Genomic DNA, 57,671 nt, shown 5'->3' on the forward strand with positions numbered 1-57,671 from the left:
GCGCCCCCATCAAGGTCTGAAGGGCCAAACCCCCGCGCAAATCTTCGCCCAAAACCCTACCTTCAACACCTCGTCCATTTGCTTAACAAACCCCGCCTAAACTGTCCAGTTTTTGGGGAGTAGTACAATGTGACCGACTGCAAGCGGCTGGGTGCTAATGCTACGCAACAAATTGACAATTGAAGCTTGTTCTTAGAAGCTGTTTGAGGTAGCAAAAAAATATTCTAAAACGGTCATACTGAGCTTGTCGAAGCATCTCTACCGCTTCCTTGCACTGCTCAAACGAAGCGGTAGAGATGCTTCGACAAGCTCAGCATGACCGTTTCTAATTACCCAAATAGCTTCTTAGCCTGTAGCAATGAGAATGTGCGTGACCAGGTATTAGCGAATCTGATTGCTTTGCCACCTGCGGTTTTTCTACTTGACGCAGAAAGCCCCGACGCAAACTAACGTCGGGGCCTTCTGCTGGTACAAAGTTTGGCACATTATACAGAACGGATTGCTACGCTCTGCTCGCAATGACAGACGATTAAGTCGCCTCTGGCCGCTGCTTAGAAACTCTGTACGATGCTGTTGTGCAGCGTCCGGGGTGTCCAGTAGCCGCTGGCGATGATGCGGCGGATGGTGAACAACGGGTCAATCGGGTCGCGCTTCTCAGCCAGAATGTAGGCCCCTACGAAACCGCGCTTCTTCAGCTCCGGAATGGCCTGCTGATTCCAGAGGCCGAAGGGGAAGGCGAAGTAGTTGATTTTCTTGCCCGTGATTTCCTCCAGGGTTTTGGTGGGCTTCTCGATCTGCGTCACCCAATCCTGGCCCTGGTACTTCTTCACGTTGTGGTGGTCCCAGGTGTGGGAGCCGATAACGTTGCCCTCATCCGAGAGCTGCTTCACCTGCGCCTTGCTCATGTAGTTGGGCCGGCCCAGGCTCACGGTCATGATGAAGTACACGGCCTTGAAGCCGTACTTCTCGAGCGTGGGGCGAGCCACGGTGAACTGGTCGAGGTCGGTGTCGTCGAAGGTGAGCATGATGGGCTTGCTCGGCAGCTTGGCCCCCGTGGTCAGGTAGGCATGGAGCTGGTCGGGCAGCACGGTGTGGTAGCCGCTGTCGGCCAGCATCTTGATCTGGTCCCGAAACTTCTGCACCGGCACGATGTAGTCTTTAGCCCCTTTCGAGTCCTTGGCACGCCAGTCCCGAATCTGGTGGTAGCAGAGAATGGGCACCTGGGGGCGGGCCGTGATGGTGGCCGCGTCGGCAATGCTGCCGGCCGGGATGCTGTTTGGATCGGGCGCGGGCGTAGTGCTGGCTTCGGTGGCAGCGCTGGGGGCTACGGGCGCGGCGGCCGAGTCGGCGGCGGGTTCAGCGGTGGGGCTGCCGACTTCGGTAGCCGTGGCGGGCTTGGTTTCGCAGGCAGTGAGAAAGGTGCTGGCGGCCAGAGCGGCGGCGAAAAGTGGGGTACGGAACAAAATCATGAGGAGAATAGCGGCGGCAACGAGCCAGACCAGGTACTTTTGGGAAGAAAAAAAGCCGGAAGACGACCGGGACCAAGAGCATCGTATCTTCGCCCCGGACCTTCCAAGTCACAAAACAACAGCTATTTCCCCGCATGGACAAACTTCGCGGCACGGGCGTTGCGCTCATCACGCCCTTCACCCCCGCCCCCGACCACGCCGTAGACTACCCCGCCCTGCGCCGTCTACTGGATTTTAACATCGAAGGCGGCGTCGAATACCTCGTCATCAACGGCACCACGGGCGAGTCGCCGACGGTAACGGCCGAGGAGAAAACCGAGATTCTGCGCGTCGTGAAAGAGCACGTAGCCGGCCGTGTGCCGCTCGTGTACGGCATCGGCGGCAACGATACGGCCAGCCTCGAAACCTTACTGCGCACGACCGACCTCGACGGCATCGACGCCATTCTGTCGGCCAGCCCGGCCTATAATAAACCCAGCCAGCAGGGCATCATCCAGCACTACCTGCGCCTGGCCGACCTGAGCCCGCTGCCCATCATTCTGTACAACGTGCCCGGCCGCACCAGCTCCAACCTAACGGCCGACACGACGCTGCGTCTGGCTCAGCACCCCAACATCATCGGCATCAAGGAAGCCAGCGGCAACCTGGAGCAGTGCATGGCCATAGCGGCCCGCCGCCCCGCCGGCTTTCTGCTGCTCAGCGGCGACGATATGTTGACCACGCCCATGATTTCGTTCGGGGCCGAAGGCGTCATCAGCGTGCTGGGCAACGCCTTCCCGCAGCGCATGAGCGACATGACCCGCCTGGCCCTGGCCGGCAACTACGTCGAGGCCACCAAGCTGCTATTCGAGTTTCTGCCCCTGAATCCCTTGATGTATGAGGAAGGCAACCCCGTTGGGGTGAAAGCCGTGCTCGAAGCGCAGGGCATCTGCTCGGGTGCCGTACGCCTGCCCCTGCTCGACGCCACAGAAGGCCTGAAGCAACGGATTCAGCGGCTGCTGTAGTGCTCCTGCCCTTGCCAGGGCAAGTGTTTTGCTGGCAAGCGAAGCACGACCATCCGTCCGCCAGCAGCTCGCCTCGCTCTGGTACCAGAAAGCCCTTTTCCGTTCGTATGGAAAGGGGCTTTTCGCTTCAGGCAGCGCAGTACATTTCAACGGACGGGTGGCCGCGCTTTGCTTGCCAAGACACGCCTCAACTTACCACCCGCTGGCCAGCACATCGGCGACATGCATAGTTTTGATGGGCTTTTTCTCGCGGCGGATATAGGCGTCCAGGTGCATCAGGCAGCTCGTGTCGGTGCTGATGAGGTAGTCGGCGCCGGTGGCCAGGGCGTGCTCCACTTTCTGCTCGGCCATGGCGACCGATATGGCTTCGAATTTCACGGCGAAGGTGCCGCCAAAGCCGCAGCAGGTTTCGGTTTCGGCCATTTCCAGGCGCTCCAGGCCCTGCACGGCGTCGAGGAGCTGGCGCGGGGCCTCCCGAATGCCGCATTCGCGCAGCGCCGAGCACGAATCGTGGTAGGTGTATTTGCCGGGCAGTTGCGCTCCCTGAATGGCTGACACGCCCAGCACATCCACAATGAATTCGGTCATTTCGAAGATGCGCCGCTGCACGCCATGGTACTGCTTCTGCTCGGGCCCGCTTTCAAACAGCCCGGCGTAGGTGTTGCGCACCATGCCCACGCACGAGGCCGATGGGCTCACGATGTAGTGGCCGGGCTCGGAGGGAAAATCGCGCAGAAACTTGGTAGCCACCTGGCAGCTTTCATTTTTGTAGCCGGCGTTGTAGGCCGGCTGCCCGCAGCAGGTCTGGTTACCGTTGTAATGCACCTCGCAGCCCAGCTTCTCCAGCACTTTCACCATGTTCATGGCGGTGTCGGGAAAGAGTTGATCCACGAAGCAGGGTATGAAAAGGTCGACGGCAGTAGGCATGGCGTGTGGGTATATTGTCCGGAGTGAAAACAACTGGCGAGGTTAGAAATAGTCTTCGACCAATTCCCAGGCGGGCAAATTTTGAAAATCCTCGGGGTGAGGCCGCTTGCAGACTTTCGGCCCAAAGCGGTACGGTAAGTAAAGAACTATGAAGTTCTCCTTCCTGAATTCTATTCAATATTCAGTTTCGTCTGATTCTATTCGCTACTCTGTCTCAGGTTCCAAGATGACCGCAATGCAAGCCAATTTCTATCCACAAGGTCAGCTTTGTGGCCTGCTGGTCATACATAGATCTCAACAGCAATGTAGACTCCATAGAACAATTTTAAAGTTGGCCTGACGCAGCAATGACCCGTTAAAAATGAAACACGGAGCCCGCCGCCTGCCAGGCCTGGGTAAAAGCCTTCGGATCAAGCCCGGTTTCCTGCCCCACTTCGGCGAAGTAGGCCACCAGATTCTCCGTGGGCATGTTGCCCGTCAGCTCGTCGGCCGCCATGGGGCAGCCCCCGATGCCGCCCAGGGCGCCGTCGAAGCGGCGGCAGCCGGCGGCGTAGGCGGCGGCTACCTTCTCGCGCCAGGTGCTGGGCGTGGTGTGTAGGTGGGCTCCAAACTCAATAGCCGGAAACGCCGGAATCAGCTGGCTGAACAGCAGCTCGATGGTAGCCGCCGAGGAGGCCCCGATGGTATCGGACAAGGCTACGATGCGCACGTCCATATCGGCCAGCCGCTGGGTGAACTCGGCCACGGTTTCGGGGCTCCACGGGTCGCCGTAGGGGTTGCCAAAGCCCATCGACAGATACGTAACCAGTGTTTTGCCCGACTGCACGCACAGCTCCTGAATGGCGCTCAGCTCCGTCAGGGCCTCCGGAATAGTCTTGTTGGTGTTGCGCAGCTGAAAGGTTTCGGACACCGACAGCGGGAAGCCGATGCACTGAATTTCGGGGTAGGTGGCGGCCGTTTCGGCCCCGCGCAGGTTGGCCACGATGGCCAGCAGCTTGGTGCGCGTCAGCCCCAGGTCGAGGCCGGCCAGCACTTCGGCCGTGTCGCGCAGCTGCGGAATAGCTTTCGGCGACACGAAGGAGCCGAAATCCAGCGTGTCGAAACCCACGCGCAGCAGGGCTTGGAGATAGGCCGTTTTGGTAGCAGTCGGGATAAACTCGGTCAGGCCCTGCATGGCGTCGCGGGGGCATTCGATGAGCTTCATAGGCGGTGGGAAGTAGGTGAAGAGGTAAAAGTAGGCAAGTAGAACCTTCTGCCCGGAAAATGGGGTTTATTCCTTACCTATCTAGCCTGCTATTTCACCCCCGTTAATGCCCCCAATTTCCCTCCGCTCGTCGTTCCGCCTGTTTCTTCTCCTGTTACTCACCGCCTGCGGCAAACAGCAAACCCTGCAAGGCATCTTTCAGAAAAGCACTCCCCACGAAGCCTACGCCCGGCAGCTACGTCAGGCTCACCTCGACGAAACCGCACTCGGCCGCGACTGGTTGGCCGCCGCTGACCGCGCCCTGCGCGATTCGCTGGTCGTGATGCTGCCCTTTCAGGAAACCGGGCTGTTTCGGGCCGAGCGGGCTTCGGCGGCCTCTTACCGGTATGCCGTGCGGGCCGGCGAGCAAATCAACATTAGCCTCACGCTGGCCCCCGGCTCCGACGCGCACGTTTTCCTGGATGCCTATGAGCTGAGCCCCAACCAGCTGCCCAGCCCCATAGCCTCGGCCGACACCACGGCGCTGTCGTTCAGCTACGCCGCCACCGACGACCAGCAGCACTTGCTGCGCGTGCAGCCCGAGCTGCTGCGCGCCGGCCGCTATACGCTGCGCATCCAACGAAGCCCGTCGCTGGGCTTCCCGGTAAAAGGCAAGAACGATGTGGCCGTGGGCAGCTTCTGGGGGGCCGACCGTGACCAGGGAGCCCGGCGGCACGAAGGCATCGACATCTTTGCCAAGCGCGGCACGCCGGCCGTAGCCGTGGTTTCGGGGTTGATAACGCGCACCGGCGAAACGCCCCTCGGCGGCAAAGTTGTGTGGCTGGCCGATACCGAGCACGGCCAGCATATCTATTACGCTCACCTCGACAAGCAGCTCGTGCAGACCGGCCAAGTGGTGCGGGCCGGCGACACGCTGGGCCTGGTCGGCAACACCGGCAACGCCCGCACTACTGCGCCACACCTGCACTTCGGTGTGTACCGCAGCGGCCGAGGAGCCGTCGACCCTTTCCCCTTTGTGCGGCGGGCCGATGCGCTGCCGCCCGCGCCGCGCACCAGTCCGGAACGGCTGGGCCAGTGGGTGCGGGTGCGGGAGAAAACTGCCACTCTGCGCCACAGTCCGGTTGCTAGAGGGGCTACCGTGGGTGCCATGAGCCGCAATACGCCCTTACTCGTGCTGGGCAGCCAGGCGAATTGGTACCGGGTAGAGCAGCCCGACGGCCGTATTGGCTACGTGGCCGCTGAAGCCGTGGTACCCGCCGCCGCACCCGTGCTGCGCCGCGAGGCGCTAGCTGCCGCCACCGACCTATATGCCCGGCCCGCCACCAGCGCCACGTCACTCGATACGCTGCCGGCCCGCAGCCAGGTGGCCGTTTTGGGAGAGTTTCGGGGCTTCCGGCTTGTGCGCAGCACGGCCGGCACCATCGGATGGCTCCCGGCTGCTGCCATGCCTAAAGGGTAGTTGTTGCTTTTTTCTGAAAGTGACTCTTCGCTGATTGCCAGGAGCGCATTATCAGATTGCCTGAACAAAAAAGTCCCGCTACGAGTGTAGCGAGACTTTCTTTAGGGGGGTAGCGGTGAGAGCTTACTCAGCAATAATAACGGCTTTCTGCAGCTTTTTAGCGTATGCAATGCGGCGTTCCTTGCCCCCCACCGTGGTGTAGTCGAAACCCACGGCCTTGGTGTCTTCCTTCACAGCCGCCCACGACTGGGCGTCGATTTCGGCGGGCTGGGTAGCTGCTTTCGGCACAGCTGGCTGCGTGAAGCGGTCTTCGGCAAAGAAGCTGTTCATGCCTTTCAGAATCGCAATTTCCTTGTCGCGCACCGTAGCTGCCTGTGGGTCCTCCAGCTCCCGCTCATCGAGCAGGGCGCTGGCGGGCATTACTTCCTTCCGCAGCGTATCACCAGCACTGTTCACGATAATGAACCGGGCTTGCGCGTTCAGGATTTTGGCCCCTTGCAGCTGCAAAATGAAATTATCCTTGGTTTTGGTATTGGAGAAATAGTGCGAGGCCCGCACCGTGTTGAGCACTGTCCGGCTGCCGACGCGGGTAGTAGCCGTGGGTGGGGTATACACTTTATCAGCGTTCTGCGACGTGCCGACTTCCCGCTCCGTATTGAGACACGAGGTCAGGTGGAGCGACAAAGCCGCGAAAACAGCGGAGAGAACAAGTTTTTTCATTGTGGGGTAATCAACCATCATCTAATCGGTTCGGCAAAATACAAAACGCCCCGAACAGCCTTGCTACCTGGGCGAAGATGCAGTGCTAATTTTGTACCAACTGCAAACTTATTGGGTGCATGTACCCCAAAAACCCGCCGAAGGTTGTCTTTTTACAGTAACCCAGTCACCGCCTCAAAGCCAGCCTACCTCCACCCCGAGTACCCAGCGCGGCAGCTCGGGATACTGCGGGTCAACGCCGCCCCGGAAAACGTCGGAAAGCCGGTAGCGGGCGGTGAGGGCATAGCGGCCGGATCCGATGCGCCCGCCCACGCCGTAGGCCCAGCGGCGGGGGTAGTCGAGGCCGTGCTCGGTCACGGTTACGCGCTTGGCTCCGTGGCTTGGCTTGTCTTCGTAGTGGTGCGCCGTGCCGAGGACCCAGCCGCCCCAGCCGCCCACGTCGAGGTAGCGGCCAATTACGTTGCCGCGCCGACCGTAGTTTAGTCGCCCAAAGGCTTCCAGCTGGGCCTGAGGCAGCGCCAGGTATTCGCGGTGATGCTGGGCAGAGGTGGGAACTGTTTTTTGGGGCGTCTGGGCCAGGTAATAGGCTATTCGGGCGTAGCGCACATCGAAGCCCAGGGCCAGGGCCTGCGAAACCCGGAACTTGTTGCGCAGCCCCACCACCAGCTCGGCCGAGCTGCCGTAGCGCACCTCCGCGCCAGTGCCGGCCGCTGGGCCGGCCACCATCCCGAAGCCCAGATAAAAATGATTGTAGTAAGCACGGTTCGGGCCGAAAACACTGCGTGCAGTGTCGGCCGCCAGGTTTTCGCGCAGCAGAACACGCTGGGCCGCGCCCGGCAAAGTGGCCAGAAACAACAGGGTGCCCATCAGCAGGAAATGCAGGCTCCTCATTGCACGGAGTAGCTTTGGGTGATGCCCCGGTAGCAGACGCGCACCGTGTCGCCGGGTCGGAGCGCGCGCACCGGGATTCGGAGCACGGCGCGCTGGGTTACTTCGCGCACCTCGTAGGAGCGCAATACTCCGTGCCGATCGGCAATGTGCCAGTACAAATAGCCGGGGCGCAGCAGCGCCGCCAGCGCCGGCTCGGGCTCGGGTTGGCTTTGGGCTGGCTGTTTGGCCACAGGTGGCACTATATCCTCGCGGCCCACAGCCGACACCTTCGGCGCTGAGCCTACTACCGCTGCCGAGTCGGAATAGAGTGGCAGCACCTGAGCCGGAATAACTGCCGCCTCGGGCCGAATCAGGACGGTCACCACGGTATCCTGTGGCACGAAATCGACGGTAGGCTGGCCACTGGTGCCTGGGCCAACGGGTCGCAGAAAAGCGGCGGCCCGGGGCAGGCCATAGCCATGGGCGTAGTCGAAATAAGGGTACAGATCGGCGCAGGTCTGGAGCTGACTAAAGAGCTGCATCACGGGAAGGTCGCGCTGCTGCTGCCAGGCGCAGGCAGCAAAGCCGGCCATGAGCGGGCTGGCGAAGGAAGTGCCCTGGATGCGGGCATAGCCGCCCGGCACGGCGGCCAGCACCGTGCCGAAGGCAATGACGTTGGGCTTCAGCCGTCGGTCGGCGCTGGGGCCGTAGCTGCTGAAACCGATGTGCAGGTAGGTATCCGGGTCGAGGCCTCCCACGGTCAGCACCGAGTCGGCGTCGGCGGGCGTGCCGATAGTGCGCCACTCGGTGTCCTCCCCATCGTTGCCGGCCGCATTTACGACCAGAATTCCCTTGCGCACGGCCATTTCGGCGGCCCGGGCCACCAGACTGGTTCGGCCATTCATCTGCTCGGGGAAGTAGCGACGGTCGGTGTAGCCCAGCGACGAGTTGATGATATCGGCTCCGTTGCGGTCGGCCCACTCGGCGGCAGCCAGCCAGGCTTCTTCCTCGGCATAAATTTCCCGATTGAGCCGCTCGGTGCGGGCCAGCAGAAACTCGGCCCCGGGGGCCAGGCCGAGCAGCGTACCATCGGGCAGCCGACCAGCCAGGCAGGAAAGCACTTCCGTACCGTGCGTGCCGCCCACAAACACGTCCGGACCGTTTCGCACAAAGTCGTAGGTGGCCACGATACGCTTCTCAGCTACCAGCTGCGCAAAGGCCGGGTGACGGACGGTGCCCACGAAACCGACGTCGAAAATGGCGATGCGCAGGCCCTGCCCCACGAGGCCCGCCTGCCGGAAATCGGTGCTGCCCAGGCTGGTCGTTTGGCGGCGCGCCAACTGCCGGTCGTCGGCCGAAAGGGACATGGAGCCCCGCTCGGCGGGGCCGGGCCGGGCGGCGGGCAGCAGCGGCCTTCCCTCCCACTCTTCGACGCTAAGCACGCCCGGCAGGCGGCGCAGCCGGGCCGCCTGAGCCAGCGTGGCCCGGCACGCCACGGCATTGAACCAACGACTGACCAGCGTTACGGAATCAGTAAAGGCCCGAATCTGGCGGACGAAATCGGGCCGAACGGGAAAGTCGGTGCTGTCGGCGGCGGGCAGGTGCTGGCGCTGGCGGCGGGCCTGGGCCGGCGGGGTGAAATAGGTGGCTGGCTCGAAGCACATCCCGGCTTTGTGGCGCAGCCGCACCCAGTAGCGCGTCGTGGGCGGGAGCAACCGCAGCGGAGCGGCCAGCAGCGGAGCGCTGGTCAGCACGAGCCAGCAAACGGCTATCAGGCGTGTGTTCCAATCAAAACAAGACCAACGACGAGGCACAGACAAGGTGGCGCGGAATAAAATGCGGGCGGGAATGTAGCAGGGAAGGTACGAGGAGCGCGGGAAAACGCGGCTCTGCGGGGAAGAAAATCGGCGGCCTGCAAACCGGGGCTTACACCAGAATTCGGGTATCGGCTGCGCGGGCCGTACTGGCAAAGTGCGGCGGCGGCGGTAGTGGGCGGCAAACGCGCGGCCCGACAACTCCGCCTGGTACGGCACCGTTTGAAGAAGCAAGTATTTTTACTTCTCCCTCTCTTATGAACCACTCCTTTCTTCGTCCAGCCGTTGTTGTTGCTCTCAGTGCCAGTATACTGGGGCTCGGCAGCAGCTGCGTTTCTCAGAAACAATATACCGCCCTGCAAACCCAATACGAGGACCTGACCAAATCCCGGGAACAGCTGCAGGCCCAGAAAACGGCGCTGGAGCAGGAGAAGGCAAGCAACGAAAATGCGCTTCGCTCCAACCTGCTCAATAAGAACCAGCAGGTCAATCAGCTCAACGACAACCTCAGCGGCGCCCAGCAGACCAATACCCAGCTCTCGGCCGATTTGCGCTCCAAGGAACAGCGCATTGCCGAAATGCAGCGCATTCTGGACCAGAAAGATGCCGCCGTGAAGTCGTTGCGCCAGAAAGTAGGCGACGCGCTCCTCGGCTTTAATGCCAACGACCTGACGGTGAACGTGAAGAACGGCAAGGTGTACGTGTCGTTGTCGGAGCAGCTATTGTTCAAGTCGGGCTCTACGAAAGTGGACCCCAAGGGCCAGGAAGCCCTGAAAAAGCTGGCTACGGCGCTGCAGGGCAACCAGGATGTGAATGTGCTGGTGGAAGGCCACACCGACAATGTGCCCATCTCGAAAGGGACGCTCGGCATGAAGGACAACTGGGACCTGAGCGTGCTGCGCGCCACCGAAATCACCCGAATTCTGGCCGACTCGGGGCTAAACCCTGCGCAGGTAACGCCTTCAGGCCGCTCGCAGTTTGTACCGGTAGCAGCCAACACCACACCCGCCGAAAAAGCCATGAACCGCCGCACCGAAATCATCCTGACGCCTAAGCTCGACGAGCTGTTCCAGATTTTGGAGGCCAACTAAGCGTGTGTTTAGAGTTGTCCTGCGGCAGCTCTTTCAGTTTGGCGGATATGCTGTTAATGTCACTTCTCAACGACTTTTAACACGCACCAGCCCCCAGCCATTGTTTCGACCGAGACAATGAAGCTGTTTGGAAAGTCAAAAGCACGTCATGCTTGATCTGGCGTCCGCGAAGTCGAAGCGGTAGAGATGCTTCGACTTCGCGGACGCCAGATCAAGCATGACGTGCTAATTGCGGTTGGCGACTTTTTAAACAGCTTCAATAGCTGGGGGCTGTGTAGCGACTGCTAGGTGCGAGCTGCTCCTTCGAGCTGTTGAAAGAGAGCTGCGGTGGGTCTTGCTCCTCACTCTCACTCTCCGGTCAACAAAAACTCCTGCACCTGGCGCCATTGCTGACCATCATGGCGAAACAGGACGAGGCTGGTCACGGGAAACGTGGCTTCGTAGTGGCGGGCGGCAAAATCCTGGCGCAGTTCTGGCACATCGGCAGCCGGCAAATCCCGCGTGGCCAGCGTCATGTGAGGCGTGAAGGGCCGGGTTTCGTGCGGCACCTGCGGTACATATTCGGCGCACCACTTGAGCAGCGCCGCGTGAAAAGCTTGTATAGCTTCGGGCTGGGCAACCTGCACAAACAGCGTACGGCTGCCAAACCAGCGAAAACTCCGCAGTCCAACATCGAAACTGGGCTGGGTTTGGGCAAAGTCGGCCAATGCGCTACGCAGCGCGGCCTCAAACGTGGCGGATTGGCGCAGCGGCGGAATTAGGGTGATGTGCGGAGGCAGGCGCACGGCGTTGCGGCTACCGGTGCGCTGGTGCACTTCCTGCTTCAGCGCCCATACCGCCGAAAATACCGGCTCCGGCGGCAACACCGCCACCAGGAATAAGGGTGATTGTGCCGTAGGCCGTCGTACTGTGGTGAGTTCCTCGCTCATCTGTTGTGTGGGAGGTTGGACAGGAAGCAGAGGAATCGTCATGCTGAGCTTGCCGAAGCATCTCGCGTGCTGACGTAGAAGTAGTACTTCAACGACTGCCCGCGAGGTGCTTCGACAAGTTCAGCATGACACAATAATCAAAAATCCAAACACGCTCTTACCTACTACACTCCTCGCCTACAGGCCGTATTTACTCAGCAGATAAATCAGGCCGGCCATGCTGGCGCCGCCCAGCTCCAGCTCGCGGCGGTTTACCTTGTCGAACGTATCGGCTCCGGTGTGGTGAATGTCGAAGTAGCGCTGGGAGTCGCAGTCGTAGCCAATAAGGGCTTTGGTTTGCTCTTTCAACGGCTCAATATCGGTGCCGGCGTGACCGGCCGTAAACTCGCCACTGCCGTAGGGCCGAAACAGGGGCTGCCACTGCTGAATCTTTTTGACAGTAGCGGCCGGCGCTTCAATGTTGAACCCGCGCGGCGTAAACCCGCCGCCGTCTGACTCCATAGCCGCCAGATGCTTTTCGTTGGCCGCTTTGGCCAGTTCGGCGTATTTGTTGCCGCCGCGCACGCCGTTTTCCTCGTTCATGAACAGCACCGCCCGCACCGTACGCTCGGGCTTCAGTCCGGCTGCCTTCAGCAAACGTAGCGCCTCCATGCTCTGCACGCACCCCGTGCCATCGTCGTGGGCACCCTCGGCCAAGTCCCAGGAATCGAGGTGGCCACCTACCACGATAATTTCGTCGGGGTATTTAGTGCCTTTAATTTCGCCCACTACATTATAGCTTTTCACGTCGGGCAGCGTCTGGCAGGCCATTTCCAGCTCAAAGGTGAGGCCGGGGTCCGCTTTGAGCAGCTGGCTGAGTCGGTCGGCCCCATTAGTGCTCAGGGCAGCCGCCGGAATCTTGGTCACCTTGTCGTCGTAGCGCATCGCGCCGGTATGCGGAAACTCGTCGTGCGCCAGCGACAATGACCGCACCAGGGCCCCCACGGCCCCGCGCTTAGCGGCTTCCACGGCGCCGTTGCGGCGTTGGTCGCCGGCCTCGCCGTACGCCTGCCCGCTCTCAATGTAAGCCGGGTTCATAGGACGGTTGAACAGCACGAACCGGCCCCGAATCTTCTCGTCGGGCAAGGCGGCCAGCTCGGCCCAGGTTTTCACCTCCACTACCTGCGCCCGCAGCTTGCCGTTGGTGCCCACCGAACCACCCAAGGCACAGACGTTCATATCGACGCCCTTACCCTTGTCGGCCCGTATTTCCCCTTTTTCCTTCGCGCCCCGCACCCAGTGCGGCACCATCACCTCCTGCAGGTACACGCGGTCCAGCCCCAGCTTTTCCATGGTGGTTTTGCCCCACTGCACGGCCTGCTCGGCCTGGGGCGAGCCACTGAGCCGCCCCCCGATTTTGCCGGTCAGGTAGCGCAGGTTTTCGTAGCTCTGCCCGCGCAGCAAGGCCTCGTCGTAGATTTTGCGCAGGTTGAGCGAGTCGGTTTTAGCCGTAGTCTGGGCCGTAGCGTCTGTCAGCAACAGCACGAAGCCCGCCGCCAGAGTATGGCGCAGGAAGGAAGGAAAGCGTAGCATGAACGAGGAAGTTGGGAGTAAAACCGGCGAGTAAGGTGGCTCATCGGCGCAAGGTCTAAAGTCAGATACTGGAAAGGAAGCCGGCAGCAACAAGGGCGCAAGTGCTAGCCGCAAGGTTGCGTCGAGCAGGGCATGGCGGGCCTCAACGGCTGCTGGAGGCCCGTTATTGGGCTCCGTAGCGGCTGGCGTCCACCGTAGGCGCACCGCTGGACGGCAGCTTCACCTCTAGCAGGTAGCTGAACTCGTTGTCGTTGACGATGGCCACCGGGCGGGTGACGCCCAGCGCCTCCGCCGTTTCCAGAATGGTATTGGAATGGCCCACTACCACCACCGTTTTGCCCGCGAATTCCCCGCGAATCCGGTCGGCCAGCGCGCCTAGCTGCCGGGCATCATACACCTGAGGCGTGAGCTGGCGGGCGGCGGCCAGCGGCGCTACGGTAGTGCGGGTACGGGTGGTGTTGGTGGTAAAAATAGCCACAACAGGCTGCTGGCCGATTTTGTCCCGCAGGGCCGTGGCCCGCTGCTCGCCGGCGGGCGTCAGGGCTGGGTCGGCGAGGCCAGGCGTGGGGTCTTTTTCGGCGTGCCGCACGATGTACACTGTAGTTACGACGGCAGCCGTGGGCGGGGTAGTCGCGCAGCCAAATGCGGTCAGCAACAGGGCCAGCAGACAGCTATTGAAGGCGAAAGCGCGCTTACCGGCAAGAAAAAGGAGGAAGTAGTGCATGAAGGGAGTAGGCTATTTTAACGCTAGAATCTGTTGCAGCTCGGCCGCCGAAACCGTCAACAGGCCGACTTTGGGCAGCCGCTCGGTGAGCGTACGCCAGTTAGGCTCCTGCCGGAAAATCGGCTTCAGCAGCGCCAGAGCGGCGGGCAACTGCTGCTTGTTGGCCAGAGAAATGGCGTGCCAATACTGCATTTCCAGGTTCTGGGGAAACATCTTTTCGGCGGCCTGGTATTCCTCAATGGCGCGGGTCATGTCGTTTTTTTCCACGGCCAGGTCGCCGGCATTCATGTGGTCGTAGGCGCGGGTGAGGCGCAGCAGGCGGGCCAGCTCGGGCAGCGGCGCGGCGCTGTCATCTACCCGCAGGTCGATGAGGCGGTCGTCCCAGGGGGCGGCAGTGGCCTGGCCCCGCACCACCAGCAAGGCTGCCGACTGCTTGCCCCGAATGTCGCCCCCGGCCGCCTGGGCCGCTTCCAGAGCCGACAGCACCCGCTCGGCGAAGGGCAGCCGGGCATTTTGCTCGTAGGCTTTGGCCATGGCGGGCCATACCTTATCGGTCAGCATCATATTGGCCTGCACCGAAAACTGACTGCCTTTCTGGTGGCCAGCCATATCGACGCACTTGTTGCCGGTGTGCGTGGCCACGTTGCCGCGGGCATCCACAATGGCTACCTGGCGCACGTCGCGGCCCTCATCGGTAGCCAGTAGCTCGTCGAGGGCCTGCTGGGCAGTTTTGCCGCTTTTCAGCAAGGCTAACCCACGCGTCCCGAACGACTTATTGACAAACGACTGCGTGGCCACCACCCCCACGCCCGCTTCGCCCCACGAGACGGCCGTGCCCACCGAAAACCAGTGGCTTTGCACCGCCACGGCCATGTCGCCGGTGGCCGGGTCGCGGGCCACGATGGAAAACGTGTGCGCCAGCGGATCGGAGGCGGTATAGACCTGCGCGGCGGCGGGCCGGGCCAGGCCCAGCACCAGTAGCGCAGCCAGGTAAAGGCGGGTTTTGAGCAGCATGAACGAGGAAGGAAGCGTGAACGGGCCGGAAGATAAAGCAGAAATCCTACCGGAGTAAACCCACAGCTACTGCTGAGAAGAATTCGAAGCACGCCGGGCAATAACGAAACGAGAAGACGCTGGTATCGGCCAGCTGCGCCGGCGGGCTGATACGGAGCGGATGACTACCATTTGCAACGCCTGACCCCGAAACGCCACGAGCCCCGAAAAGGACTTTCGGGGCTCGTGGGTACGCAGCGCGCCGCCTACTTCTTGGCCGCTTTTTTGGCCCCCGGGGCCGCTTTGGCGGTGGCCGCCGGTTGGGGAGAAGTCGTTTTTTTAGCCGCTGCCGGCGCTTTGGCGGGCGTGCCCAGCGTCAATTGCCAGCTGCTGCTCATTTGGGTCAGCCCGTGCAGGGCCGTCAGGTCGTACTGGCAGGGCACGATGGAAATGTAGTTGTTGGCCAGCGCCACCTCGTCGGTGTCCTCGCCCTGGTCCTCGTTCACGAAGTTGCCGATCAGCCAGTAATACGGGCGGTTGTGCGGGTCGTGGCGCAGGTCAAATTCCTCCTGCCACTTCGCCCGGGCCTGCCGGCAGAGCTTGGCCCCCACGATGGGCCGGGCCGACTTCTTCGGAATATTGACGTTCAGGGCCGTGCCGGCCGGAATGCCATTGGCCAGGGCCTGCCGGGTAATATGCTCCACCCATTCCTCGGTGTGCGAAAAATCGGCCTGGTGGCCGTAGTCGCACAGCGAGAAGCCAATGGCGGGCAGCCCTTCGATAGCCGCCTCAATGGCCGCCGACATCGTGCCCGAGTACAGCACATTTACGCTGGAGTTGGAGCCGTGGTTAATACCGGATACGACGATGTCGGGCCGCCGGTCTTTGAGCACAAAATGCTTGGCCAGCTTCACGCAGTCGGCGGGCGTACCGCTGCACTCGTAGGCTTCGATGCCCTCGAAAATAGTGCTGGGGTCGAGGCGCAGGGAAGTGCCGATGGTGATGGCGTGGCCCATGCCCGACTGCGGCGAGTTGGGCGCTACCACCACTACCTCCCCGATGCGCCGCATCACGCGCACCAGCATGGCAATGCCGGGGGCCGTGATGCCATCATCGTTAGAAATCAAAATCAGCGGTTTGCGGGCTTTGGGACTCACGGGCAGCGGGGGTTAAAGTCAGAATATACGTGCAAAGGTACACAAGGCCACGGCTTGCACTGTTACGGCTACGTAAAGCTGATCCGTACTCTAACGCCCGGCCCCCCGACCGCCGTACTTCTTTTCTACCATGATCCACTCTCTTTTCCGTGGTGCCGCCGCAGTGGTGCTCGGGGCTTGCCTAAGCGCCTGCGACTCGTCGTCGTCGTCCCGCACCCCAGCCGCTTCCGCCGGCGCCGAAACGCCCTTCGCGGGTACCAACGGCGCCACCGACCCGGCCGCGCTCAGTACCTCGGCGGCCCGCCTTCCCGACTCGCTGCACCTGATTAGCCCGAGCCGCGTGGGGCGGCTGCGCCTTAACATGAAGGAGCACGAGCTGCTGGCCGTGGTGCCCGCCGCCCAGCTGACCAAAAGCACCCACCAGTTTGAGGGAGCCACCTACCCGGCATACCGCATGCGCGATGCCCAGCAGCCCACGGCCCCCGCGACTATCCTGGAATTCATTGGCTCCGACTCTACCCAGTACACCCTGCGCCGCATCCGGATCTACGACCCGCAGTATCGCACGGCCGAGGGTATTGGGGTGGGCTCCCCGTTCGGCGCGGCCCGGCAAGTATATGGCCTCACGCGGGTGCGGCAGGACGAGGACGATTTTGTGGCCATCTCGGGCGAGATGCGCATTGGCTGGATTCTGGACGAAAACTCGTTGCCCGCCAGGCACGGCAACGACATCAGCACGTCGGAAATCCCCCCGGCAACGCGCATCATGGGGGTTCGAGTGCGGTAGCTCCTCCGTACCATTATGGGATTCCGTCATAATTCTTGTACTTTGGCAACGATGGCAGCACGGCTATATTGTCGTTTTTGCTTCCCCCGTCCCCCGTCCCCCGTCCCCCGTCTTAGCCTCTCCTCGCCAGTTTTATGGTCCTGTTTGAAAACCGCTACCACTACCACGATTTGGGCTTGTTGCTGCTCCGCATCGGGATTGGGGTTATGTTCACGATTCATGGCTACCCCAAGCTGATGGGCGGGCAGGAATCGTGGGTTCAACTGGGAGGCGTTATGAAAATGGTCGGTATCAGCTTCGCGCCGGCGGTGTGGGGCTTGCTGGCCGCCCTGGCCGAAGCTGTGGGTGGGCAGTTGTTGGCGCTGGGCCTGTTTTTTCGCCTGGCCTGCGCTTTTCTGCTGGCAACTATGCTGATGGCCGCCCTCATGCACGTGCTCAGCGGCGACGACTTCAATACTTACTCCCACGCGCTGGAATCAGCTATTCTGTTCCTGGGGTTGCTCTTTATCGGCCCCGGCAAGTACAGCCTCGACCAAGCGCTGTTTCCGCACCGCCGCCGCCTCTACTAGGCCGGGTGAACCGTAATCGAAAAAGCAGTCCTGAATGCTTTTTGAACGTCATGTCGAGCATTCTGCGCATCAAGCAGCGAACGAGACATCTCACGTGCGGTCGTCTGAGTAACAATGCAACGACCGACCGCAAGATGGCTCGCCAAGGCTCGGCAGGACGTTCTGGAAAGACGAAAAGCGCTCAACAAACGTTACTATCCCCACGCCCTGAGCTGGGTGAGCAGTACCACCCGAGGCCCCGGCGAAGGAATATTTCGCGAGAGCCACGCGCCGGACGCGCTGGCCCCACAACTGATATTTTAGTCTAGCTTCGCGGCTCCTTGCTACATTCGCCCGCATGCTTGCTTTCCTGCTTTCCACGCTTCTATCGGTAGCCGCTGTGGCTGCCCCGCCCGCCGCCGATTGGCGTACACCCTTTGAAAAAGGCAATGGCAATACCACCACGACCCACGCCGAGTGTATTGCCTACTACCAGCGGCTCGATGATGCCTACCCCGAAATAACCCTGCGGGAAGCTGGCACCACCGATATCGGCCAGCCGCTGCACGAAGTGGTGGTGTCGCTCGACGGCGACGCTGACGCGGCATCGGTGCGGCGCAAAAACCGGCGGATCGTGTTTATTCAGAACGGAATTCATCCCGGCGAGCCCGAGGGCATCGACGCGGCAATGATGCTGGCGCGCGACTACGTGCAGAAAAAGGAGCTGCGGCGGCAGCTGGCCGATGTAACGCTGGTCATCATCCCGATCTATAACGTGGATGGGGCCCTGAACCGCAACGCCACGACCCGCGCCAACCAGAACGGCCCTGAGCAATATGGCTTTCGGGGCAACGCCCGCAACCTCGACCTGAACCGCGACTATATCAAGCAGGATTCGCGCAATGCCCGGGCTTTCGCGCAGCTGTTTCGGCGCTGGCAGCCCGATGTGTACGTGGACACCCACACCTCCGACGGGGCCGACTACCAGTACACCATGACGCTCATTGCCACCCAGAAAGACAAGCTGCATCCGGTGCTCAGCCAGTATATGACCCAGCGCCTGCTGCCGGCACTATATGGCGGCATGGAGAAGCGTAAGTCGCCGATGTCGCCCTACGTAGATTTTGAGGGCCGCACGCCCGACGCCCGGGGGCTGCAGGGTTTTCTGGAAACGCCGCGCTATTCTACCGGCTACGCGGCCTTGTTCAACACCATCGGGTTCGTGACCGAAACCCACATGCTGAAAGCCTACACCCCCCGGGTACGGGCGCAGTACGATTTCCTGGACCTGCTGGTGCGGGCCGTGCACCAAAACGCCGCCCCACTGGCCCAGGCGCGGGCCGAGGCCGACCAGCAGCTTCTAACCCAAGCCCGGTTTCCGCTGGCCTGGGCACTTGACACTACTGCCGTTGAGCAGGTAAATTTTCGGGGCTACGAGGGCAAAACCAAAGCCAGTGAGGTAAGCGGGCAGCCGCGCCTGTGGTACGACCGAAAAGCGCCCTACACCCGCGCCATCAACTATTATAATACCTTTCGGCCTACCGTAAGCGTGGCGCGGCCCGTGGCCTACCTGATTCCGCAGGCCTGGGGCGAAGTAGTGGAGCGGCTGCGCCTGAGCGACGTGCAGCTCCGCCGCCTTACCCGCGACACCGTGCTGAGGAGCGAGGTCTATTACATTGCCGACTACAAAACGGGCCAGCGACCATACGAAGGCCATTATCTGCACACGAAGGTGGAGCTTCGCGCCGAGCAGCAGGCCGTGGCTTTCCACAAAGGCGACTACGTGGCGTACCTCAACCAGCCGGCAGCACGCTACCTCATCGAAACCCTGGAGCCGCAGGCCACCGACTCGTTTTTCGCCTGGGGCTTTTTCGACGGCATTCTGCAGCAAAAAGAGTATTTCTCCGATTATGTATTTGAGGATGTGGCCGCTGAGTTGCTCAAGCGCGACCCCAACCTGCGCCAGCGCCTCGACAAGCTACAGCAGGCCACCCCGGCTTTTGCCGCCAGCGGGGCAGCCCAGCTGGATTTCATGTACCGCCAGTCGCCCAACTACGAAAAGTCGCATCTGCGCTATCCGGTGGTGCGCTGGCAGGGCGGCTCCCTACCAGTGGATTCGCGCTAGCGTAGTTTCGAAGCCACAGCCCGCAGGCGTATTCTATTTTTTTTACTCTGGGTGTAGTTGGGTGGGGTAATTGTCCTGCTGTGGTTGCCGACGCATCTCTAGCGCTTCATTGAGTCGACACGAGTACTGCTGCGGTAGAGATACTTCGGCAAGCTCAGCATGACACACACACGAAAATCAAAATTCCCCCAGTACCCTCTAAACTGTAACAGCGCGCAGGTGTAGCTCGCACCGGTAAGTCACAGGCTCCCGAACCGCCGAAAACAGCATCTTGATACCATATCCCATGATTCTTCAGCTCGATAACCTTTCCAAGCACTACGGCACCACCGCCGCGCTGCGGGGCCTTACTCTGGAGGTAGAGCAAGGCAGCGTATACGGCTTGCTGGGGCCTAACGGCAGCGGCAAAACCACCACCCTGGGCATTGCGCTGGGCGTACTGCGGGCCGACAGCGGCGCGGTGCGCTGGTTTGGGCAGCCACTCTCAACCCAGAGCAAGCAGCGGGTAGGAGCCCTGCTCGAAACGCCCAATTTCTTCCCCTACCTCTCGGCCCGTCAAAACCTGCTGCTGGCCGCCGACGTGAAGCGTGCCGACCCGCGCACCGTAGACGCGGCCCTGGAGCTGGCGGGCCTCACGGCGCGGCAGCACGACGCATTTCGGGGATTTTCGCTGGGTATGAAGCAGCGCCTGGCCCTGGCCTCTACCCTGCTCGGCACCCCCGACGTGCTGGTACTCGATGAGCCCACCAATGGCCTCGACCCCCAAGGTATTGCCGAGGTGCGGGCTCTGATTCAGCGCCTCGCCGCCGAGGGCAAAACCATTATTATCGCCAGCCATTTGCTCGATGAGATTGAGAAGGTGTGCACCCACGTGGCAGTGTTGCAGCGCGGCGAGCTGCGGGCCGCCGGCCCCGTCGGCACCATTCTGGCCGCCACCGACCGGGTGCTGCTACGTCTGGCCGCCGATATAGCCCCGGCCACGCTGCTGCACGCGCTGGGCCAGCTGCCCTGGGTGAGCGACGTACGCCCCGAACCCGGCGGCGGCCACAGCGCCGTGCTGGCTCCCGAGCACTCCCCCGCCGACCTGAACCGGAGCTTATTTGCCCATGGCGTTGTGCTGGCCGGGCTGGAAGTGCGGCACCGCAGCCTGGAAGCGCAGTTTCTGGAGCTTACTAAATAGTGTGATTCGCAGCTTAGGATACGTACCAGGGCAGTGGCGCGACCTGTGTAGTTGCATACCACAACGATTCGACTGGCGCATGACACGCGAACTACACCGGCCGCGCTTTTGGCCCCCAAACGCCAAACTGCTTTAGGCACTCTGGCCCCTGATATGCTCAGGCTACGTTCGACCGGGTTCGCCAGGGTACTTCCCAGGCTTGGCAGCTTCTCCTTTCCCTTACCACTTCATTTTGCCCGCATGCTTCTTCGCGCCGAATTTCGTAAGCTTTTCCCCTACCGCACCGTCTGGGTTATTCTGGCGCTGTATGTACTGCTGCTGGCCGGCTTCGTGTCGGTGGGCGGGGGCGTCACCATCAACGGGAAGCAGCTGGGCAATGCGCTTTACGACTTCCCGACCCTGTGGCCCCGCTTGGCTTACGTAGCGAGCTACTTCAACCTGCTGCTGGGTATTCTGTTCATCATTCTGATTACCGACGAGTTTCAGTTTCGCACCTTTCGCCAGCAGATCATCGACGGCAGCTCGCCGGTGGGCCTCGTGCAGGGCAAGCTGACCGTGTCCGGACTACTGGCGCTGTTCGGGATGGTAGCGGTACTGGGTGTGGGTCTGTTTTTCGGGTTCACCCGAGCACCCAAAACGCTGAGCCACGCCCCCGAAACCATCGGTGCCGTGCTGCTCTACGGCATTCAGGCGCTGGGCTACCTGGCCGTGGCGGGCACGCTGGGCTTTTTGATCCGCAAAAGCGGGCCGGCTATTCTCAGCTTCATGCTCTATGCGTGGGTGGTGGAGCCCTTGATACGCTTTGTCACTCCCGACCAGCTAGACCGTTATTTCCCCGCCAAGGTCTTCGACAGCCTGACGCCCACCCCCGGCCGGGAGATGATAAATACCATCACGGGGTCCTCCAATGCGCTGCTGCCTATCGAGGCCGTGCCCCTGGCCCTGGCCTACATTGCCCTGTTCTGGTTTCTGAGCTACCTGCTGCTGCGCAACCGGGATTTGTAGGAATATGAATGGGTGGGGCGTGCTTGACCTGATGCCCGCGCAGGTCAGGCAAGACAACAAAATTCAGCATTTCGACCATGTTCTAAAGAAAGCCGCCAACAGCTGCCCAAGCGAAGCTGACCCGTTCCCTTTTGGCCAGTGGCACTTTTGTGGTGTTTAGTCTACTTTGAACGTCGTGTCGAGCATTCTACGCATCAAGCAGCGAACGAGACATCTCGCGTGCGGTAGTCCAGGAGTACGCTGGAAGCATCAGCACGCGAGATGTATCACCCTACTCGACAGGACGTTCTCTCTACTTGCTATCCACACAGCTTAGCTCTTTTCCTATTTAGCTTCCTTCTGCAACGAGTTGGCGTAGTTGACGATGAACGCCAGCTCGCGGGCATCGGTGAAGCTGAGCTTATTACCCTTGGCGTACTGTTCTATTTGCTTGGCTTGCTGCCGGTATATGGCCAGCAGGTCCTTTTTTGGATTGCGCAGCGGCAGCACGTTGCCACTAGGCATCCCTAGGTAAAACACATCCTTTATTTCGTTGTAGGAGCCCATTTGCCGGGGCCCGCCGTAGGGGTTACCATAGCCGCCGTAGCCCCCCCGGTACAGCGGGTCGTTGTAAGAAGCAGTGCGCTGCACCAGCGACTCGCGACGCAGCAAAATGTTGGGGCCACCACTGAGCTGCTCAAAAAAGCCCGGCGACTTGAAGTCACTGTAGTCGTTGTCATGGTTCCAGCGGAAGGTGCGAAACACGCGCACCAGGCTGGTATCGACCCGCTCGCGCCGCTCGCGGGGAGGCGCGGAGTAGTAGGGGTTGCCGTAGTAATAGCCCGAGCGGCTGTCGTAAAAATCGTCGTATCCATTGCGCCGGTCGTCTTTCTGGCCTTTCACGGCAAAGCTCTGCACCGCCACCGCCGAGAGCGTGCTGACCGTGTTGTCGGGGAGCGTAATTAGAATAACGTCCTCGGTGCGATGCAGGGCTAGCGGGCCCTGCAACGTGTCGCCGGAGGTGAGCAGAACGGTGCTACCCGCAAACTGTTGGGTGAGGCTCAGGCGCTGGGCCGTGGCCACGGCACTGCCGCCGAGGCCAACAGCGAGGGCCAGCAGGCAGGCCGCGAAAGAAAAACGCAGAGTTTTCATAGCGGAAGAAAGTTAACCCAAAAATCAGGGTATACGGGCACTTACCAGGCTTTTTTGTTGGTATGCTTCCCATGCTTGCATAACCACTGGCGGCAGCACCCGGTTCACCCGTCGGCCGGGCCTGATGGCGGCCTCAAGCCCGGCCGGGCCTGGGGGCATATCCCAGCTTGTGCAGCGTATCGGGTAGCAGCGGCGCGGCTAAGGCGGCGGCGGCTTCCAGGGCTGCGGCCCACATCCGTAGCAGGTGCCACTCGGCCGACCTGACGCACCAGCAGCCAGAGCCGCACGAAGGCCGCAGGCGCGGCTTCGGCCGTGGCGGCGGCTAGAATCTGACACTTGCGGCAACAACAAAATACGGCTCCACGAGGCGGCACAGACGTACCCGCTTTCACCGAGCGGGCCGTGAAGCCAGCGGGGTACGAGAGCAAGAAAACCAGGGAGAATACGGGCAAAACCTCCAGCAACGAGTAAAAAAGGGTCGCCCCGCTGCATGCAGCGGGGCGACCCTTTTTTACTCGTCATACAATAGACTTGTTCCTGAATAAAGCGAAACACAAAAAGGCCGTCATGCTGAGCTTGTCGAAGCATCTCTACCGCAGTGGTACTTAGCATTGCGGTAGAGATGCTTCGACAAGCTCAGCATGACAGCCGAATGTTAGCATCGGTTCCTAATTCAGGAACAAGTCTAATGCTTACTATCCTACCGGCACGGCCGCGTCGGGGTCGGCGTGGGCGGTGCGGTCCTTGGTCAGGATGGTGTGGCCCAGCTTGTCGCGCTTGGTGGTCAGGTAGCGCTCGTTGTGCGCATTGGCTTCGATTTCAATAGCCACTGAGTCGACCACTTCGAGGCCGTAGCCGGCCAAGCCGGTGCGCTTACGGGGGTTGTTGGTGAGCAGGCGCATCTTGCTGATGCCTAGCTGGCGCAAAATCTGAGCGCCCACGCCGTAGTCGCGCTCATCCATACCGAAGCCCAGCTCCAGGTTGGCCTCCACCGTGTCGCGGCCCTGCTCCTGGAGCTTGTAGGCGCGCAGCTTGTTGATCAGGCCAATGCCGCGGCCTTCCTGATTCATATATACAATCACACCGCGGCCTTCGCGCTCAATCTGCTGCATAGCCTGGTGCAGCTGGGGGCCACAGTCGCAGCGGCAGGAGCCGAAAATATCGCCCGTGACGCAGGAGCTGTGCACGCGCACCAGCACCGGCTCGTCGCCGCTGATGTCGCCTTTCACTAGGGCCAAGTGCTGGGCGTTGGTCGAGCGCTGGGTGAAAGCCACCAGCTCGAAGTCGCCGTGCTCGGTGGGTAGCTGCACCGAAATGTCGCGGGTAATGAGGCTTTCCTTCTGCAGACGGTATTTAATGAGGTCCTGCACCGAAATCAGCTTCAGATTCCACCGCTTGGCCACCAGCTCCAAATCGGGCAGGCGGGCCATTTCGCCGTCTTCCTTCAGAATTTCGACTAACACCCCAGCCGGCTCGAAACCAGCTAAGCGGGACAAATCGATGGCGGCCTCCGTGTGGCCAGCGCGGCGCAGCACGCCTTCTTTGCGCGCTTTCAGGGGAAAAATATGGCCGGGCTTACCCAGTTCCTCGGGCTTGGTATCCGGGTCAATTAGGGCCAGAATAGTCTTGGAGCGGTCGGAAGCGGAAATACCGGTCGTGACGCCATTTTTGAGCAGGTCGATGCTGACGGTGAAGGGCGTGGAGTGCAGAGCCGTGTTGCGGCCCACCATCAGCTCCAGGCCTAGCTCCTCGCAGCGGGCCTCAATCAGCGGGGCGCACACCAGGCCCCGGCCGTGGGTGGCCATAAAGTTGATAACCTCAGGCGTGGCGCAGCGGGCGGCACAGATAAAGTCGCCTTCATTTTCGCGGTCCTCATCGTCCACAACAATTACCACTTTGCCGGCGCGGATATCGGCTATGGCGTCTTCAATAGAGTCAAGCATGGGGTTGGGGGGCAGGGAGAGTAAAGTGCCCGGCAGCATAACCACCGGCGGCGGCGCGAAGTTACGAGGGTTAGCGGGGCTTTTCGGTGCCAGGGCTGGAATGGGGCAAATTGCGGCAGCCGCTGGTGGGGAAACGATGGTCGTGGTAAACAAAACCGAGGCGCTATTTTTTCCGTCTGTCATCCTGAGCGAAACGAAGTGGAGCGAAGGACCTGCCTCACCTACCCCACTGCAGCCCTTGCCACTGTGCCAAAGCCCCTTCCCGCGCCGGTGGCAAAGGGCTTTGGCACGTTGAATAGCACTTATCACTGAGGCAAGGAAGGTCCTTCGCTCCGCTCAGGATGACAGACAAAACAGCATAAACAACATCGCCACGCTCGGCATGATGTTCTTTTCCTACTCTGCAAACAGTGCTTCCAGCCTGCCCGTGGCGGCGGCCCAGTTGTAGTGCCGCCGCACGAACTCCAGGCCCCGGCCGGCTAAGGCCTCCGCAGCTTCGGTTTCGGAAAGCAGCCCTGTAATATGCGCAGCCAGCTCGGCCGCCGATTCGCCGACCAGCAAATCCTGGCTGGGCACGCCGCGCAAAGCATTGTTGGCCAGGGGCGTCGTCACGCAGGGCAGGCGCATGGCCATGGCTTCGAGCAGCTTGTTCTGCAGGCCCGTACCCACCCGCATGGGCGCCACAAACACCCGCGCCGAGGCGTAGGCGTCGCGGATATCGGGCAGCCAGCCGCTAACGACGACAAAGGGCGAAGCCAGCGCCAGCACCCGGGCCGCCGGCGTGGTACCGGCAATGAGCAGCCGGGCCTGGGGGTGCGTTTGGTGCACCAGCGGCAACACTTCCGTGGCGAGGAACTCGGCGGCATCCACGTTGGGATGGTAGCTCATGTTGCCGCAAAAAACCAGCTCGTATTCCTGGGGCTGGGTCGTGGGCTGAAAAAAATCGGTGTCGATGCCGTTGAGCACCACCTGAATGCGTTGGCGCTGGGGGTGGCTGATGAGCTGGCGGTCGGGGTCGGAAATGATAGTATGATGCTCAAACCAGTCGAATACGGCAGCCTCGTAGGCCAGCAGGCGGCGAGCTTCGAGGCTGATAACGGGCCGCTGCCAGACGGGAGCCTGCTGGGCCCGGCGTACCATACCGGCCGAAAACACATCCATGTAGTCCAGCGTCATCGGGTAGCGACCGGTGTGGGGCCGCAGGTATTCGGCCATCCGAATGAGCTGGCAGTAGATGTGCCGGGGCTGAAACGCACGCAGCAGCGCATCGAGGCGCTGCTGGGCGGCGGCATCGTAGAAGTAGCCTACCTGCAAGGGCAGACCCGTAGCCAGAGCCCGCGCCATGTTCAGGGCAATGCCGGGCTTGCCGAGCTGATGCACATGCAGCCCGCCCCGGCACAAGGGGCGCACGGCAGCATAGGCGCTGTCGGCCACGGGCTCATCGGTGAGGGCAAACAGGCAGATTTCGTGGTGACGGGCCAGGTAGCGGAGCTGATGAAAGGCCCGCAGCTTATCGCCCTTATCGAGCGGGTACGGAAACCGGGACAACAAAACGAGCAGCTTCATGGAGGGCGGCAAACTTACGCGGTGGCAGCGCGGCTGCGCGCAATGCTGTACAAATCGAGGAAGCTTTCTATCACCCGCCCGTTGTCGTAGAGGCGCGTGATGGTGCGGGCGGCCTCCTGCCCTATTTCCCGGTGGCCCAGCTCGTTGTGGTAATAGGCGCGCAGGCGGGCCAGCCACTCAGTGGGCTCGTCGCAGAGCACGATGTCGTGGCCATTGCGCACGAATATTCCCTCGGAGCCCAGCCCGGTGCTGATGATGCACTTCCCCAAAGCCATACCCTCAATTATCTTGATGCGCATGCCGCCGCCCGAGAGCAGGGGTACGATCATGACGTCGTAGTGCTGCATAAAAGCCGCCGCCGACTCCACGAAGCCATGAACCACCACGTTTTTCAGGCCCAGGTTATGAATGCGGGCGGGCGTGTCTTTGCCGGCAATATGCAGCTCCAGCTCTGGCATCTGCTGATTGACATAGGGCCACACGTTCGTCAGAAACCAGTCCAGGCCTTCGAGGTTGGGCAGCCAGTTCAGGGAGCCAATCATGAACAGGGTTTTGGGCTTGGGTTTGATCTGCGGGTCTATTTGAAAGCGGCTCATATCGACGCCGGCGGGCACGAACACCACCGGCTCGGGGCAGCCCATGGCCCGCAGGCGGCGCTGGTCGGGCTCGGTGATGGCCGCTACCGCGTCGAAGCGGCACAGGTAGCTTTCCTCAAACCGCTTCAGGCTCTTGGCCAGGTGGGTCAGGTAGAGGCGCTTGAGCGGGTTGGTCGTCCGCGCCGCCAGCATCTGCCAGATGGTATACTCCACGTTGTGGGCCCGCAACACCACGGGCAGCCGGGGCGCAACCCGCTTAATAACATCCACATACCAAGCCACAAAGGTACCTTCCACCTGCACCAGGTCGAAGGCAGTGGTGCGCAGCAGCTCGGTGAGGCGCGCCTCCACCGCCGGGCTGATGAAACGCTCCACATTGTAGGGCACCTGGCCCACCAGCAGGTTTTTCAGGGCCTTCACGGGCGACAAACGCGTGTCGACGGGCACCGTAACGAGGCGCACGCCGGGCAGGTGACTGAGCACCGATTCGGGCTGAAAATGCTTGGGTGTATTGAGGGCCAGCACCGTGACCTGGTGACCCTGGGCGGCGAGGCCGGCCGCTACGTCGTGCATAGCAATGGCGCCGCCGTCGTGGGGCGGAAACGGCACGCGCGAACAGAGTTGAAGGATATGCACGTACTAAATAGTCGGTAGAAAGGCCCTGAGTAGCGGGCGGTAAAGCTACACAGAAGCCGCCGGATGCCGGGTATGCGGACCTGGGAGGTTTTTCCGGCCGGTCCAATCGTCTTTCATCCTGAGCGAAGCACGCTAGGCGGGCGACCATTCAGCCCGTTGCCCGTTACACCCGAAACTGCGCAACCAGCGCGTTGATCTGGTCGTCGGTGCCCAGCACGAGCAGCACGTCGCCGGCGGCGGGGCGGGTGTCGGCATTGGGGCTCACCAGAAACTCGCCGGTGCTTTGCTTGAGGCCAATGACGGTGGCGCCCGTGCGGGAGCGGATGTCCAGCTCCCGGATGCTGAGGCCCCGCCATTCGCGCCGGATTTCGCGGTAGCTCAGCTCTTCGAGCCGCAGCTTGTTGGGGCCCAGGCCGTTCATCATTTCCAGAAAGCGGATTACCTCGGGCCGCATCACCAAGTTGGCCATGTGGGAGCCCCCAATCTCGTCGGGCATTACTACTGAGTCGGCTCCGGCGCGCAGGAGCTTGCTTTCGCTGGTTTTGAGGCTGGCGCGGGCAATTATTTTCAGGTCCGGGTTCAGGCCCCGGGCCGTGAGGGCCACGAACACGTTGTCGGCATCCTTGGGCAAGGCCGTAATCAGGGCGCGGGCCCGCACGACGCCGGCTGCCAGCAGGGTTTCGTCGGTGGTGGCGTCGCCGATGACGGTGGGCACGTGGCCTTCGCCGTTTTCGGCCGCGTCGCGCAGCAGCTCCGGGCTTTGCTCCACTACCACTACCCGGGCCCCGTTGGCGCGCAGCTCGTGGTAGGCCTTGCTCCCATTGCGCCCAAAGCCGCAGACGATGACGTGGTCGGAGTAGCCGCGAATTTCCTGGTCGGTCTTGAACATCTTAAAAATGGTGCGTAGCTCGCCGTCAAAGATATAGGTAGTGAGCACCGATACGAGGTAGGCAATGACGAGCAGGTTGAAGAAAATATAGACCGAAACAAACAGCCGCCCCGCCGCCGACATCGGGTGCAGCTCGCCGAAGCCGACCGTGGAAATGGTAATCATGGTCATGTAGAGCGCATCGAGAAAGTTGTAGTTCTCAATGGTCATGAAGCCGATGATGCCCACCCCAAACGCAATGCTGGCCAGCAGCAGGGCAATGACAAAGCGGCTTAGATTAGCGCGTTTCCACATGTATTTGGTTTAAATTCTACTTTTTTGACCGTCATTCCGAGCGAAGCTAGGAACCTCGCGGGCCATAATAATCAATGGTAGTGCAACAGCAGCCCGCGAGATGTCTCCTTTCTGCTTGAAGCGCAGAATGGTCGACATGACGTTCTGTTACCTAAACGCACCTGCTAATCTGGCTACATGGCCCCGCGCGGAATGACCGTGCCAAGCATATTACCCAGCTCATCGTCCATCTTCTTGAGCAGCTTGATGGTATGCAGCGTTTCGAGCAGCGCCAGCTCATCCATGGGGTGGCGCAGGGCTTCGAGCCGAATCGACAGCTCGCGCTGCACGTTCACCTTGTTGAGGCGCAGAATGGCATTGTCGCAGGCTTGCTGCAGCTGGTCGATTTCGCGGGGCACGTAAATCTGGTGGGTGCTCCAGTTGGGGCTCAGCTCATACTTTTCGGTGGCCAGGTCGCTCACCATCGAACGGATATCGGCCCGGCCGTGCTGAATAAACGTGCGCACATCGGGCCAGCGGCCTTCCTCCAGCTCCTGGCGGCACAGGTGCAGCAGGTCGGCGTAAATCGGAGTCTGGATGGTGGTTTCTTCGAGCTGACCAAACAGATACTGCGCCACGGCCATATCCTCGGTGAGCGGCTGGGCGGCGTAGAGCACCAGCAGCCGGAGCACCTCCCGCTCGCAGGCCTGCAGCACATCGGGCACGGGCTCCAGGTCCTCGTCGGCGGCCCCGGCCGTGCCGCCGGCGGCCGCGAAGTCATCGGGCGTGGCGCCGTACATGGCCATTTCAGCCTCTTCTTCCGCGCTGGAGCCGGTTTGGGAAGGCTGGCTGGCGGGTTTGGGCGAAGAATACGAGCGAGGAGCACCACTGCTGCCGCTGCTGCCGGCACCCGGCGCCGCCCGCTGCGAGTCCTTCTTCACCAGCTTGTTGTACTCGGTAATCAGCACCTGCTCGTCGATGCCGAAGGTGGTGCTGGTTTGCTGCAAAAACACCTGCCGCTTGATGGGGTCGGGCACTTTGGCAATGCTCTGGAGTACGTCGCGAATGGCTTCGGCCTTCTTCACCGGGTCGTGGGCCGCTTCCTGCGACACAATGCGGGTTTTGAAGGAAATGAAGTCCTGGCTGTTCTTTTCCAGGTAGTCCTTGAAGCGCTGGTCGCCGACTTTGCGGATGTAGCTGTCGGGGTCGTCGCCATCCGGAAACAGCACCACGCGCACATTCAGGGCTCCTTCCAGCAGCATATCGATGCCGCGCAGCGAGGCCCGGATGCCGGCCGCGTCGCCGTCGTAGAGCACCGTCACGTTGTCGGTGTAGCGCCCGATGAGGCGGATCTGGCTTTCGGTGAGCGACGTGCCCGACGACGCCACCACGTTCTTGATGCCGCCCTGGTGCAGGCTCAGCACGTCGAGGTAGCCTTCCACGAGGTAGCACACGTCCTCGGTCCGGATGGGCTGGCGCGCCTGGTAAAGGCCGTAGAGCACATCGGACTTGTGGTAAATTTCCGACTCGGGCGAGTTCAGGTACTTGGCCGTCTTGTCGTTGGCCTTCAGCGTGCGGGCTCCAAACCCAATGACGCGGCCCGACACGTTGTGAATCGGGAACATCACGCGGCCCCGAAACCGGTCGTAGCGCCGGTTGGGGTCGTCTTCGCGCACAATAGTGAGGCCGGTTTTCTCCAGGTACTTAGCCTCGTAGCCCTGCTTCTGGGCCGCTTTCAGCAGGTCGTCCCACTGGTCGAGGGAGTAGCCCAGCTCGAAGGTTTTGATGGTCGTCTGGTTCAGGCCGCGCTGCATCAGGTAGCTCAGCCCGATGCTCTCGCCTTCCTCCGTTTCGTGCAGCAGCTTCTGGTAATGGTCTTTGGCCCAGTTGGAAACGATAAACTGTGAGTCTTTCTCGTTCTGCACGAGCTGTTCCTCGGGCGTTTTTTCTTCCTCCTGAATATCGATGCCGTACTTTTTGGCCAGGTGCTTCAGGGCCTCCACGTAGCTGGTGCCCTCAATGTCCATGATGAACTGCACCACGCCACCGGCCTTGCCGCAGCCGAAGCATTTGTAGAGCCCTTTGGCCGGCGCCACGGAAAACGAAGGCGACTTTTCGTGGTGAAAGGGGCAGCAGGCCCACATATTCTGACCCTTTCTTTTCAGGGTCACGAAATCACCCACCACCTCCACGATGTCAGCGAGGTGAATGATCTGATCAACGGTTTCTTTCGGGATGCGGGCCAAGGATACTTACAGCAACAGGTACAAGAGCAGAACAGGACTACGAAGGTACGAGTTTCGCCAGCCCGAAGACCACTTTCCTTTGGGGCGGCGGGCGGCGTACCCACAGAAAGGCGGCCCCCGCGCCGTGCAGAGGCCGCCTTTCGACATACGGTCAGCCGTGCGTTGCCCAGCCACGACTGACAATTCTCCCCCATCACCAGCCCCGGCACTCACCTTCCGGGTTGGCAACACGTCCGGCTACCGTTGCAGCGGCCGCCCGGACGTGGGGAGGTGCTGGGTCTGTGTTACATAGCGAAGCCGGCGCGGTAAAGTTTCAGTAAAGCCGTATTTAGCAGCCAAGCCGCTTCCTTGGCCGCACCATCACTTGGCTTTGCGGATATAAATATCATCCTGCAGGGTCTTCATCATGATTTCTGCCCCGCCGCCATTGAGCTTGCCGTAGGTCCAGTTGTCGACGTTGAGCCGGTAGACGCCGCCCTTGCTGGTGCGGTTTACCGTGGGCGGCGTTTTATCAGCCGTCAGATCGAAGTCACTGTAAATCTCGCCGTTATCCGTCTTCAACTTCAGCGCCGCTTTAGTAGTGCTGGGTAAGGTCACGTCGATTTTACCGTTCACGGTAGAGAAGGCCATCGGCGCTCCGGCCGTCACGCTCCGGAAGCTGGCCGTCACGTCACCGTTCACGGTGCTGGCCACCGCCGAGCCCGACACCTGGCTCAGCCGCACGTCGCCGTTCACGTTGCTGACCTCCAGCTCGCCCGCCACATTCTCCACCAGAATGTCGCCATCCTGCACGGTGCTGATTTGCAGCGAGAAGCGCTGGGGTACCTTGATGGTGAGGGCCACCGCCTGCTGCCAGGAATTGGTACTCACGTACACGTGGTTGCTTTTCTCCTCGGCCGTGAGGTCGAAGCCCGAGCTGCTGCTGATGCGTTTCAGGCCTTTTCGGTTTTCCGAACCCGCGGCGTCATCGTCGTCGTCCTTGTCGCGCTGCCGGCCCTGGGTTCCAATGTCCACCACGACGTCTTTCCCGCCGTAGCCGACCACCGTAATCGAGCCGCCCACGAGTTTCACGTGCAGCACGCCCGGTTTGCCGGGGGCACTCAGGGCCACCGTTAGCTGCTCTTTGCCACCGGTTTGGGCGACCAGGGGCAGCGTGGCGGGCAGCACGAGGGCCGCCAGCAGCCCGGCCCGAAGCACGGTGCGGGCACGGATCAGGAAGGAAGGTATAGGGTTCATTTGGGTTGCTGTTTGATGGTCACGTCGCCATTGAGGGTTTCGAAGCGGAAGTCTGGGCCGCCTTTGCCCAGGCGCACGGCCGTGTCCTTGGAGAGTTTATATTTGGTACCGCTCGTGGTGGTTTGCTTGTTCTGGATGGCCTGCACCGGCAGCGCGGCCACCTCCGGAAAGTCGGTCAGCAGCTCGCCGTGCATGCTTTTGAAGTGCACATCCGCCGACACATCGGCCGGATAGGTGACGGTGATATCGCCGTTGATGGTGCTGTAGGACGAAGCGCCGGCCGGGCTGGCCAGGTACGACGCCTCCACGTTGCCATTGATAGTGCGGGCCTCGGTGGTGCCGCGCACGTTTTTCAGCGTCACGGCCCCGTTGATGTTCAGCGCTTTGAGGCTGCCGCTCACATCCTGAATCACGACCGCACCATTGTTGACGGTCGAGATGTGCAGATTCATCTGCGCGGGCACTTTCACCACGTAGTCGAAGGTGTAGTCGTAGTCGGTGTGGCGGTGGTGGCGCTGGTCGCCGCGCCGGTTGCCGGGCCGGGAGTCGAAAGGCCCCTGCATGTAGGCCACGATGCTGTCGTGGCGCTGCGTGAAGCCCAGGAAGGCTTCTTTTTTGCCCAGTTCCAGCTGCTGCGCACTCTGGGCCCGAATGGTTTTGGTTACTTCCAGCACCACCTTGGTGCCCGTGTAGCCCCGCACGCGCACCGTGCCGTTGATGTTATACAGCGCCAGCGTGCTGCGGCTGGGGTCGGCTGTGAGCGTAAACTCCTTGCTGATCTGTTCTTTGAAATGGTTTTGAGCCTGCAGCCGGCAGCTACACAGCAAGGCCAGCACCCCGATCAGGCCGGGAATAGTGAAGCGTTTCATGGGAGGAAGGTGTAGTGGAGGGCGCGGCCGGCCGGCCCGGAGACAAGGATTTAAGGCTTTCTTCAATTTTGCTTTTCACGGCCTGGTTCAGGCCGGGCTGGCGCAGCAGGCGGCGCAGCGGCAGCACCGAGCGGCGCTCCTGGAGCAGCACCATCACATCGGCCAGCGCCGCCTGCACCAGCGGCGACTCCTGTTGCGGCAGGGCTTGCACCAGCCCCATCCGGACGCTGGGCGCATCGGCCAGCTGGGCCAGGGCTTCGAGCGTTGCCAGGCGCACATTCACGTTTTCATCATGGTTGAGCGTGCTCAGCAACGCTTCCACCACCCGTTCGTTGGCTCCTTCGCCCAGCTCTTTGGTGTAGCTCACAGCCCGCAGCCGCTCGGTAGCCGAGGGGTTTTCAATCAGGGCCAGCAGCATCACTTGCCGCATTTGCTCCACCTGCGTAGTGAGGGCCGCCAGCTGCTGCTGCTGGTCGGCCGGAGCCGCTACCTTGGGTCCGTTGAGCCAGTAGCCCGCCGCCAGCCCCACCACCAGCAAGCCCAGCCCATAGGCCAGCCGCAGCGCCTGCGCCGGAGCCAGCAGCGCCCGCAGCTGTTGCCAGAAGCCCGCCAACGAGGAGCCGGAGCCGGGAGCCTCGTGTACTTCCTGCTTGTAGGCAGCCAGCATGGCGTAGAACTCGGGCCGCAGCTTTTCGCTGGGCTCGGGCACCGGCACCGCGCCCAGCGCCTGCCACACCTGCCGGGTGGCGCGCAGCTCTTCCTGGCACACCGGGCACTGCGCCAGGTGTGCCTCCAGCCGGGCGTGGTCGGCCGGGGCAAGATGCTTGTGGATGTATTCGGGCAGCAGCGGCTGCACTTGTTCGCAATTCATAGCCTTCCCTTCAGTTTTCGATGCGCAGATAGATGGTTTTCAGCTCGTGCATGGCGCGGTGCACCCGCACTTTCACGGCTCCCTCGGTGGTGTTCAGCACGCGGGCTATTTCCTCGTATTTCAGCTCCTGAAAGCGGCTCAGAATCAAAACCTCGCGGTTGTCGGCGCTGAGCCGGCCCAGGGCGCGGTGTAGGGCAGCTACTTCCTGTTCGTGCTCCATCCGCTCGTCGGCGCGGGCACCACCGCCTATTTTTTCGGCGAAGTCGGCCACGTCGGCGTGGTGCGTGGCGTGGCGGTTCTTCTTCACGTGGTCGGCCAGCACGTTGCGGGCCAGGTGGTACATCCAGGTCCGGAACTCGCCCTCGCCGGTATAGGTGTGGCGGTACTTGAGCATGCGGTAAAACACGTTCTGTACGAGGTCTTCGCTGGTATCGGCCCGGCCCAGCATGTGGTAGAGAAAGCTGAACAGCTTGCGGTGGTAGCGCTCAAAGAGCAGCCCCATCCGGTCGACGTCCCCGGCCTTGACCCGGAGCATAAGCGCATTATCTGTGAGCGAGTCCAACCGGGCAGAGGTAGGTGGTGAGGGGTTCTGTGGTCGTGGACACCGCGCCACCAAGGTAAGGTTACAGCAAAGCAGAAATTATTTTTTGACTTGACTGTTCTTGCCCCATTCATCTGTCATCCTGAGCCTTCGCGAAGGACCTTCCTCACCTACCCCACTGAAGCGCTTACCAACGCAAAAAATCCCTTAGAAGCTGTTTGCGTTAGCGCAAGAGCCGTCAAAATGATGTAGAGACGCCTACTTACGTCTTGTCGTTGAACGAAAATCGTTGTGCCGGCGCGGCCGACGAGAAGCAAGTAGGCGTCTCTGCACCCTTCCAGCCCTCACGCAAACAGCCTCTTATCCCTACTCATCCCGAAAGGCTTCTTCACATTGAATAAAGTTTATCACTCAGGTGAGGAAGATCCTTCGCAGGCTCAGGATGCCAGACTGTACAGGAATAGCTCTGCTTACAACTTACTCTTACCCGCCCACAACCTCCACCCACATTTCCGGGTTATCTTTGCAGTCCGCACTTCTGCATTTTCGACTTATGGCTATTACCAAAGAAGACGTCCTCAAGGCCCTCAGCTACGTGGAAGAGCCCGATCTGGGCAAAGACCTCGTGACGCTCAACATGATTGAGGACGTGCATATCGACGGCAAAACCGTCTCGTTTTCCGTTATTCTGACCACGCCCGCCTGCCCGCTCAAAGAGCTGATTCATAACGCCTGCGTGCGCGCCATTCATACGATGGTCGACAAGGAGGCCGAGGTGAAGGTGAACCTGACCTCGCGCGTGACGACGGCCCGGGCCGCCAACTCGACCGTGCTCCAGGGCGTGAAGAACATCATTGCCATTGCCTCGGGCAAAGGCGGCGTGGGCAAAAGCACCGTCACGGCCAACCTGGCCATTGCCCTGGCCCGCACCGGGGCCAGAGTCGGCCTCGTCGACGCCGATATTTCCGGCCCCAGCATGCCGCTGATGTTTGGCGTAGAAGATGCCCGCCCCCACGTGTTTCAGGGCCCCGATGGCCGCAACCTGATTCAGCCCATCGAAAAGTTCGGCGTTAAGCTGATGAGCATCGGCTTTCTGGCCCCCTCCGACAATGCCATCGTGTGGCGCGGCCCCATGGCGTCGTCGGCCCTGAAGCAGTTCATCACCGAAGTTTCCTGGGGCGAGCTGGACTACCTGCTGATCGACATGCCGCCCGGAACCTCCGACATTCACCTCACGCTGGTCCAGACCGTGCCCGTCACCGGGGCCCTCATCGTGACCACGCCGCAGAAAGTGGCCCTGGCCGATGCCCAGAAGGGGTTGCAGATGTTCCGCCAGCCCCAGATCAATGTGCCAGTGCTGGGCATCGTGGAGAATATGGCCTGGTTTACGCCCGCCGAGCTGCCCGACAACCGCTACTTCATCTTCGGGGAAGGCGGCGGCAAAGCCTTGGCCGAGAAGCACGAGGTGGCGCTGCTGGGCCAGATTCCGCTGGTGCAGAGCATCCGGGAAAACGGCGACGCCGGTACGCCGGCCATCACCGAGCCCGGCACGCCGGCCGCAGTGCTGTTCGAGCATTTGGCCGAAGAGCTGGCCCGTCAGGTATCGATCCGCAACGCCGTGGCACCCCGCACGCAGGTGGTGGAAATGAAGTCGTAGCCGGTAGAGCAGGCCGGTTTAGGTCGGCTGTAGCCACCACACGCAACTTTGCGTCCCGGCCTGCTGTTTACCGCTGACTAGCCAAAAGCTGTATCTTTACCCTGTATTTTCCCGGTGCTGGCACCAGTCCCAATCCCTTTCGAATGAATTCTTCCGCAGTTCTTGAGCATCCCCTGCTGGCCCGCATCGAGCAGGCGCTGGACTCGATTCGCCCGTACCTGGCGGCCGATGGCGGCAATGTGCGCGTGCTGGGCATTACCGATGAGCTGGTGTTGCAGCTGGAGCTGCTGGGGGCCTGTGGCACCTGTCCCATGTCGCCGATGACGCTGAAAGCCGGCGTGGAAGAATCGGTGAGAAAGGCCGTGCCCGAAATCGTGCGGGTGGAAGCCCTCAACGGCACGTCGATGGCCGATCAGCCCGCCGGCCAGACCGGCCACCCCGTGTCGCCGGCCCCGGTGCCCACGCCCGAGTTTTAGAGTTAGATTTTAAGTGCAAAAGGCCAGCTTTCCGCAAGGGAAGTTGGCCTTTTTTGTTTGGGGCGGAAACATCAGTCTGGTGCGAGTTTAGCGCAGCGTAACTCGTGCCTACCCACGATGTGGAGATTGTATCTCCCCTGCCGCGCAGCGGCAAACCAGTACCGCACCGCCTGCTTCGTTCACTGCCATCGTTCTGATGCGAGGCACAGCCTCGCCCGGATATTCGGCACGAGTTACGCTGCGCTAAACTCGCGCCAGACTGAGGGCAATTTTCATCACAAATGTTGATGCGGAGAACCATACTTTGATTAACCACAAATGTATCTACAGAGCACTGAACCGCCACTTTTGCCAAACCGCTGTTATAGGCCGTTTTTCTTTTTGTCGTCGTTGATTTTTTTGTCATAAGTGCAATTGCTCCACCTGCTGCTCCAATAGTCACATTAATATTTATTCCTGTCCAATATGCAATCAGTCCCGCTGATATTCCGCCAATTAGGCCGCCAAGTGCAGCCCAACCTATATATTTTATATTTTTACTTTTTTGTTGTTTTTAAAGTCTTTGTGTTTTCGGTCAGGAAGTCAAAGTTTGAGTCACGAAGATATTTCTGGTAATTGTCAATAAATGTTTCCCAAAGCATTTCGTCTTTGTTTGTTGGGATTTGTCCTGCTGCATTAATATTGAAGTTCGCTTTAACTTCTTGTCCGTTAATTTCAATATCGATTTCGGATTTCCAATTTAATGAATTAAAAGTCCACATATTTGAAGCAATCGAGCCACGTTCAAATCTTATTTTTCTGTCAGTCGGGTTGCTGTCAATATGTTTAAAATTTGATTTCTTGAAATATTCAATTGTCTTTTCATTCAAGTCAATAGTCTCTGAAACTGTAAATTCTAATTTCTTTCTTATTGCTGTCATTTTGTTTGTGTCGTTGTCTTTTAAAATACCCTACGTTGAGTATTTGCGAAGGCAGGGAATTCATTGTTCGTCCAGCCTGGTACAAATGGCCAATTGAAAATGTAAAGTTGAAGTTAACAACTAAAAGCCAAATTTATAAATGTCAGCCCGAACCACTGCTGATGGTTGTACAAAGCTTATGTTGCATAGCCCTGCCCTGCTTTTGCAAATACTTTTGTTGTGCGTTCGCCTTATATTTTGGTCATAACCTGAGGAAGTTACACGACATATCATATCAATAAAGAGAAGCCTCTGAAATATGAAAGTGTAGGTCTTACTTCGGGCCATACTTTTCCATAAACGCAGGCATTTGCTCATAAAATACTTCATGATTATACCGTGCATCCAAGGCTTTGAAACGGGCTATATTTTCAGGTGCAAATGGATTAACGCCTTCGTTGTGCATATCAAGACCCAGTTGTGATAGCTCCTCCAAATAGTGGGCAAAATCCTGTGAACTCGGATACATATCAATAAATTTGGCAGGGGCATCGTGTCCATTCCAAAAAGTATGCACTATGCCTCTTGGGCGAAAGTGCCAACCGCCTGCGGCAACTTCAATCACTTCATCACCTTGCAAAACCGAAATCGTGCCCTCGAGCACACGCATAATTTCGTCTAATTCGTAATGAACATGTGGCGGTGGTCCCATCTGCCGCGGCGCAAGAGATACTTCAATGCATGAAAATTGTCCATAAGTTTGCTCGTGAGTTAATTTTACAGATGTTGACATACCCAAAACATTGAGCGTTGGTGCGTTGAGAGCATTCGTGTTAGCAGGTGTAAGTGCTGCTTTCATTTGTTCTGTTGACATTGATTTTGATTTTTAGAGTGTGAAAAAGAAGTTCTATATTTTTAATAAATGTAACCTAAGGTGACGCACAACGAACAGGGCTTTGTGCAGGCGTGGGATTTGAAAAACGTCCGCCCGGAACCGCTGCTGATTGAAAAACAAACGTTCAAGATAACAACCAAAATTTCAACGATGTTTGTCAAGCCCAAACTGAAGTTGATAGCGAACAAATGCCGAAGCTAACAACGTCAAGCCATGCTTGCACAAAACCCCATGTTGTATGCAGCTTTTCTTCTCACATTTCAAGTTTTAAAGTTTGTCCTTCAACGAAAATTCCTTGTGATTGTGTGATTTTAATTTTTTGTTCATCAGTATAACCTAATGTCTCCCCATTTTTAAATTTCACATTGCTGTTGATGATATAAGCACAAATGTTACCTAAAAAATTATACATTTCTTGAAGTTCAAGTTTAGAATTAATAAATTCCATTTCAAGTTTGTCGAATGAATTAAGACCGTATGTATAAGCATTGTTTCCACTGTCTGTTTTTCTAAGTCCAATATATATCCAAAGGTCAAAAGGAATTTCATTTTGCTTCAATGCTTCGGCACTGTCAAGATATTGTTCTTTGGAAATTAGTAAAGATTGTGAACCTTGATAAACTCCAATACAATTTGTTGTCGAAAGAATTGATGATAATACTTTTGTAAGTATTCCAAATCTTTCAATTTCACTTTTGTTACTCGACATTACTGTCACAATGATATGAGAATTGTGATTTTCTAAATCCTTTTCTGCTGTCGTCCAATTGTAGGCATATTGTGCTGTTTCTTGTATGTCGCCCCAAGGAATTTGAACATTCATAGTTGCAAAGGCAACCATTTCTCCTTGTATTGTAAATGTTACAGTATTGTTGTCGCCATTAATATCACTAACGATAACATTCCAATTTGATTTTAAATAGCCAACTACTTTGTCAAGGTCAAAGCTTTCTTCATTATTGAACATTGGCATTGCAAGAAGTATTTTACCATTTTTATTTTCTATTACTTGCTCTTTCTTTTTTAAAAAGTCAAAAAGTCCCATAAATATTATTTGAGTTTGATTTTCGTGATGTCGTTTAAAGTTGCATGCAACATCTGTATTGCCGCAACCATCCCTTGCCTGAGTTGCGGGTATCATCCTGCTGTTGGCACGATACCCGCAACTCAGCTCCCCACCACTGTAGCGGCAATCGGCAGCGGGTGGGGTGGCTCAAGGTAGGGGCTTTGGTGGATTTTGCCTAAACGACGCTCCTTTTTAGATGAACTTCCTTTTCATGTGGCGAGCTATTTTACCTTTGCTCCGTATCCACCCAGCTATTCCCGATGCCTAACCCCAACAACTCCGCGCTCCGCTCCTGGATTGATATTGCGCCCACCAGCGACTTTCCGATCCAGAACCTGCCATTCGGCATTTTTGAAACGCCGGAGCGGGGGCCACGAGTAGGCGTCGCCATCGGCGACTACGTGCTGGATCTGTACGCGGTGAGTCAGTTTGGCTTCTTCGAAGACCTCGACATTCCGACCCAGCCCAAAGTGTTCCGGCGGCGGTCGTTGAATACCTTTATTGCCCTGGGCCGGCCGGTGTGGCGGGCCGTGCGCCAGCGCGTGTCGGAGCTGCTGCGCCACGACAATGACACGCTGCGCGGCAACGAAGAAGCCATGCGCAGTTGCCTGCTGCGCCAGAGCGAGGTGCAGCTGCTGCGCCCCGTGAAGCCCCAGAACTACACCGACTTCTACTCCAGCATCGAGCACGCCACCAATGTGGGCATTATGTTTCGTGACCCGGCCAACGCGCTGCTGCCCAACTGGCGCCATATCCCGATTGGCTACCACGGCCGGGCCAGCAGCATCGTGGTGTCGGGCACCGATATCCGGCGGCCCAGCGGGCAGCGCAAGGCCCCGGATGCGGCGGCACCTACCTTCGGCCCGTCGCAGCAGCTTGACTTTGAGCTGGAAGTAGCCTTCATCGGAGGCAAGAATACGGAGCTGGGCCACCCCATTCCGTTGCAGCACGCCGAGGAGCATATTTTCGGCCTGGTGTTGTTCAACGACTGGAGTGCCCGCGACATCCAGAGCTGGGAATACGTGCCGCTGGGGCCGTTTCTGGGCAAGAGCTTCGGCAGCAGCATCTCGCCCTGGGTCGTGACGCTGGATGCGCTGGAACCCTTCCGCATGGCTGGCCCGGTGCAGGAGCCCGAGCCGCTGCTGTACCTGCGCCAGGCCGATCAGCACAACTTCGACATCCGGCTGGAAGTAGGAATTCAGCCCGCCGACGGTCCCGAAACCACCGTTTCGCGCTCCAACTTCCAGTATATGTACTGGAGCATGGCCCAGCAGCTTACCCACCAGACCAGCAACGGCTGCAACCTGCAGGTGGGCGACCTCTACGCCAGCGGCACCATCAGCGGGGCCACGCCCGATTCGCTGGGCTCGATGCTGGAGCTGGCCTGGAAAGGCACCCGCCCCCTGCCGCTGACCGATGGCTCGGAGCGCAAGTTCATCCTGGACGGCGACACGGTAACCATGCGCGGCTTTGCGGAGAAGGATGGCGTGCGTATTGGCTTCGGCGAAGTAACGGGCACCATCTTACCGGCCTTGGGCTAAGAGCGTGGTTGGGATTTTGCTTTTCGTGTCATGCTGAGCGGAGTCGAAGCATCTCTACCGCAATGGCAATCAGAGCACTAGGGCAGCAGAGATGCTTCGACTCCGCGGACACCAGATGAAGCAGGAAAAATCCCCAACACGCGCTAAGTGCGTGTTGGGGATTTGCTTTTCGTTTCCTGCCTGATCTGGCATATAGCGGTTTCGTGCACGGTGCAACCCAGCTGCTGTAGAGACGCGTATTCGCGTCTCGTCGTTCGTGCCGCCTGCCCGGTTTCGTTCAACGACGAGACGCGAATACGCGTCTCTACATTGGGTGGCTACGGTTTGTGAAACCGCTGTAATACGGAAGACTTGTTCCTGAATAAAGCGAAACACAAAAAGGCTGTCATGCTGAGCTTGTCGAAGCATCTCTACCGCAGTGGTACAGCATTGCGGTAGAGATGCTTCGACAAGCTCAGCATGACAGCCGAATGTTAGCATCGGTTCCTAATTCAGGAACAAGTCTGGAAAATAAAATCCCAAACACGTTCTGAACTGGGAACATCCTCTCCGTATTTATTCGCAAAAGCTGCCCGTGTAAACACGTATTTACCGTCGATTAAACCAGCCTTAGCAACCTTAAAAATAGAGGTCAGTACTACTTAGTAGCGCCACTGTGCGCTTCACCCTGTACTGCTGTTCCACCCGAACCTTAAAACCGGAGACCTATGCTAGCTATGGATTACCGGGGCCCAAAAAGGGTCCGTGCCGTTCAAAAACCCATGCCCGAGATAAAGCATCCCCAGGATGCCATCGTGCGGGTGACCCGTACCTGTATCTGCGGCTCCGATCTGCACTTATACAACGGCAATGTGCCCGATACCCGCGTGGGCACCACCTTCGGGCACGAATTTGTGGGCGTAGTGGAAGAAGTTGGCCCGGAAGTGACCAAGGTCAAGGTCGGCGACCATGTCATTGTGCCCTTCAACATTGCCTGTGGCGAATGCCATTTCTGCAAACAGGGCATGTTTGGCAACTGCCAGGAATCCAATACCATGGCCAGCGCCGTGGGCAGTATCTATGGCTACTCGCACACGGCGGGCGGCTTCGACGGCGGCCAGGCCGAATATGCCCGGGTGCCCTACGCCAACGTGGGCCCTACCATCATTCCGCCCGGCATGGACCACGATGATGCCGTATTGCTAACCGACGTGGTGCCGACCGGGTACCAGGCGGCCGAAATGGCGGGCATCCAGACCGGCGACACGGTAGTTGTATTCGGGGCCGGCCCGATTGGCATTATGGCCGCGCGCTGCGCCTGGCTGTTTGGCGCGGGCCGCGTCATCATCATCGACCAGGAAGATTACCGGCTGGAATTTGCCCGCAACTATTCGTATTGCGAGGCTTACAATTTCAACGAAATGAACGACCCGGTGGTCTTTATCAAGAAGATAACGGACTTCATGGGGGCCGATGTGTGCATCGATGCCGTGGGCGCGGAAGCCGCCGGCAACGCCATGCAGACCATCACCGGCCGCAAGCTCTTGCTACAGGCGGGCTCGGCTACGGCCTTGCACTGGGCTATTAACTCCGTAAAAAAAGGCGGCGTGGTTTCCATCGTGGGCGTGTATGGCCCTACCGACAACCTCGTGCCTATCGGTAATGTGCTGAACAAGGGCCTTACCATCCGGGGCAACCAGACCTCAGTGAAGCGGCTGCTGCCCCGGCTGATTGAGCACGTTCAGAATGGGACGCTCAACCCCAAAGGGCTGATTACGCACCGCCTGCCGCTGGAGGAAGTGGCCGACGGCTACCGGATGTTCTCCGCCAAGCTTGATAATTGTATCAAGACCGTTATGATCCCGCCATCCGCTAAAATGTAATTGACCGATCATGGAAAATAAAACGATAGATCCAAAGCAGATCAAAGGCTGGGGAGTAGACGCGGATCCGAAGAACGACCCGACGTATCCTATGCGGCACCGCATGAACGTGACGGAGGACCCCGACAGCAAAGCCAGACCAACGCTGCAGCCCGAGGATACGGAGCTATTGCAGTCCATTGAGCGGCCGAACGTATCGGCGGTTTTTGGGACCACGTCGCCTCCCGTGGGCTTGAGCGGCATGATTCGCCGCTTTGCGTTCAAATACAGCGAAAACCGCTACCGCCACTGGCTGCCGCTCATAGTAGCCGACCGGGTGAATGTAGTAGAAGGCATCGTGGAAGACCTGGCCCATGGCAAGCTGCCCAATATCTGGGCCGAAAAAGGCTACGATATGGAGTGGAAATACAACCGCACGGCTTTCGTGACCAAGATGGCGACCATTGCCGCCGTCACGGCTGGCGTAGTGGTACTGCTGACGCAAAAAGATAAACCGTCCCGCAGAAAGCTGAATTACCGGTTCCCTCCGAACCGCTAGTTGCTGTTGAATGCCACAAAAAAACCGGCCCGCTGTTATGCGGGCCGGTTTTTTTGTGGCATTCAACAAGCAGGGGAACAGGAAAGATGCGCCGTGGGCTTACTTCTTTCCCTTGATGATTTCATCTACCACGCCCGGGTCGAGCAGGGTGGTGATGTCGCCGAGGTTGCTGGTTTCGCCCTCGGCTACCTTGCGCAGGATGCGGCGCATGATTTTGCCGGAGCGCGTCTTGGGTAGCCCGGACACAATCTGAATCTTGTCGGGCTTGGCGATTTTGCCGATTTCGGCCACGATGGTTTCGATAATGCTGGCCTCGACGTGGGGTTTGTCCGACTCGGAGTTGCAGGATCCGTCGCGGCAGATGACGAAGGCGTAGATGCCCTGGCCCTTCACGTCGTGCGGGTAGCCCACCACGGCGCTTTCCACCACGTTGGCATTCTGGTTGATGGCATTCTCGATTTCGGCCGTGCCGAAGCGGTGGCCGCTCACATTTATCACATCATCAACGCGGCCGATGATGCGGTACAGGCCGTTTTCGTCGCGGCGGGCGCCGTCGCCGGTGAAGTAGTAGCCGGGGTACGGGCCGAAGTAAGTCTGGCGGGCACGCTCATGGTCGCCGTAGGTGGTCCGGATCATGCCGGGCCACGGAAACTTAATGGCCAGGTAGCCCTCCTCGTCGTTGCCCTCGATTTCCTTCCCCTCCTGCGTCAGCAGCACGGGCTGCACGCCGGGCAGGGGCTGGCCCGCGTGGGTGGGCTTGAGGGGCGAAATGCCCGCCAGCGCCGAAATCATGATGCCGCCGGTTTCGGTCTGCCACCAGGTGTCCACGATGGGGCAGCGCTCCTTCCCCACGTGCTGGTGATACCAGTACCAGGCTTCCTCGTTGATGGGCTCGCCCACCGTACCCAGCACCCGCAGCGAATCGAGCGAGTAGCTCAGCACGTTGTCGAGCGGGGTGGCCATCAGGCTGCGAATGGCCGTGGGCGCGGTGTAGAACACGTTCACGCCGTGCTTGTCAATGACTTCCCAGAAGCGGCCGGCATCCGGGTAGGTGGGTATGCCCTCGAACATGAGCGTGGTAGCACCGCTGAGCAGCGGACCGTAGAGCAGATACGAATGGCCCGTCACCCAGCCGATGTCGGCAGTGCACCAGTACACGTCGTTTTCCTGCACCTGAAACACGTTGCGGAAGGTGTAGTCGGCCCACACCATGTAGCCGGCGGTGGTGTGCACCACGCCCTTGGGCTTGCCGGTGCTGCCGCTGGTGTAGAGCACGAAGAGCGGGTCCTCGGCGTCCATCTCCTCGGCCGGGCACGACTTGCTGGCGTCCTTCACTTCTTCGTGGTACCACACGTCGCGGCCTTCCTGCATGTGCACGGGCCAGCCGATATGCTCCACCACAATCACGCGGCGCACCGAGGGGCAGTGTTCCAGGGCTTCATCCACCACCCGCTTCACCGGAATCTGCTTGGGGCCGCGGTTGAGGCCATCCGACGTGAGCACCACGGTGGCCTGGGCGTCGTTCACGCGGTCGGCAATGGCGGTGGCGGAGAAGCCGGCGAAGATAACCGAGTGCACCGCCCCGATGCGGGCGCAGGCCAGCACGGCAATGGCCAGCTGCGGAATCATGGGCATGTAGAGACACACCCGGTCGCCCTTCTCCACGCCGTTGTTGAGCAGCACGTTGGCAAACTGGCACACGTGCTGGTGCAGCTCGCGGTAGGTGTAGCGGATCTGGCGGGTTTTGGGGTCGTTGGGCTCCCAGATCAGCGCCAGCTTGTTGCCGCGCTTGGCCAGGTGGCGGTCGAGGCAGTTTTCGGTGATGTTGAGCTTGGCTCCGCTGTACCACTCGTTGTGGCCACCCACCAGGTCGGCTTTCAGCACCGTGTCCCACTTACGGCGCCAGGTGAAAGGCTCGGCCATCTCGGCCCAGAACTGTTCAGGATTCTCGACGCTGCGGCGGTAGGTTTCCTCATACTCAGCGAAGGAATGGATGCGGGGATGTTCTGCGGGCATGGTGGTGGGTTGAGGGTTGAGGGTTGAAAACGTTTATTAAACTGTCATCCTGAGCGGCGCGCAGCAAAGCGAAGGACCTCTACCGCTTCGTTGCTGAACTACTCTTCAGCTGGCTGCCAAAGCTGAGGGTCAATGATTTGCCATTCGGGATTGAACTGCCGGACCAAGGCCTCTTTTTTCAGCCGCGTCCAGCCTTTGATTTCTTTTTCGCGGGCAATGGCTTGCTCCACCTCCCGATAGTGCTCGAAGTAGAGCAGCAGATAGCAGTGGTACCGTCCCGCGAAAGTCGTGGGCAAGTCCCGGTTTTCGCAATGCTGATGCAGACGGGTTTCAAGGTCGTTGGTAATGCCCGTGTAGAGGACGGTTTTCGTGGGATTGGTAACAATGTAGACGAAGTACTTGTGGGCCCTCATAAATAGTGAAGTTAGCTTGGCAACAAAGCAGGAGAGGTCCTTCGCTTTGCTGCGCGCCGCTCAGGATGACAACGTGCAGCTTCTACTCCTGACTGAAGGCCAGCCCCACGCCCCGCTCCTGTAGCCGTTCGCGGATTTCGTCCAGAATCAGCGGGTCGTCAATGGTGGAAGGAACGGTGAACTCCTCCCCGTCGGCGAGGTGGCGCAGGGTTTTGCGCAGAATCTTGCCGGAGCGGGTTTTGGGCAGGCGCTTCACGATGAGGGCGTTGCGGAAGCTGGCCACGGCCCCTATTTGCTCCCGAATCAGGCTGATCAGCTCCTGCTCCAACTGCTCCTCGCCTATCGTCTGCCCATCCTTGAGCACCACCAGCCCCACGGGCCGCTGCCCGCGCAGGTCGCAGGCAATGCCGAGCACGGCGCATTCGGCCACGGCGGGGTGGGCCGCCAGCAGCTCTTCCATCTCGCCGGTGCTCAAGCGGTGGCCGGCCACGTTTATCACGTCATCAACGCGGCCCATGATGAAGAAGTAGCCATCGGCATCCTGGTAGCCGCCGTCGCCGCTGAGGTAGTAGCCGGGAAAGGTGTCGAGGTAGCTGCGCTGGAAGCGGGCGTCGTCCTGCCAGAGCGTGGGCAGGCAGCCCGGCGGCAAGGGCAACTGCACGGCTACCAGGCCGGTGGTGCCGGCGGGTACGGGCTGCCCGGCCTCGTCCAGAATCTGCACGTCGTAGCCGGGCACGGGGTGGCCGGCGCTGCCGGGGCGAGGCGGCCCCATTGCGTCGAGACCAGTCAGCGTGGCCAGCATTGGCCAGCCCGATTCAGTTTGCCACCAATGGTCGATGACCGGCACGCCGAGAATATCGGCCACCCAGTGGTAGGTAGCGGGGTCGCACCGCTCGCCGGCCAAGAACAGATAGCGCAGCCGGCTCAGGTCGTAGCTCCGGGCCAACTGGCCGTCGGGGTCTTCCTTCTTGATGGCCCTAATGGCGGTGGGAGCCGTAAACATAACGCGGGCATCGTGTTCGGCAGCCACGCGCCAGAAGGTGCCGGCATCGGGGGTGCGCACGGGTTTGCCCTCAAACAAAATCGTGGTGCAGCCCGCCAGAAGCGGCCCGTACACGATGTAGCTGTGGCCTACGGCCCACCCGATGTCGGAGGCCGTAAAGATGGTTTCGCCGGGCTCCAGCCCGTAGATGGCCGCCATGCTGTAGCGTAGGGCCACGGCGTGGCCGCCGTTGTCGCGCACCACCCCCTTGGGCTTGCCGGTGGTGCCGCTGGTGTACAGAATATACAGCGGATCGGTGGCGTCGACGGGTACGCACTCGGCCGGCGGAGCTTGCAGCAGCTGCTGGTAGTCAACGTCGCGGCCCAGCTGCATATCGGCCGGCGCAAACGGGCGCTGGAAGATGACGGTGTGGGCCGGCTTGTATTCGGCCTGCTCGATGGCGGCATCCAGTAGCGGCTTGTAGTGAATTACCTTCTCCAGCTCCAACCCACCCGAGGCCGCGATGATAACGCGGGGCTGGGCATCGTCGATGCGCACAGCCAGCTCGTGGGGCGCGAAGCCCCCAAAAACCACCGAATGCACTGCCCCCAGGCGGGCACAGGCCAGCATGGCTACCACGGCCTCGGGCGTGTTGGGCATATAAATAATCACCCGGTCGCCGGCTACCACGCCCAGGTCGTGCAGGCCGCCGGCAAAGCGCGCCGTTCGGTCGAGCAGCTCGGCGTAGGTGTAGCGGGCCTGGGTGCGCGTCACGGGCGAATCGTAGATCAGGGCGGTCTGGTCGGCGCGGCCGTGCGCTACGTGGTAGTCGAGGGCCAGATAGCAGGTGTTGAGCTTGCCGCCCCGGAACCAGCGGTACAAGCCGTTCTCGTCGGTGCTGAGCGTTTCGACCGGTTCCCGGAACCACTGAATCTGCCGGGCCTGCTCCGCCCAAAAGGCGGCCGGATCGGCGAGGCTGGCCGCGTGGTCTTCAGCGTAGGTGTGCGTGGAAATTTTCATGATGGAAACGGGCCATGGGTGAGAGGTGGCAAGCAGGCAAGCGGCGAAGCGGGGTACTGCCAGCCAGGGCCAGCACGGGTAACTCAACTTACGATAAAGAGCGTTGGGCTACCAGCTCCTTCACTTTTACCATGAGCTGGCGGGTGCTGAAGGGTTTCGGAATGTACATATCAGCCCCTACTTCATAGCCGCGCTCAATATCGGCTTCCTTACTCTTGGCACTCAGAAAGATAACTTTGGTATTCTGGCGGTCGGCGCGGCTTTTCACGTGCTGGCATACCTGGTAGCCGTCCACGTCAGGCATCATGATATCGAGCAGAATGACCTCGAAAGCGGTGCGGTCGATGGCCTCCAGCGCCTCGGTGCCGTTGCGGGCAATACTGACCTGATAGCCGCTTTTGCGCATCAGAAACTCCAAGGACAGGACGATGTTGGGCTCATCATCAACGATTAGAATATGGGTAGCAGCCATAGCTTAGAAGTCGGGTGGGGTTGGAGAGAGCGAGAAATCAACGAAAAAGGCAGTAATCAGGGGACGGTGGGAAGCTCCAGGGAAAAGCAGGCTCCCCGCTCAGGTTGGCTTTCGACCCAGATGCGGCCCGCGTGCAGCTCCACGATTTTTTTGGTAATAGCCAGCCCCAACCCCGAGCCTTCGGGCTTGCGCGTGGTCTGATTCTGGGCCTGAAAGAACTTGTCGAAAATGAGCGTGTGATAGGCCGGGTCGATGCCCTTGCCGTTGTCGGTGATGCTGAGGCGCAGCACGGCTCCGCCGGGGGTCTGGGCGGCCACTGCTATGTGCCCGGTGCCATCGGCGCGGCACGACTTGACGGCGTTGGACAGCAGATTCACCAGCACCTGCATCAGCCGGTCCCGGTCGCCGGAGAGCATGGGCAGCCCCGGCGGCACGGCCACGTCGAGCCGGATGCCTTTGGCCCGCACCAGCTGCCCCACCGAGTCGATGGCGTCGGTGATGATTTCGGCCACGTCCACCGGCGTGCAGTCCAGCGTGGCTTTGCCCGACTCATACTTTTCCAGGTCCAATACCAGCGTAATCAAGCGGCTGAGGCGCTCCGACTCTTTAGTGATGGTCTGCAGAAAATGGTTGCGCTCGTCTTCCTCGATGTCGGGGTTGTCGGCCAGGATTTCGGACAGGGCCCGGATGCTGGTCAGCGGCGTGCGCAGCTCGTGGGTCACGGTGTAGAGAAACTCGTCTTTCTGCTGATCCAGGGCCTGGAGCTGGTCGTAGGCCGTGCGCAGGTCGGCGGTGAGGCGCTGGAGCTGCCGCGACTGTTTCTGCAGCTGTCGGTTGGCTTCCAGCAGCTGCTGCGACTCGCGCAAAATCACCACCACGTTGTCGAAGCTGATATCCTCTACTCCTACCGACGACGTGAGCAGCAGCCGCGCCGAGGCGGGCCCGATCGAGCCGGCCAGCAGCTTCTCGGCGTAGGCCAGCAGCCGCGGGTCGGCTTCGGTGGCGAGCGTTTCGGTGGGGTGCGCGTCGGGAAAACGGTCGGCAAAGGCGCGCAGGGCCTGGGCGGTGCGCTTTTTACCCAGAAAGCCCGTGAGCAGCGCCCGCACATCGGGCAGGGCCGCGCTACTCTGCCAGCCCGCCGGTCCCTCAAACACGTTGCGGTAGCGGAATACATCGACGAACACATCAGCCTGCCGCTGCTCCAGGGCCGAGGGCTCCGCCAGCAGCGACACGCCCACGTAGAGGCCGATATTGAAAAACCAGCTCCAGAACAGCCCGTGCGACAGGTAGTCGAGGCCATCGAGGCCAAACAAGGCGAAGGGCCGCAACCCGCTCCAGCCAAAGGCGCCCTCGCTGATAAACGTGGCGGGCAGCATATGCGAGCCTACCATCGTGGGCAGCACCAGGGTGAAAAACCAAATGATAAACCCGGCCAGAATGCCCGCCATAGCGCCGCGCCGCGTGCCGCCCTTCCAGTACAGGCTGCCCAGCACCACGGGCACAAACTGCGCCACCGCCGCAAACGACACCAGCCCGATATTCACCAAGGGCAGCGTGTGCCCAATGAAGCGGTAGTAGCCATAGGCAAGCAGCAGTACCAGCACCACGGCCAGCCGGCGGCTTTGCAGCGCCACCTGCCCCAGGTAGGCAAACCAGCGCGTCTGGGCCGAGGCGTGGGCGGCGGGCATGCGCACGAGCAGCGGCATCAGCAGGCTATTGCTCATCATGACGCTCAGGGCAATGGTTTCGACGATAATCATGCTGCTGGCCGCCGATAAGCCGCCCAGGTACGTCAGCAACGCCAGCCACGGATGCCCCGAATCGAGCGGCAGCGCCAGCACGAAGGTGTCGGCATCAAGGCCCCGTCCGGCGTAGAGCAAGGCACCGCCGAAAGCAATGGGCAGCACAAACAGATTGATAACGATGAGGTAGAGCGGAAACAGCCACATGGCTTTGCGCAGGTGGTCCTCATTCACATTTTCGACCACCGACACCTGAAACTGCCGGGGCAGCACCAGAATGGCGGCCACGCTCAGCACCAGCAGCGTGAACCACTGCGTGCCGCTGGTGCCCGCGCCTTGCAGCGTGAACAGACGGCTCAGGGCGGGCACGGCCGAGGCCTTGGCAAACACGTCGCCGAAGCCATCGAACAGCCCGAACGTGACGAATATGCCCACCGCCAGAAAAGCCACCAGCTTCACCAGCGACTCCAGGGCCACGGCCAGCACCATGCCTTCGTGGCGCTCGGTGGCTTCCACGCTGCGCACCCCGAAGATGATAGTGAAAAAAGCCAGGGCCGCCGTGGTATACAGAGCCGAGCCCGCCGCGCTGCCCGAGTGCAGCGCCAGCCCGCTACCCGGCCCGCCGGTGATGATATCAAACGAAGCCGCAATAGCCTTGATTTGCAGCGAGATGTAGGGCACAATACCCAGCACGCTCACCACGGTTACCAAGGCTCCGAGCGAAGCACTTTTGCCGTAGCGGGCCGAAATGAAGTCGGCAATGGACGTGAGGCGCTGCAGCCGGCAGATACGGATAATCTTGCGCAGCACCAGCCACCAGGCCGGGGCCAGCAGCGTCGGCCCCAGGTAGATGCCCACGAACTCCAGCCCGAAGTGCGCGGCGCGGCCCACACTACCGTAGTAGGTCCAGGCGGTGCAGTACACGGCCATGCTCAGGGCATACACATACGGGTTGCTGACCAGGCTTTTGCGGGCCGCCGAACGCCGCTCGGCCGCGTACGCTACGCCAAACAGCAGCGCCAGATACCCCAGCGAGAAGCCAATGACGAGGAGCTTAGACACGCGAGCCGGCCGAAGAAGCTGCGGGAGGCAAGGCGGGCTCGTCGTGGCCGAAAGTCTCGGGCCGGTGGTGGCGCACCAGCCGCCACGTCAGCAGCACCACCGCAACCCAGGCCAGCAGCACGTACAGATACAGCACCGGCACACCGGCCACCCGCCCCTTCTGGTCGAAGACCGCCAGCAGCGGAAAATTGAGCAGCACCCCAAACAGCAGGCTCACAAAAAGCAGCCGCTGCCCCCGGCGCTGCTCGGCTTGCTCTTGGGCAGACATAGTAGCCATAGGGGTAGTATTTTGACGTAAAAAAGCTTTCTGAAAGGTAAACCGAAACCCACCGGCAAGCAACGCTGCGGGCCAGGCTGAATGTGGCAAAGTCCGCCGAACCAAGGGCGCGACGGACTTTTCACCAAATCAATGCATTGTCTGATTTATTGCTCGTCCATCAGCTTCACGTTGCGCACGTCCTTCATCAGGGCCTGCCCCACAAACCAGCAGATCAGGGCGATGCTTACCGGATAAACCAACCCCGCCAGCGTGCTGTACTCCTTGATAAACGGCGTGTCGGAAGCGGCGGCGCGCAGTGTGAGGGCCGTGGCAATCAGAGGCACGAAACCACCAAACACGCCGTTGCCGATGTGGTAGGGCAACGACAGCGACGTGTAGCGCACCTTGGTTGGGAACAGCTCGACGAGGTAGGCCGCAATCGGACCGTAGGCCATCGTCACGAACAGCACGAGGCAGAACACGAGGGCCGTCATGGCCGGCAGGTTCGGCGCCAACGACTTCATCACGGCCGGAATGGCTTTGCCAGTGGCATCCACGGTAGCCGCCGTTACTTCCGTGATGGGGCCGGCGAACTGCTTCAGGCCATAGAAGATCGGGAAGGTGAACAGCGCCCCGCAGAGCAGGCCCATCATGATGATTTTCTTGCGGCCGATACGATCCGACAGCGAACCGAAATACACGAAGAACGGGCTGGCCAGAATCAGGGCGCTGCACAACACCAGGCTGGCATCAACCAGGTCCAGCTTCAGCGTATTCTGCATAAAAGCGTAGGCGTAAAACTGCCCGGTATACCACACCACGCCCTGGCCCATGGTAGCACCAAACAGCGAAATCAGGACCAAGCGGCGGTTTACGGGGTTCACGAAGGACTCGCGCAGCGGGTTCGTGCTGGTTTTGCCCTCCGATTTGGCCTTGGCAAACAGCGGCGACTCGTGCAGCCTGCGGCGGATGTAGTAGGAGGCAATAACCAACAGGCCCGAGAGCAGAAACGGAATGCGCCAGCCCCACTCTTTGAAGGCCACTTCGCCCATGGTTTTGCGCGTGGCAATAATCACCAACACGCTCAGCAGCAGCCCGGCCGTGGCCGTAATCTGGATGAAGCTGGTGTAGTAGCCACGCTTGTTGTCGGGCGAGTGCTCGGCCACGTAGGTGGTAGCCCCGCCGTATTCGCCGCCCAGCGCCAGACCCTGCAGCAGCCGCAGAATGGTAACGATGATGGGGGCGGCAATACCAATTTTGTCGTAGCTCGGAATCAGGCCCGTGACGAACGTGGCCCCGCCCATGATGAGCAGCGTGAGCAGAAAGGTGTACTTACGCCCGATCATGTCGCCGATGCGGCCGAAGAACAGTGCCCCGAAGGGCCGCACCACGAAGCCCGCGCCAAATACGGCCAGCGTGCCCAAAATCGTGTCCTCAATCTTGCCCGTGGAGCCGAACAGCACCGGCCCGATGATGGCCGCCAGGGAGCCGAAAATGTAGAAGTCGTACCACTCGATGACCGTGCCCACGGAGGAAGCGGTAATCACCTGCCAGATCTTGCTGGTCGAAACCGAGTTGTTGTCGTGGGCTATGGCATCGTCGGTGGCCGCGCCGCCCAGCGGTGTGGCCCCGGCGTAGGCGTCGCGCTGCGGTAAGTTCTGGTACATACTGGATGAGAATAGGGAGGTGGTACAATGGTGAGGTGGTGAAACCGGGCGGGCGGGCTCAGTTGGTGCCCAAGGCACAAACCGGCCATACGTCAGCCTGGCACCTGCTCACTTATCTTACAAGGACACTTGCGTTTGCAGCGTGATTTCGGGCCGGTAGTTCACATTGTTCACATCCGTGAAATCGGGCCGGGCGCGGTAGTTGAGCGTGAATTTGGCGTTGTGCCCGTCGATGTAGAAGTTGGCTCCCGCATCGAAGATGTTCACGTTCTTGGTGTCGCCGCTAGTGGTTTTCAGGCCGTCGTAGCTGGCCAGCAGGTGCGAGGCGTAGGGCTGCAGGCGCAGCTTGGGGCCCAGCAGGTTTTTGGGCAGTAGGAACCCGGCCTGCACGTAGCCCACATTGCCGGTGCCCGAGTGCGGCACGGCATTGCCCCGGCGGGCATCAGCCCCGTAGCCGGGGTTGGAAGCGCCAATGAAGCGCACGTGGTTGGGGCCCATATTGTAGTTGTAGTACACGCCGTAGGCCGTGAAAGCAGTGCCGGTTTCCTTGTTGACGGGCGTGTCGAAAAACACGTCGGCCGAGAACAGGGCAATGTCGCTCTTGTCGTTGGGCACGGTATTGAAAGCACTGGTGCCCGCCGCGGTGGCCGCCGAAATACCGGCGGCATCCAGCACGCTGCTCGTCGGGCGCGACACCATGCCGTCCTTGTTGTAGAAGAAGCCGGCCCCGATATTGAACACCCGCTTCGTGCCGAGGTAGGTGCCCACGTTAAACGGCAGCAGGTTGGCTTCCTGATCCAGGAATTCGTAGCTCAAGTAGCCCTGATAGATGTGATTGGTGCCCTGGGGATTGTACTGGGCCACGTTCGTGCCCGTATTCACGGCCGCGCCGCCCGTGCCCGTGGTAGCCCCCAGACCCAGCGGGTTGCTGAGCGTCCCGGTCTGGTTGGTCAGCATCGATTCGTTCACGCTCAGCACGTAGTCGAGCTTGCCGACGCGGCCCTTGCCGTACACCCCGATGCCCCGCACAAACTGGTCGATGGCTTCGATGGTGGGCCAGTTGGTGAGCGGCGCGTCCAGAGTCAGGAAGTTGATGGTACTGGAGCGCGTCATGCGCGAGAGGCCATTCTGGTAGTGCATACCAGCGCCCAGATTCAGGTATTTATTCACCTTATACTCGACCACCGCCTCGTGCACAAACAGCTGCGGCTTTTTGCCATCTACGGCGGGCGCGGCACCTCCGCTCACGGCCGTCTGGTTGTTGATGCCGATGTGGGTGTACACCAGAAACCGCGGATTCAGCTGGGAAAGCACGATGAAGCGGGAGCGGCGAATGGCAAAGTCCAGCTGGTCGGACTGGGGCTTGCCGGGCGCACGCAGCGTACCGGTATTGTTCTCGGTGTAGCGGGCCCAGATCTGGTGCCAGGTAATGAAGCGCACGTACTTCGAGCCGTCGGGCGAGAGGCTGAACTTCATGCCCGCCCCGTAGGGTACCGACTCGGTGGGAGCAGCCGGTACCGGGGCTGCGGCAGGCGCGGCGGGTGGCGGCGCGGGCTGCCCACCGGCCGGTGGCGGCTGCACTTGAGCCGAAACCACGGTAGCGGCAGCTAGCAGCGCACTAAAAGTCAGCGCGTAACGGGTAGTTTGCATTGGGTTTGGTGGGTTTGGGTGAGCCAGAGGGCGGATACCGGGAATGCAGGAAGCTACTTCCTGATTCGGTCCAACCAAATAGCAAAACCCACCGCAGGAAGTATAGCGCGTGCTATACTTCTGCTAACAGCTATAGCCCTAGCTGGCCTTGAACCGCTCCCACCGGATCATCATGTACTTGTCGCCGAGTTCCGTAACCATCATCCCGGCCCCCTTCACGTTGTTCGGATTCTGAAAAAACTCCGCCAATTCCTTCTGATTCAATATTTTGTACGTCGGGTGATAATCCGTCTGCCGGGGAGCCTTCATACCGTACTTCTTTACCCAGTTCATCACGCTCACGTGGCTCACGCCCAGCAGCCGCTCAATTTCGCGGTAGCTCACCCCCTCCACATACAGCTGCAAGGCTTTGATAACGTAGTAGGTATTGACTTCGCGCCCAACTTTGGCGACGGAAAAATGGTAGCCGCACTTCTTGCACTTAAAGCGCTGACGGCCGCCAACCACGCCACTTTTGGTGGCTTCGGTGGCTTCACATTTGGGGCAGGCTGGCTGAGACATAGGCCGGTATACGCGCGGGTTTAAAAAAGCTATAGCATTTTAGTGAAGATATAGGTAATTAGCTAATATTACCGCAAACGACGGCCGCCACACGAGCATAATAAGTCGCCGAAAAAAGCTGCGCGGCCTGCGCCGCCTCTGCCGCCGCGCGGGCACAGCATCACGGTGCAGACGACAGCCCAGGGCGAAACTAATCTGGTACACACGGGCTGGGTGTGGGTGGGACGGTCCCCCGTTGGCTTCACATAACCAGCAGGGCGGTCAGCAGTGCGTCTACGGCCAGCGCGAGGCGGCGCATATCGAGCCGGTCGAGCGTGTCGGTGGGCTCGTGGTAATGCTTGTTGCGGTAGAAGGCCGTGTCGGTGAGCAGCACGGCGGCATAGTCGAACTGCCAGTAGTTGAGGTGGTCGGAAAAGTCGATGCCGGGCAGCCAGGCCGGGGCCTTGAAGCGCCGCACGGGCAGAGCCGCCGAGGCTTTGTAACGGCGGGCAAACTGTCGGCCGAAGCGGCCGTTGCCGAATTTCTGGGCCACCGTCACGTAGTTGCCCCGGCTGCCATATACCAGCTTGAGCGGCCCCAGCGGATAGTCCTGGCTGTTTTTCCGGTCGTCGTAGTAGCCCAGCATTTCCAGAGCCACCATACCTTTGACCTCTACTCCAGCGTCGTGCAGCGACTTGGCGTGCACATAGCTGCCCATGTTTTTGGTGCGAAAAAACGGCGGCTCTTCCAGCGTGTAAGCCACCAGCTCCACGCGGTAGGGCAGCGCCGGCTGCTGGCCCAGCAGCCGCGCCAGCTCCAGCAGCGCCGCCACGCCGGTGCCGTTGTCGTCGGCGCCGGGCTGCTCGCCGCACACGTCATAGTGCGCCCCCACTATCAGGCGCGGGCCAGTTTCGGGGCCAAAGGAGCCGATGACGTTGCGGTAGGTGTTGCCCTGCACCAGGTAGGGCTGCTCACTGAGGCGGCTGCCGGCCGCTTGCAGCTGCCGGCGGATGTAGTCGGCAGCCTGGTTGAGGCTGGCCAGGTGCTGATAGTTGCGCGGCTCGGGCGTGGTGGTGAGGGCCACCAGGTGGCGGCGCAGGCGGGTGGTATCGGCCGGCGCTGGCGTATGCGCCGCTGCCTGGCCCGGCACAAAGTTAACGAGCAACGCAGCCAGGCAGATTTTTGGCAACAGCATAGCGGAATAGGCAAAACAGATGGCTGGGACACTTCGAAGCTGTTTAGAAAGTCCCCAACAGGGATCAGACGGTCATGCTTCATCTGGCGTCCGCTTGTTGAAGCATCTCTACCGCAATAGTAATTCAGTTTACCATTGCGGTAGAGATGCTTCGGCTTCGCTCAGCATGACGTTCAATTGACTTTCTAAACAGCTTCTTCAGCCTAGATGCTTGTACATGTATTTTCAGAAACCAAAAAACACCTGTACAAGGAGAAAAGAAGAGGTGTACATCTATTTTTCGTTTTCTAAAAACAGATGTACACCTTTCCGGGGGCAATAACGCCGCCCTCCTACCCTTTCTCCACCAGCCGGGCCTTTTCCGGGGCCACGCCGATGGTGGCAATAGCGCCCGAATTGAACTGCAGAAAGTCGGTTTCCACGCCGTCGGAGAAGATGACGCCATTGGCAGGCATAAACGACTCGATGATGAGCGGCTCCTGCTCGTCCAGGATTCCGGCCGCGAGGCTGGTCTGGGTGCGCTTGCTGCGAAAGGCCTCGCGTACCACAAACATCAGCTCACTTTCGCCAAATGCCGGCTGGGGCCGCAGTATTTCATCCGAGTCGAGAAACCGGCTCATGCCGGCCGTCATGTTGAAAACGGAGCTGAGCCAGCCCGTCGCCCCCGATTTGGTGGACACGATAACGCCCGACGACGAGTGGTTTTCCTGCTCGCCCTGGTAGCCGATGCGGTAGCGGGCCGACACGTGGGTGGCATTGCCGATAAACAGGTCGTTGAAGGCCAGCAGGCGCTGCCCGTCGTTGAGGCGGGCTTCGGCCAGGGCGGCTTCCCGCACGCGGTGGCGGCCGGCTACCACGCGCTGCACGGCGGGCAGAAAATCGTGGGGTGTGAAAGGCAGCAACACCCCGTCGTAGCGCTCCTGATCGGGGTTGACGGCAATAATGGGGATACCACCCACGTACTTGGCCGTGTTAGCTACCAGTCCATCCTGGCCCACTACCACCACCAATTGCTGCTGGTTGAACAGAAACGAAGGCAGAAATGCCCGCTCCACTACCTTATTTTTGAGCACGGACGAAAGCCGGCGCTGCACCAGGGAAAACGACTCCTGAAACCGGGCGTTTTCTTCCTCGTACTCGGCAAATTCCCCGCCCAGGCTTTCGATGTAGAACTGCGCCTGACCCTTGGTATTAAACCGCTCGACGAGCTGCTCCAGCCGGGTTTTGTTGCGCACCAGAATGGCGTAGTCGATGCCGCTCATCGTCTGCTAGGCGGGTTTTGAGGCCGGTCGGCGGCGTCACTCACGAGCGAGTCGAGCAGGTCGGGCGAGATGTTGAGGGTGC

49 protein-coding genes (1 of these 49 running past the window's edge) are annotated in these 57,671 nt (G+C 60.1%); 13 read left to right on the plus strand and 36 right to left on the minus strand.

The window, feature by feature from the left end; translation table 11 throughout:
• Window positions 1-551 precede the first annotated feature (551 nt).
• Window positions 552-1,469 (minus strand): polysaccharide deacetylase family protein, encoded by a 918-nt coding sequence (locus E5J99_RS00005; protein WP_135495647.1) that lies wholly within the window; start codon window positions 1,467-1,469, stop codon window positions 552-554.
• A 134-nt stretch (window positions 1,470-1,603) separates the two neighbouring features.
• Here E5J99_RS00005 and dapA point away from each other — a divergent pair, with 134 nt between their 5' ends.
• The gene (dapA, locus tag E5J99_RS00010) at window positions 1,604-2,473 is read left to right on the plus strand and encodes a 4-hydroxy-tetrahydrodipicolinate synthase (RefSeq protein WP_135495648.1); all 870 of its coding nucleotides are present in this window, start codon (window positions 1,604-1,606) and stop codon (window positions 2,471-2,473) included.
• 192 nt (window positions 2,474-2,665) lie between these two features.
• Here dapA and E5J99_RS00015 read toward each other — a convergent pair whose 3' ends face one another.
• Complete coding sequence (locus E5J99_RS00015; protein WP_135495649.1) at window positions 2,666-3,400, minus strand: (Fe-S)-binding protein; 735 nt, start codon at window positions 3,398-3,400, stop codon at window positions 2,666-2,668.
• Window positions 3,401-3,755: 355 nt separating this feature from the next.
• Window positions 3,756-4,604, minus strand: a complete 849-nt coding sequence (locus E5J99_RS00020) for a hydroxymethylglutaryl-CoA lyase (RefSeq protein ID WP_135495650.1) — start codon at window positions 4,602-4,604, stop codon at window positions 3,756-3,758.
• Window positions 4,605-4,710: 106 nt separating this feature from the next.
• Here E5J99_RS00020 and E5J99_RS00025 point away from each other — a divergent pair, with 106 nt between their 5' ends.
• Window positions 4,711-6,063, plus strand: coding sequence for a M23 family metallopeptidase (locus E5J99_RS00025; protein ID WP_135495651.1), 1,353 nt, complete (start codon window positions 4,711-4,713; stop codon window positions 6,061-6,063).
• 123 nt (window positions 6,064-6,186) lie between these two features.
• Here E5J99_RS00025 and E5J99_RS00030 read toward each other — a convergent pair whose 3' ends face one another.
• From E5J99_RS00030 to E5J99_RS00040, 3 genes are all read right to left on the minus strand, one after another.
• Window positions 6,187-6,783: a hypothetical protein gene (locus E5J99_RS00030; RefSeq protein WP_135495652.1), complete on the minus strand. Its 597-nt coding sequence runs from the start codon at window positions 6,781-6,783 to the stop codon at window positions 6,187-6,189.
• Window positions 6,784-6,957: 174 nt separating this feature from the next.
• Complete coding sequence (locus E5J99_RS00035) at window positions 6,958-7,674, minus strand: hypothetical protein (RefSeq protein ID WP_135495653.1); 717 nt, start codon at window positions 7,672-7,674, stop codon at window positions 6,958-6,960.
• The gene (locus E5J99_RS00040; RefSeq protein WP_135495654.1) at window positions 7,671-9,407 is read right to left on the minus strand and encodes a S8 family serine peptidase; all 1,737 of its coding nucleotides are present in this window, start codon (window positions 9,405-9,407) and stop codon (window positions 7,671-7,673) included. The genes E5J99_RS00035 and E5J99_RS00040 overlap by 4 nt, the downstream gene beginning before the upstream one ends.
• Before the next feature lie 317 nt (window positions 9,408-9,724).
• Between E5J99_RS00040 and E5J99_RS00045 the strand changes: the two genes are divergently transcribed.
• Complete coding sequence (locus tag E5J99_RS00045; protein ID WP_135495655.1) at window positions 9,725-10,558, plus strand: OmpA/MotB family protein; 834 nt, start codon at window positions 9,725-9,727, stop codon at window positions 10,556-10,558.
• A gap of 347 nt (window positions 10,559-10,905) precedes the next feature.
• Here the strand turns inward: E5J99_RS00045 and E5J99_RS00050 are convergent, their stop codons facing one another.
• The 5 genes from E5J99_RS00050 to surE all read right to left on the minus strand — a co-directional run bounded on the left by E5J99_RS00050 (window position 10,906) and on the right by surE (window position 15,933).
• A complete protein-coding gene (locus tag E5J99_RS00050; protein ID WP_167851908.1) occupies window positions 10,906-11,487 on the minus strand; it encodes a 2'-5' RNA ligase family protein in 582 nt (193 codons plus the stop codon).
• A 177-nt stretch (window positions 11,488-11,664) separates the two neighbouring features.
• The gene (locus tag E5J99_RS00055) at window positions 11,665-13,059 is read right to left on the minus strand and encodes a M20/M25/M40 family metallo-hydrolase (RefSeq protein WP_135495657.1); all 1,395 of its coding nucleotides are present in this window, start codon (window positions 13,057-13,059) and stop codon (window positions 11,665-11,667) included.
• A gap of 163 nt (window positions 13,060-13,222) precedes the next feature.
• Window positions 13,223-13,783 carry a histidine phosphatase family protein gene (locus E5J99_RS00060; RefSeq protein ID WP_135495658.1) on the minus strand — a complete coding sequence of 187 codons (561 nt, stop codon included), beginning with the start codon at window positions 13,781-13,783 and terminating at the stop codon, window positions 13,223-13,225.
• Window positions 13,784-13,795: 12 nt separating this feature from the next.
• Window positions 13,796-14,797: a DUF1028 domain-containing protein gene (locus E5J99_RS00065; RefSeq protein WP_135495659.1), complete on the minus strand. Its 1,002-nt coding sequence runs from the start codon at window positions 14,795-14,797 to the stop codon at window positions 13,796-13,798.
• Between the two features lie 245 nt (window positions 14,798-15,042).
• The gene (gene surE / locus E5J99_RS00070) at window positions 15,043-15,933 is read right to left on the minus strand and encodes a 5'/3'-nucleotidase SurE (protein ID WP_135495660.1); all 891 of its coding nucleotides are present in this window, start codon (window positions 15,931-15,933) and stop codon (window positions 15,043-15,045) included.
• A gap of 130 nt (window positions 15,934-16,063) precedes the next feature.
• On the opposite strand from surE, the gene E5J99_RS00075 reads away from it, so the two are divergent.
• The 5 genes from E5J99_RS00075 to E5J99_RS00095 all read left to right on the plus strand — a co-directional run bounded on the left by E5J99_RS00075 (window position 16,064) and on the right by E5J99_RS00095 (window position 21,578).
• Window positions 16,064-16,720 (plus strand): hypothetical protein, encoded by a 657-nt coding sequence (locus E5J99_RS00075; protein WP_135495661.1) that lies wholly within the window; start codon window positions 16,064-16,066, stop codon window positions 16,718-16,720.
• A gap of 134 nt (window positions 16,721-16,854) precedes the next feature.
• Window positions 16,855-17,289 (plus strand): DoxX family protein, encoded by a 435-nt coding sequence (locus E5J99_RS00080; RefSeq protein ID WP_135495662.1) that lies wholly within the window; start codon window positions 16,855-16,857, stop codon window positions 17,287-17,289.
• Window positions 17,290-17,626: 337 nt separating this feature from the next.
• Complete coding sequence (locus E5J99_RS00085; RefSeq protein WP_135495663.1) at window positions 17,627-19,393, plus strand: M14 family metallopeptidase; 1,767 nt, start codon at window positions 17,627-17,629, stop codon at window positions 19,391-19,393.
• Window positions 19,394-19,679: 286 nt separating this feature from the next.
• On the plus strand, window positions 19,680-20,573 hold the full coding sequence (locus E5J99_RS00090; protein WP_135495664.1) for an ABC transporter ATP-binding protein: 894 nt from the start codon (window positions 19,680-19,682) through the stop codon (window positions 20,571-20,573).
• Between the two features lie 240 nt (window positions 20,574-20,813).
• Window positions 20,814-21,578: an ABC transporter permease gene (locus tag E5J99_RS00095; RefSeq protein ID WP_135495665.1), complete on the plus strand. Its 765-nt coding sequence runs from the start codon at window positions 20,814-20,816 to the stop codon at window positions 21,576-21,578.
• A gap of 324 nt (window positions 21,579-21,902) precedes the next feature.
• Here the strand turns inward: E5J99_RS00095 and E5J99_RS00100 are convergent, their stop codons facing one another.
• The 10 genes from E5J99_RS00100 to E5J99_RS00145 all read right to left on the minus strand — a co-directional run bounded on the left by E5J99_RS00100 (window position 21,903) and on the right by E5J99_RS00145 (window position 34,369).
• A complete protein-coding gene (locus E5J99_RS00100) occupies window positions 21,903-22,709 on the minus strand; it encodes a hypothetical protein (RefSeq protein WP_135495666.1) in 807 nt (268 codons plus the stop codon).
• Window positions 22,710-23,404: 695 nt separating this feature from the next.
• Window positions 23,405-24,652, minus strand: a complete 1,248-nt coding sequence (locus E5J99_RS00105; protein WP_135495667.1) for a bifunctional 3,4-dihydroxy-2-butanone-4-phosphate synthase/GTP cyclohydrolase II — start codon at window positions 24,650-24,652, stop codon at window positions 23,405-23,407.
• Between the two features lie 396 nt (window positions 24,653-25,048).
• The gene (locus tag E5J99_RS00110) at window positions 25,049-26,218 is read right to left on the minus strand and encodes a glycosyltransferase (RefSeq protein ID WP_135495668.1); all 1,170 of its coding nucleotides are present in this window, start codon (window positions 26,216-26,218) and stop codon (window positions 25,049-25,051) included.
• Between the two features lie 14 nt (window positions 26,219-26,232).
• Entirely contained in the window at window positions 26,233-27,423 is a 1,191-nt protein-coding gene (locus E5J99_RS00115) for a glycosyltransferase family 4 protein (RefSeq protein WP_135495669.1), read from the minus strand.
• 190 nt (window positions 27,424-27,613) lie between these two features.
• A complete protein-coding gene (locus tag E5J99_RS00120; RefSeq protein ID WP_245318649.1) occupies window positions 27,614-28,633 on the minus strand; it encodes a potassium channel family protein in 1,020 nt (339 codons plus the stop codon).
• Between the two features lie 173 nt (window positions 28,634-28,806).
• Window positions 28,807-30,858: a DNA primase gene (gene dnaG / locus E5J99_RS00125; protein WP_135495670.1), complete on the minus strand. Its 2,052-nt coding sequence runs from the start codon at window positions 30,856-30,858 to the stop codon at window positions 28,807-28,809.
• Between the two features lie 360 nt (window positions 30,859-31,218).
• Window positions 31,219-32,094 (minus strand): DUF4097 family beta strand repeat-containing protein, encoded by an 876-nt coding sequence (locus E5J99_RS00130; RefSeq protein ID WP_135495671.1) that lies wholly within the window; start codon window positions 32,092-32,094, stop codon window positions 31,219-31,221.
• On the minus strand, window positions 32,091-32,963 hold the full coding sequence (locus tag E5J99_RS00135) for a DUF4097 family beta strand repeat-containing protein (RefSeq protein ID WP_135495672.1): 873 nt from the start codon (window positions 32,961-32,963) through the stop codon (window positions 32,091-32,093). The genes E5J99_RS00130 and E5J99_RS00135 overlap by 4 nt, the downstream gene beginning before the upstream one ends.
• Complete coding sequence (locus E5J99_RS00140) at window positions 32,911-33,834, minus strand: zf-HC2 domain-containing protein (RefSeq protein WP_135495673.1); 924 nt, start codon at window positions 33,832-33,834, stop codon at window positions 32,911-32,913. The genes E5J99_RS00135 and E5J99_RS00140 overlap by 53 nt, the downstream gene beginning before the upstream one ends.
• 10 nt (window positions 33,835-33,844) lie before the next feature.
• Window positions 33,845-34,369, minus strand: coding sequence for an RNA polymerase sigma factor (locus E5J99_RS00145; RefSeq protein ID WP_135495913.1), 525 nt, complete (start codon window positions 34,367-34,369; stop codon window positions 33,845-33,847).
• Between the two features lie 559 nt (window positions 34,370-34,928).
• Between E5J99_RS00145 and E5J99_RS00150 the strand changes: the two genes are divergently transcribed.
• Window positions 34,929-36,032, plus strand: a complete 1,104-nt coding sequence (locus E5J99_RS00150; protein WP_135495674.1) for an Mrp/NBP35 family ATP-binding protein — start codon at window positions 34,929-34,931, stop codon at window positions 36,030-36,032.
• A 143-nt stretch (window positions 36,033-36,175) separates the two neighbouring features.
• Window positions 36,176-36,508 carry a NifU family protein gene (locus E5J99_RS00155; protein WP_135495675.1) on the plus strand — a complete coding sequence of 111 codons (333 nt, stop codon included), beginning with the start codon at window positions 36,176-36,178 and terminating at the stop codon, window positions 36,506-36,508.
• A 536-nt stretch (window positions 36,509-37,044) separates the two neighbouring features.
• Here the strand turns inward: E5J99_RS00155 and E5J99_RS00160 are convergent.
• The 3 genes from E5J99_RS00160 to E5J99_RS00170 all read right to left on the minus strand — a co-directional run bounded on the left by E5J99_RS00160 (window position 37,045) and on the right by E5J99_RS00170 (window position 39,443).
• Complete coding sequence (locus E5J99_RS00160) at window positions 37,045-37,428, minus strand: hypothetical protein (protein ID WP_135495676.1); 384 nt, start codon at window positions 37,426-37,428, stop codon at window positions 37,045-37,047.
• Window positions 37,429-37,741: 313 nt separating this feature from the next.
• Entirely contained in the window at window positions 37,742-38,281 is a 540-nt protein-coding gene (locus E5J99_RS00165; RefSeq protein ID WP_135495677.1) for a cupin domain-containing protein, read from the minus strand.
• Between the two features lie 274 nt (window positions 38,282-38,555).
• Window positions 38,556-39,443, minus strand: coding sequence for a DUF4261 domain-containing protein (locus E5J99_RS00170; RefSeq protein ID WP_135495678.1), 888 nt, complete (start codon window positions 39,441-39,443; stop codon window positions 38,556-38,558).
• 185 nt (window positions 39,444-39,628) lie between these two features.
• Between E5J99_RS00170 and fahA the strand changes: the two genes are divergently transcribed.
• The 3 genes from fahA to E5J99_RS00185 all read left to right on the plus strand — a co-directional run bounded on the left by fahA (window position 39,629) and on the right by E5J99_RS00185 (window position 43,309).
• Window positions 39,629-40,909, plus strand: a complete 1,281-nt coding sequence (gene fahA / locus E5J99_RS00175; protein WP_135495679.1) for a fumarylacetoacetase — start codon at window positions 39,629-39,631, stop codon at window positions 40,907-40,909.
• A gap of 707 nt (window positions 40,910-41,616) precedes the next feature.
• On the plus strand, window positions 41,617-42,771 hold the full coding sequence (locus E5J99_RS00180; protein ID WP_135495680.1) for a zinc-dependent alcohol dehydrogenase: 1,155 nt from the start codon (window positions 41,617-41,619) through the stop codon (window positions 42,769-42,771).
• Between the two features lie 10 nt (window positions 42,772-42,781).
• A complete protein-coding gene (locus E5J99_RS00185; protein ID WP_135495681.1) occupies window positions 42,782-43,309 on the plus strand; it encodes a hypothetical protein in 528 nt (175 codons plus the stop codon).
• A gap of 99 nt (window positions 43,310-43,408) precedes the next feature.
• Here the strand turns inward: E5J99_RS00185 and acs are convergent, their stop codons facing one another.
• From acs to E5J99_RS00245, 12 genes are all read right to left on the minus strand, one after another.
• Complete coding sequence (acs, locus tag E5J99_RS00190; RefSeq protein ID WP_135495682.1) at window positions 43,409-45,325, minus strand: acetate--CoA ligase; 1,917 nt, start codon at window positions 45,323-45,325, stop codon at window positions 43,409-43,411.
• Between the two features lie 98 nt (window positions 45,326-45,423).
• The gene (locus tag E5J99_RS00195) at window positions 45,424-45,738 is read right to left on the minus strand and encodes a GIY-YIG nuclease family protein (RefSeq protein WP_135495683.1); all 315 of its coding nucleotides are present in this window, start codon (window positions 45,736-45,738) and stop codon (window positions 45,424-45,426) included.
• Between the two features lie 82 nt (window positions 45,739-45,820).
• Entirely contained in the window at window positions 45,821-47,740 is a 1,920-nt protein-coding gene (locus E5J99_RS00200) for a propionyl-CoA synthetase (protein WP_135495684.1), read from the minus strand.
• A gap of 88 nt (window positions 47,741-47,828) precedes the next feature.
• Window positions 47,829-48,212, minus strand: coding sequence for a response regulator transcription factor (locus E5J99_RS00205; RefSeq protein ID WP_135495685.1), 384 nt, complete (start codon window positions 48,210-48,212; stop codon window positions 47,829-47,831).
• A 56-nt stretch (window positions 48,213-48,268) separates the two neighbouring features.
• Entirely contained in the window at window positions 48,269-51,016 is a 2,748-nt protein-coding gene (locus E5J99_RS00210; protein ID WP_135495686.1) for a sensor histidine kinase, read from the minus strand.
• The gene (locus tag E5J99_RS00215; protein WP_135495687.1) at window positions 51,009-51,284 is read right to left on the minus strand and encodes a hypothetical protein; all 276 of its coding nucleotides are present in this window, start codon (window positions 51,282-51,284) and stop codon (window positions 51,009-51,011) included. Before E5J99_RS00215 ends, E5J99_RS00210 begins: the two co-directional genes overlap by 8 nt.
• Window positions 51,285-51,439: 155 nt before the next feature.
• Window positions 51,440-52,942, minus strand: a complete 1,503-nt coding sequence (locus E5J99_RS00220) for an MFS transporter (RefSeq protein ID WP_135495688.1) — start codon at window positions 52,940-52,942, stop codon at window positions 51,440-51,442.
• A gap of 117 nt (window positions 52,943-53,059) precedes the next feature.
• On the minus strand, window positions 53,060-54,592 hold the full coding sequence (locus tag E5J99_RS00225; RefSeq protein WP_245318650.1) for a hypothetical protein: 1,533 nt from the start codon (window positions 54,590-54,592) through the stop codon (window positions 53,060-53,062).
• A gap of 138 nt (window positions 54,593-54,730) precedes the next feature.
• Window positions 54,731-55,153 carry an IS1/IS1595 family N-terminal zinc-binding domain-containing protein gene (locus E5J99_RS00230; RefSeq protein WP_135495690.1) on the minus strand — a complete coding sequence of 141 codons (423 nt, stop codon included), beginning with the start codon at window positions 55,151-55,153 and terminating at the stop codon, window positions 54,731-54,733.
• A 241-nt stretch (window positions 55,154-55,394) separates the two neighbouring features.
• Window positions 55,395-56,327: a M28 family peptidase gene (locus E5J99_RS00235; protein WP_135495691.1), complete on the minus strand. Its 933-nt coding sequence runs from the start codon at window positions 56,325-56,327 to the stop codon at window positions 55,395-55,397.
• Window positions 56,328-56,659: 332 nt separating this feature from the next.
• Complete coding sequence (locus E5J99_RS00240; protein WP_135495693.1) at window positions 56,660-57,589, minus strand: NAD(+)/NADH kinase; 930 nt, start codon at window positions 57,587-57,589, stop codon at window positions 56,660-56,662.
• Window positions 57,586-57,671: the end of an SPFH domain-containing protein gene (locus E5J99_RS00245; RefSeq protein WP_135495694.1), read on the minus strand. It continues 955 nt past the right edge of the window; only the last 86 of its 1,041 coding nucleotides appear in the window; its start codon lies beyond the right edge, outside the window; it ends in the stop codon at window positions 57,586-57,588. The genes E5J99_RS00240 and E5J99_RS00245 overlap by 4 nt, the downstream gene beginning before the upstream one ends.

This window comes from Hymenobacter elongatus (assembly GCF_004745955.1).
GTDB lineage: Bacteria > Bacteroidota > Bacteroidia > Cytophagales > Hymenobacteraceae > Hymenobacter > Hymenobacter elongatus.

Bases quoted from the DNA above. Each gene is read 5' to 3' on its own strand.
- E5J99_RS00005 (WP_135495647.1), bottom strand. From the start codon at position 1,469: ATGATTTTGTTCCGTACCCCACTTTTCGCCGCCGCTCTGGCCGCCAGC.
- dapA (WP_135495648.1), top strand. From the start codon at position 1,604: ATGGACAAACTTCGCGGCACGGGCGTTGCGCTCATCACGCCCTTCACC.
- E5J99_RS00015 (WP_135495649.1), bottom strand. From the start codon at position 3,400: ATGCCTACTGCCGTCGACCTTTTCATACCCTGCTTCGTGGATCAACTC.
- E5J99_RS00020 (WP_135495650.1), bottom strand. From the start codon at position 4,604: ATGAAGCTCATCGAATGCCCCCGCGACGCCATGCAGGGCCTGACCGAG.
- E5J99_RS00025 (WP_135495651.1), top strand. From the start codon at position 4,711: ATGCCCCCAATTTCCCTCCGCTCGTCGTTCCGCCTGTTTCTTCTCCTG.
- E5J99_RS00030 (WP_135495652.1), bottom strand. From the start codon at position 6,783: ATGAAAAAACTTGTTCTCTCCGCTGTTTTCGCGGCTTTGTCGCTCCAC.
- E5J99_RS00035 (WP_135495653.1), bottom strand. From the start codon at position 7,674: ATGAGGAGCCTGCATTTCCTGCTGATGGGCACCCTGTTGTTTCTGGCC.
- E5J99_RS00045 (WP_135495655.1), top strand. From the start codon at position 9,725: ATGAACCACTCCTTTCTTCGTCCAGCCGTTGTTGTTGCTCTCAGTGCC.
- E5J99_RS00050 (WP_167851908.1), bottom strand. From the start codon at position 11,487: ATGAGCGAGGAACTCACCACAGTACGACGGCCTACGGCACAATCACCC.
- E5J99_RS00055 (WP_135495657.1), bottom strand. From the start codon at position 13,059: ATGCTACGCTTTCCTTCCTTCCTGCGCCATACTCTGGCGGCGGGCTTC.
- E5J99_RS00060 (WP_135495658.1), bottom strand. From the start codon at position 13,783: ATGCACTACTTCCTCCTTTTTCTTGCCGGTAAGCGCGCTTTCGCCTTC.
- E5J99_RS00065 (WP_135495659.1), bottom strand. From the start codon at position 14,797: ATGCTGCTCAAAACCCGCCTTTACCTGGCTGCGCTACTGGTGCTGGGC.
- E5J99_RS00075 (WP_135495661.1), top strand. From the start codon at position 16,064: ATGATCCACTCTCTTTTCCGTGGTGCCGCCGCAGTGGTGCTCGGGGCT.
- E5J99_RS00080 (WP_135495662.1), top strand. From the start codon at position 16,855: ATGGTCCTGTTTGAAAACCGCTACCACTACCACGATTTGGGCTTGTTG.
- E5J99_RS00085 (WP_135495663.1), top strand. From the start codon at position 17,627: ATGCTTGCTTTCCTGCTTTCCACGCTTCTATCGGTAGCCGCTGTGGCT.
- E5J99_RS00090 (WP_135495664.1), top strand. From the start codon at position 19,680: ATGATTCTTCAGCTCGATAACCTTTCCAAGCACTACGGCACCACCGCC.
- E5J99_RS00095 (WP_135495665.1), top strand. From the start codon at position 20,814: ATGCTTCTTCGCGCCGAATTTCGTAAGCTTTTCCCCTACCGCACCGTC.
- E5J99_RS00100 (WP_135495666.1), bottom strand. From the start codon at position 22,709: ATGAAAACTCTGCGTTTTTCTTTCGCGGCCTGCCTGCTGGCCCTCGCT.
- E5J99_RS00105 (WP_135495667.1), bottom strand. From the start codon at position 24,652: ATGCTTGACTCTATTGAAGACGCCATAGCCGATATCCGCGCCGGCAAA.
- E5J99_RS00110 (WP_135495668.1), bottom strand. From the start codon at position 26,218: ATGAAGCTGCTCGTTTTGTTGTCCCGGTTTCCGTACCCGCTCGATAAG.
- E5J99_RS00120 (WP_245318649.1), bottom strand. From the start codon at position 28,633: ATGTGGAAACGCGCTAATCTAAGCCGCTTTGTCATTGCCCTGCTGCTG.
- E5J99_RS00130 (WP_135495671.1), bottom strand. From the start codon at position 32,094: ATGAACCCTATACCTTCCTTCCTGATCCGTGCCCGCACCGTGCTTCGG.
- E5J99_RS00135 (WP_135495672.1), bottom strand. From the start codon at position 32,963: ATGAAACGCTTCACTATTCCCGGCCTGATCGGGGTGCTGGCCTTGCTG.
- E5J99_RS00140 (WP_135495673.1), bottom strand. From the start codon at position 33,834: ATGAATTGCGAACAAGTGCAGCCGCTGCTGCCCGAATACATCCACAAG.
- E5J99_RS00145 (WP_135495913.1), bottom strand. From the start codon at position 34,369: ATGCTCCGGGTCAAGGCCGGGGACGTCGACCGGATGGGGCTGCTCTTT.
- E5J99_RS00150 (WP_135495674.1), top strand. From the start codon at position 34,929: ATGGCTATTACCAAAGAAGACGTCCTCAAGGCCCTCAGCTACGTGGAA.
- E5J99_RS00155 (WP_135495675.1), top strand. From the start codon at position 36,176: ATGAATTCTTCCGCAGTTCTTGAGCATCCCCTGCTGGCCCGCATCGAG.
- E5J99_RS00160 (WP_135495676.1), bottom strand. From the start codon at position 37,428: ATGACAGCAATAAGAAAGAAATTAGAATTTACAGTTTCAGAGACTATT.
- E5J99_RS00165 (WP_135495677.1), bottom strand. From the start codon at position 38,281: ATGTCAACAGAACAAATGAAAGCAGCACTTACACCTGCTAACACGAAT.
- E5J99_RS00170 (WP_135495678.1), bottom strand. From the start codon at position 39,443: ATGATACCCGCAACTCAGGCAAGGGATGGTTGCGGCAATACAGATGTT.
- fahA (WP_135495679.1), top strand. From the start codon at position 39,629: ATGCCTAACCCCAACAACTCCGCGCTCCGCTCCTGGATTGATATTGCG.
- E5J99_RS00180 (WP_135495680.1), top strand. From the start codon at position 41,617: ATGCTAGCTATGGATTACCGGGGCCCAAAAAGGGTCCGTGCCGTTCAA.
- E5J99_RS00185 (WP_135495681.1), top strand. From the start codon at position 42,782: ATGGAAAATAAAACGATAGATCCAAAGCAGATCAAAGGCTGGGGAGTA.
- acs (WP_135495682.1), bottom strand. From the start codon at position 45,325: ATGCCCGCAGAACATCCCCGCATCCATTCCTTCGCTGAGTATGAGGAA.
- E5J99_RS00195 (WP_135495683.1), bottom strand. From the start codon at position 45,738: ATGAGGGCCCACAAGTACTTCGTCTACATTGTTACCAATCCCACGAAA.
- E5J99_RS00200 (WP_135495684.1), bottom strand. From the start codon at position 47,740: ATGAAAATTTCCACGCACACCTACGCTGAAGACCACGCGGCCAGCCTC.
- E5J99_RS00205 (WP_135495685.1), bottom strand. From the start codon at position 48,212: ATGGCTGCTACCCATATTCTAATCGTTGATGATGAGCCCAACATCGTC.
- E5J99_RS00215 (WP_135495687.1), bottom strand. From the start codon at position 51,284: ATGTCTGCCCAAGAGCAAGCCGAGCAGCGCCGGGGGCAGCGGCTGCTT.
- E5J99_RS00220 (WP_135495688.1), bottom strand. From the start codon at position 52,942: ATGTACCAGAACTTACCGCAGCGCGACGCCTACGCCGGGGCCACACCG.
- E5J99_RS00225 (WP_245318650.1), bottom strand. From the start codon at position 54,592: ATGCAAACTACCCGTTACGCGCTGACTTTTAGTGCGCTGCTAGCTGCC.
- E5J99_RS00230 (WP_135495690.1), bottom strand. From the start codon at position 55,153: ATGTCTCAGCCAGCCTGCCCCAAATGTGAAGCCACCGAAGCCACCAAA.
- E5J99_RS00235 (WP_135495691.1), bottom strand. From the start codon at position 56,327: ATGCTGTTGCCAAAAATCTGCCTGGCTGCGTTGCTCGTTAACTTTGTG.
- E5J99_RS00240 (WP_135495693.1), bottom strand. From the start codon at position 57,589: ATGAGCGGCATCGACTACGCCATTCTGGTGCGCAACAAAACCCGGCTG.